The 43,491-nt window shown below is 48.4% G+C and carries 33 protein-coding genes and 1 tRNA gene (1 of these 34 cut by a window edge); 16 read left to right on the top strand and 18 right to left on the bottom strand.

Annotation, left to right across the window (positions count from 1 at the left end; genetic code table 11):
- Positions 1 to 1,202 (top strand): WD40 repeat domain-containing protein (locus tag NG795_RS07410; protein ID WP_367288014.1); only part of this gene is annotated, 1,202 nt, incomplete at its 5' end.
- Between the two features lie 269 nt (positions 1,203 to 1,471).
- Here the strand turns inward: NG795_RS07410 and NG795_RS07405 are convergent.
- Positions 1,472 to 2,281, bottom strand: coding sequence for an SDR family oxidoreductase (locus NG795_RS07405; RefSeq protein WP_367288013.1), 810 nt, complete (start codon positions 2,279 to 2,281; stop codon positions 1,472 to 1,474).
- A 426-nt stretch (positions 2,282 to 2,707) separates the two neighbouring features.
- On the opposite strand from NG795_RS07405, the gene NG795_RS07400 reads away from it, so the two are divergent.
- Together NG795_RS07400 and NG795_RS07395 are read left to right on the top strand one after the other, a co-directional pair.
- Positions 2,708 to 3,970, top strand: a complete 1,263-nt coding sequence (locus NG795_RS07400) for a bifunctional sterol desaturase/short chain dehydrogenase (RefSeq protein ID WP_367288012.1) — start codon at positions 2,708 to 2,710, stop codon at positions 3,968 to 3,970.
- Between the two features lie 2,339 nt (positions 3,971 to 6,309).
- Positions 6,310 to 7,497: a type I restriction endonuclease gene (locus tag NG795_RS07395; RefSeq protein WP_367288011.1), complete on the top strand. Its 1,188-nt coding sequence runs from the start codon at positions 6,310 to 6,312 to the stop codon at positions 7,495 to 7,497.
- A gap of 93 nt (positions 7,498 to 7,590) precedes the next feature.
- Here NG795_RS07395 and NG795_RS07390 read toward each other — a convergent pair whose 3' ends face one another.
- The 4 genes from NG795_RS07390 to NG795_RS07375 all read right to left on the bottom strand — a co-directional run bounded on the left by NG795_RS07390 (position 7,591) and on the right by NG795_RS07375 (position 15,179).
- Positions 7,591 to 10,059, bottom strand: coding sequence for a DUF5906 domain-containing protein (locus tag NG795_RS07390; RefSeq protein WP_367288010.1), 2,469 nt, complete (start codon positions 10,057 to 10,059; stop codon positions 7,591 to 7,593).
- Between the two features lie 850 nt (positions 10,060 to 10,909).
- Positions 10,910 to 11,701 carry a LapA family protein gene (locus tag NG795_RS07385; RefSeq protein ID WP_367288009.1) on the bottom strand — a complete coding sequence of 264 codons (792 nt, stop codon included), beginning with the start codon at positions 11,699 to 11,701 and terminating at the stop codon, positions 10,910 to 10,912.
- A 105-nt stretch (positions 11,702 to 11,806) separates the two neighbouring features.
- A complete protein-coding gene (locus tag NG795_RS07380) occupies positions 11,807 to 12,454 on the bottom strand; it encodes a flavin prenyltransferase UbiX (RefSeq protein ID WP_367288172.1) in 648 nt (215 codons plus the stop codon).
- Positions 12,455 to 12,773: 319 nt separating this feature from the next.
- Positions 12,774 to 15,179, bottom strand: a complete 2,406-nt coding sequence (locus NG795_RS07375) for a ribonuclease R family protein (protein WP_367288008.1) — start codon at positions 15,177 to 15,179, stop codon at positions 12,774 to 12,776.
- Between the two features lie 955 nt (positions 15,180 to 16,134).
- Between NG795_RS07375 and NG795_RS07370 the strand changes: the two genes are divergently transcribed.
- A complete protein-coding gene (locus NG795_RS07370; protein WP_367288007.1) occupies positions 16,135 to 16,983 on the top strand; it encodes a slr1353 family protein in 849 nt (282 codons plus the stop codon).
- Between the two features lie 206 nt (positions 16,984 to 17,189).
- On the opposite strand, the gene clpP is transcribed toward NG795_RS07370, so the two are convergent.
- The gene (clpP, locus tag NG795_RS07365) at positions 17,190 to 17,795 is read right to left on the bottom strand and encodes an ATP-dependent Clp endopeptidase proteolytic subunit ClpP (protein ID WP_367288006.1); all 606 of its coding nucleotides are present in this window, start codon (positions 17,793 to 17,795) and stop codon (positions 17,190 to 17,192) included.
- A 376-nt stretch (positions 17,796 to 18,171) separates the two neighbouring features.
- Complete coding sequence (locus NG795_RS07360; RefSeq protein WP_367288005.1) at positions 18,172 to 18,474, bottom strand: hypothetical protein; 303 nt, start codon at positions 18,472 to 18,474, stop codon at positions 18,172 to 18,174.
- A gap of 1,201 nt (positions 18,475 to 19,675) precedes the next feature.
- Here NG795_RS07360 and NG795_RS07355 point away from each other — a divergent pair.
- From NG795_RS07355 to NG795_RS07345, 3 genes are all read left to right on the top strand, one after another.
- Complete coding sequence (locus NG795_RS07355; RefSeq protein ID WP_367288004.1) at positions 19,676 to 20,944, top strand: M16 family metallopeptidase; 1,269 nt, start codon at positions 19,676 to 19,678, stop codon at positions 20,942 to 20,944.
- 51 nt (positions 20,945 to 20,995) lie between these two features.
- The gene (locus NG795_RS07350) at positions 20,996 to 22,312 is read left to right on the top strand and encodes a M16 family metallopeptidase (RefSeq protein WP_367288003.1); all 1,317 of its coding nucleotides are present in this window, start codon (positions 20,996 to 20,998) and stop codon (positions 22,310 to 22,312) included.
- A 289-nt stretch (positions 22,313 to 22,601) separates the two neighbouring features.
- Positions 22,602 to 23,177 (top strand): peptidoglycan-binding domain-containing protein, encoded by a 576-nt coding sequence (locus NG795_RS07345; RefSeq protein ID WP_367288002.1) that lies wholly within the window; start codon positions 22,602 to 22,604, stop codon positions 23,175 to 23,177.
- 605 nt (positions 23,178 to 23,782) lie between these two features.
- On the opposite strand, the gene NG795_RS07340 is transcribed toward NG795_RS07345, so the two are convergent.
- The 3 genes from NG795_RS07340 to NG795_RS07330 form a co-directional block, all read right to left on the bottom strand.
- Positions 23,783 to 24,991, bottom strand: a complete 1,209-nt coding sequence (locus tag NG795_RS07340; protein ID WP_367288001.1) for an aspartate aminotransferase — start codon at positions 24,989 to 24,991, stop codon at positions 23,783 to 23,785.
- Between the two features lie 163 nt (positions 24,992 to 25,154).
- Positions 25,155 to 26,306: an iron-containing alcohol dehydrogenase family protein gene (locus tag NG795_RS07335; protein WP_367288000.1), complete on the bottom strand. Its 1,152-nt coding sequence runs from the start codon at positions 26,304 to 26,306 to the stop codon at positions 25,155 to 25,157.
- Between the two features lie 495 nt (positions 26,307 to 26,801).
- Complete coding sequence (locus NG795_RS07330; RefSeq protein ID WP_367287999.1) at positions 26,802 to 27,515, bottom strand: Uma2 family endonuclease; 714 nt, start codon at positions 27,513 to 27,515, stop codon at positions 26,802 to 26,804.
- Positions 27,516 to 27,701: 186 nt separating this feature from the next.
- Here NG795_RS07330 and NG795_RS07325 point away from each other — a divergent pair, with 186 nt between their 5' ends.
- Both NG795_RS07325 and NG795_RS07320 read left to right on the top strand, forming a co-directional pair.
- Positions 27,702 to 28,754: a type IV toxin-antitoxin system AbiEi family antitoxin gene (locus tag NG795_RS07325; RefSeq protein ID WP_367287998.1), complete on the top strand. Its 1,053-nt coding sequence runs from the start codon at positions 27,702 to 27,704 to the stop codon at positions 28,752 to 28,754.
- Entirely contained in the window at positions 28,741 to 29,595 is an 855-nt protein-coding gene (locus tag NG795_RS07320; RefSeq protein WP_367287997.1) for a nucleotidyl transferase AbiEii/AbiGii toxin family protein, read from the top strand. The genes NG795_RS07325 and NG795_RS07320 overlap by 14 nt, the downstream gene beginning before the upstream one ends.
- Positions 29,596 to 29,866: 271 nt before the next feature.
- Here the strand turns inward: NG795_RS07320 and NG795_RS07315 are convergent, their stop codons facing one another.
- Both NG795_RS07315 and sufU read right to left on the bottom strand, forming a co-directional pair.
- The gene (locus NG795_RS07315; RefSeq protein WP_367287996.1) at positions 29,867 to 30,403 is read right to left on the bottom strand and encodes a Ycf51 family protein; all 537 of its coding nucleotides are present in this window, start codon (positions 30,401 to 30,403) and stop codon (positions 29,867 to 29,869) included.
- Between the two features lie 50 nt (positions 30,404 to 30,453).
- Positions 30,454 to 30,930: a Fe-S cluster assembly sulfur transfer protein SufU gene (gene sufU, locus NG795_RS07310; protein WP_367287995.1), complete on the bottom strand. Its 477-nt coding sequence runs from the start codon at positions 30,928 to 30,930 to the stop codon at positions 30,454 to 30,456.
- Between the two features lie 550 nt (positions 30,931 to 31,480).
- On the opposite strand from sufU, the gene NG795_RS07305 reads away from it, so the two are divergent.
- Positions 31,481 to 32,689, top strand: coding sequence for a DNA cytosine methyltransferase (locus tag NG795_RS07305; RefSeq protein ID WP_367287994.1), 1,209 nt, complete (start codon positions 31,481 to 31,483; stop codon positions 32,687 to 32,689).
- Positions 32,690 to 32,741: 52 nt separating this feature from the next.
- Here NG795_RS07305 and NG795_RS07300 read toward each other — a convergent pair whose 3' ends face one another.
- Together NG795_RS07300 and NG795_RS07295 are read right to left on the bottom strand one after the other, a co-directional pair.
- Positions 32,742 to 33,308 (bottom strand): FKBP-type peptidyl-prolyl cis-trans isomerase, encoded by a 567-nt coding sequence (locus NG795_RS07300; protein WP_367287993.1) that lies wholly within the window; start codon positions 33,306 to 33,308, stop codon positions 32,742 to 32,744.
- A gap of 154 nt (positions 33,309 to 33,462) precedes the next feature.
- A complete protein-coding gene (locus NG795_RS07295) occupies positions 33,463 to 33,786 on the bottom strand; it encodes a phasin family protein (protein ID WP_015149625.1) in 324 nt (107 codons plus the stop codon).
- Between the two features lie 292 nt (positions 33,787 to 34,078).
- On the opposite strand from NG795_RS07295, the gene NG795_RS07290 reads away from it, so the two are divergent.
- Positions 34,079 to 34,441 carry a zinc ribbon domain-containing protein gene (locus NG795_RS07290; protein ID WP_367287992.1) on the top strand — a complete coding sequence of 121 codons (363 nt, stop codon included), beginning with the start codon at positions 34,079 to 34,081 and terminating at the stop codon, positions 34,439 to 34,441.
- Positions 34,442 to 34,454: 13 nt separating this feature from the next.
- Here NG795_RS07290 and NG795_RS07285 read toward each other — a convergent pair whose 3' ends face one another.
- Positions 34,455 to 35,369, bottom strand: a complete 915-nt coding sequence (locus NG795_RS07285; RefSeq protein WP_367287991.1) for a lysophospholipid acyltransferase family protein — start codon at positions 35,367 to 35,369, stop codon at positions 34,455 to 34,457.
- A 456-nt stretch (positions 35,370 to 35,825) separates the two neighbouring features.
- On the opposite strand from NG795_RS07285, the gene NG795_RS07280 reads away from it, so the two are divergent.
- On the top strand, positions 35,826 to 37,097 hold the full coding sequence (locus NG795_RS07280; protein ID WP_367287990.1) for an HhoA/HhoB/HtrA family serine endopeptidase: 1,272 nt from the start codon (positions 35,826 to 35,828) through the stop codon (positions 37,095 to 37,097).
- 199 nt (positions 37,098 to 37,296) lie between these two features.
- Here NG795_RS07280 and NG795_RS07275 read toward each other — a convergent pair whose 3' ends face one another.
- The 3 genes from NG795_RS07275 to NG795_RS07265 all read right to left on the bottom strand — a co-directional run bounded on the left by NG795_RS07275 (position 37,297) and on the right by NG795_RS07265 (position 39,941).
- Positions 37,297 to 38,169 (bottom strand): GGDEF domain-containing protein, encoded by an 873-nt coding sequence (locus tag NG795_RS07275; protein WP_367287989.1) that lies wholly within the window; start codon positions 38,167 to 38,169, stop codon positions 37,297 to 37,299.
- 400 nt (positions 38,170 to 38,569) lie between these two features.
- The gene (locus NG795_RS07270) at positions 38,570 to 39,649 is read right to left on the bottom strand and encodes a sensor histidine kinase (RefSeq protein ID WP_367287988.1); all 1,080 of its coding nucleotides are present in this window, start codon (positions 39,647 to 39,649) and stop codon (positions 38,570 to 38,572) included.
- A gap of 220 nt (positions 39,650 to 39,869) precedes the next feature.
- Positions 39,870 to 39,941: transfer RNA gene (locus NG795_RS07265), tRNA-Thr, on the bottom strand.
- A gap of 252 nt (positions 39,942 to 40,193) precedes the next feature.
- Here NG795_RS07265 and ureE point away from each other — a divergent pair.
- The 4 genes from ureE to urtA all read left to right on the top strand — a co-directional run.
- Positions 40,194 to 40,637, top strand: a complete 444-nt coding sequence (gene ureE / locus NG795_RS07260; protein WP_367287987.1) for an urease accessory protein UreE — start codon at positions 40,194 to 40,196, stop codon at positions 40,635 to 40,637.
- Between the two features lie 89 nt (positions 40,638 to 40,726).
- Positions 40,727 to 41,410, top strand: a complete 684-nt coding sequence (locus NG795_RS07255; protein ID WP_367287986.1) for an urease accessory protein UreF — start codon at positions 40,727 to 40,729, stop codon at positions 41,408 to 41,410.
- 130 nt (positions 41,411 to 41,540) lie between these two features.
- Positions 41,541 to 42,137: an urease accessory protein UreG gene (gene ureG, locus NG795_RS07250; protein WP_367288171.1), complete on the top strand. Its 597-nt coding sequence runs from the start codon at positions 41,541 to 41,543 to the stop codon at positions 42,135 to 42,137.
- A 337-nt stretch (positions 42,138 to 42,474) separates the two neighbouring features.
- Positions 42,475 to 43,491, top strand: the 5' portion of a protein-coding gene (gene urtA, locus NG795_RS07245) for an urea ABC transporter substrate-binding protein (protein WP_367287985.1). Its footprint extends 282 nt past the window's final position; 1,017 of the gene's 1,299 nt are visible here — the first part of the coding sequence; it begins with the start codon at positions 42,475 to 42,477; the stop codon falls past the right edge of the window.

The raw sequence follows: 43,491 nt of genomic DNA, 5'->3' as shown, positions 1-43,491 counted from the left end.
AGGTGGTTTCTGGTTCTCATGATAAAACCCTGAAAGTGTGGAATTTGGCTACAGGAGAGGAGGAACGCACTCTCACCGGGCATCGTAGCTCGGTAAATGCCATCGCCATCAGCCGGGATGGGCAACGGGTGGTTTCCGGTTCATGGGATCACACCCTGAAAGTGTGGAATTTGGCTACAGGGGAGGAGGAAAACACTCTCACCGGGCATGATAACTGGGTAAGTGCCGTCGCCATCAGCCGCGATGGGCAACGGGTGGTTTCCGGTTCATGGGATAAAACCCTGAAAGTGTGGAATTTGGCCACAGGGGAGGAGGAACGCACTCTCACCGGGCATGGTAGATCGGTAAGAGCCGTCGCCATCAGCGGCGATGGGCAACGGGTGGTTTCTGGTTCATGGAATACCACCCTGAAAGTATGGAATGTGGCTACAGGGGAGGAGGAACGCACTCTCACCTGGCATCGTAGCTCGGTAACTGCCGTCGCCATCAGCGGCGATGGGCAACGGGTGGTTTCCAGTTCTCATGATAAAACCCTGAAAGTGTGGAATGTGGCTACAGGGGAGGAGGAACGCACTCTCACCGGGCATGGTAGCTCGGTAAGAGCCGTCGCCATCAGCGGCGATGGGCAACGGGTGGTTTCCAGTTCTTCATTGGATACCACCCTGAAGGTTTGGAATGTGGCTACAGGAGAGGAGGAACGCACTCTCCCCGGGCATCGTAGCTCGGTAACTGCCGTCGCCATCAGCCGCGATGGGCAACGGGTTGTTTCCGGTTCTCATGATAAAACCCTGAAAGTGTGGAATGTGGCTACAGGGGAGGAGGAACGCACTCTCCCCGGGCATGGTGACTCGGTAAATGCTGTCGCCATCAGCCCCGATGGGAAACGGGTGGTTTCCGGTTCAGACGATAACACCCTGAAAGTATGGAATCTGGCCACAGGGGAGGAGGAACGCACTCTCACCGGGCATGGTTACTCGGTAAATGCCGTCGCCATCAGCCCCGATGGGCAACGGGTGGTTTCCGGTTCAGACGATAACACCCTGAAAGTGTGGAATGTGGCTACAGGGGAGGAAATGGCTTGTTTTATGGCTGACGCTCAGTTACTCTGTTGTGCCATTGCCCCCGATGGGGTGACGGTGGTGGCGGGGGATGGTTTGGGGCGGGTGCATTTCCTGCGGTTGGTAGGATTCCCGTCGCTATGAGAATATTCTAACTTTCACCCTTTTAGTTGTAGAGAGGGAGGCGATTTATCACTCTTTCAATTCCTGCCTTCATTCCCAAATCACCCCGACAAATGTATAATCCAAACATTCCCCCTCGTCAACCTATCCGATCTCGTGATGATGATTATTCCCCTGTTGCCATGAAATTCCCACCCATTTCCCCCCGGGTGAATGAGATGAATTTGTCATCATGGCGCATCATGGGTTTAGGGAATTGCCGCATCGGGGTTTGGGGGGAGGGGGTTGATTTACCCTTGACCCTGGGCAAAGCCGGGATATAATGTCATACCGCCATCGACGAAGATGGTTTCTCCATGTACATAGTCGGACTCATCCGAGGCCAACCAAACGGCGACTTTGGCGATATCTTCGGGAGTGCCTATCCGTTTGTAGGGAATCAATTTGAGCAGTTCGGCTTCGTCTTCGGGGGTGTCCCAGGCATCTTCATTAATGGGTGTTTTAATCGCACCGGGAGCAATTCCATTGACGCGGATTTTGTGGTGGGCAACTTCCTGGGCGATACTTTGCATAAACAGTTTGATTCCGCCTTTAGATGCCGCATAGTTGGAGTGACCGGCCCAAGGTATCACTTCATGAACGGAACTGATAAAGATAATTTTACCGGCTGCGCGCGATCGCTCTTTAACGAGACCTCGGCGCATAAATTCTTTGACCGCTTCTCGGGTACAGAGAAATTGTCCCGTGAGGTTGACATCTATGACTTTTTGCCATTGGGCAAGGGTCATGTCAACCAGATTCGCGTCTTGCTGAAGCCCTGCATTATTGATTAGAATATCAATTGTGCCAAAATGCTCACACAATTGAGAGAACATTTTTTGGACATCCTCTTCTTTGCTGATATCTCCTTGAATGGCGATCGCCTCTCCACCCTTAGATTTAATTTCATTAACGACTTTTTCCGCCCCTTCCGGACTGCTACGATAGTTCACGACCACTTTCGCACCGGCATTTCCCATCCCAAGTGCAATCCCGGCCCCAATTCCCGAACTTGAACCCGTCACCAAAACCACTTGATTTTCTAAAATTTTTCCACTCATCAGCTATTTTCTCAACACGCAAGGATATTGGAGGATATTAAATTCTGCTTTAGTTTAGGAGGCGGTTCTGTGATTCTGAAACCGCCCACAGATAGAGATGGAGGCGACAATTCCCCGGAAATTGGGCAAATTCCTCCCTCGTGATTCGGAAATCTGGAGTCAATGCATCGAAATTTCATGTAAAGTTGTGTAACACTGACATTTTGCACCTGTGGCAACAACCGGCGGGGGATAAATCCCCCGCCTCATAGCTTAAGTCGGTTAAAACCGACTAAACAGCCCACGGTATCAGACTTGCAGTCGGTTTTAACCGACTTAAGTTGTTAGGCGGGGGTTCAAACCCCCGCCGGTTGTGGCTACTTAAACAATTGTGGCGACTCGGGGTCATTCCCTAAAATTACAGAAAAAAGGTGTATTAAACTAACTATGCTCCCAATTTGGATTGCAACAGTAGCGTGGGGACTCGGTTCCATTCTTTGGGCGGAACTGGTACGAGATTTGTATCATGCCTTTGCCCATGTTTGGCAACCCCTCTATCGCTTGCACGTTTGGCATCATCGCGTTTTTCGTCCGAATCTCACCCCAGCGAGTGAAGAGATTTATCAACAAGCGCATTGGCGCAATGACGTACCCGAGGCCCTCGTCATGCTAGGGTTTGGACTGTTGTGGTGGTTAGGGGCATATCTGTTTCTTCCCCATTATTATTGGGTTGCGGGGATTGGGTGTCTTTATACCCTCAGCTTTTTAGGCAGTGCGATCGCCCGGGGTTCGGGAATTCCAGGGGCCGATCGCCTAACGGATCTCACCCACCAACCGGGTCCTTTTGCTACGCCACCCTCGCGATGGTTCGTGAATCGTCCCTACCATTGGCGACATCACTTTGATAACCAAAATGCTTACTTTTGCGGGACGTTTACTTTTATAGACAAACTTATGGGAACTGCACTTTCCCTCAAAGGCAAAACCGTAGCGGTGACTGGGGCCTCTGGAACCCTGGGGCGATCGCTGTTGTTGCATCTCCATGAAGCAGGGGCCAAAGTTATCGCCCTGACTTCGGGTAACGAGGCGATCGCCTTAACCCTAGCGTCAGAAACCTTGGAAGTTAACACCGTTACCTGGCAAATTGGTGAAGAAAACGAGTTGGCGGCGTTATTTGAAAAGGTCGATATTCTCATCCTCAATCATGGGATGAACGTACATGGCGATCGCACCCCAGAGGCGATCGCCAGTTCCTATCAAGTCAATGCCTTTTCCTCCTGGCGTTTGATGGAACTGTTTTTCACCACCGTTAGAACCAATCAAGACATCGCCCGCAAAGAAGTCTGGGTGAACACCTCCGAAGCAGAATCCAATCCCGCCTTTAGTCCCCTGTACGAACTCACCAAACGTACCCTCGGGGATTTAGTCACCTTGCGCCGATTAGATGCCCCTTGCATTGTTAGAAAATTGATTCTGGGCCCCTTTAAAAGTAATCTCAATCCCATTGGCGTCATGTCTGCCGATTGGGTTGGCAAACAAATCGTCAAACAAGCCAAAGCGGATAATCGGAACATCATCGTCACCATTAATCCCCTGACTTTTATTACCTTTCCGCTTAAAGAACTGTTGAACTCAGTTTACTTTAAACTGTTTAGCCGTCCCGGGGTTAAGGTAAGCCAACCCTCGGAAACAAACCACTCCTTGCCCTAAGAAAGCTGTAGAGGCGATCGCAGACTAAAAACCAACAATCCCGCCAGTATTACTACCGGCGGGATTGTCTGTTATTTTAATTTATTAAAAAGACCTGACGGCCTGTCTTATAAGCACCTAAATCTCGGTGCGCTTTCTTATGTTTTTAATATAACTGAATTCACCCCTAAAGTTTATCCCCCTGAAGATAGAACCTGTTGCTACCTCTAAAGACGATATCCAATCCAGTTCTCGCTCAAACCGATACCCTGGATACGGTAGACTTTGACTCCGATTCGAGTGTAACGTTATCCCTCAAAATCAACAATCTCGCCGGTATTGCTACGGGCGGGATTGTCTGTTATTTTAATTTATTAAAAAGACCTAACGGCCTGTCTTATAAGCACCTAAACTTCGGTGCGCTTTCTTATGTTTTTAATATAACTGAATTCACCGATAAAGTTTATCCCTCTGCGGATAGAACCTGTTGCTACCTCTAGGGACAACATCCAATCCGCTTCTGAGTCAAAGCGACGCCCTTAAGAATATAGGCTTTGACTCCAATTCCTGTAAAAATCTATCTCTCAAAATCAACAATCCCGCCAGAGAGCTTCTAGCGGGATTGTCTATTATTTTGCTTTATTAAAAAGACCTTTCGGCCTGTCTTATAAGCACCTAAATCTTGGTGCGCTTTCTTATGTTTTTAATATAACTGAATTCACTGATAAAGTTTATCCCTCTGCGGATAGAACCTGTTGCTACCTGTAGGGACAACATCCAATCCGCTTCGGGCTGAAAGCGACGCCCTTAAGAATATAGGCGTTGAGTCCAATTCCGGTAAAAATCTATCCTTCAAAATCAACAATCCCACTAGAGGGCTTCTAGCGGGATTGTCTGTTATTTTAATTTATTAAAAAGACCTTGCGGCCTGTCTTATAAGCACCTGAATCTTGGTGCGCTTTCTTATGGTTTTAATATAACTGAATTTTCCCCGAAAGTTTATCCCTCTACAGATAGAACCTGTTGCTACCTCTAGGAATACACAACCCCATTTACAGGTGTTCCTCCATAATAGAGTCACTGTTTTAAAGTTCCTGTTTTCTTTAAGCTAGTTCGGGCATTGCGTTCCTGTAGCTGTCCCTTCAAATTTATCTGCTTTTACTCGAAGTAACCGAGGAATCCATCGGTGAAAATCAACAATCCCGCCAGAGAGCTTCTAGCGGGATTGTCTATTATTTTGCTTTATTAAAAAGACCTTTCGGCCTGTCTTATAAGCACCTATCTCGGTGCGCTTTCTTATGTTCTTAATGTACCCGAACTCTACCATAAAGTTTATCCCTCTACAGATAGAACCTGCTTCTACCCCTTCTGACCGCCTCTTGGTAGCAACAATACATTCCCTAGATTGCTGCAGGGGCCAGGTAATCATTAACGCCTAGATACCAACAATCCCGCTAGAAATATTCTAGCGGGATTGTCTGTTATCTTGATTTATAATCTGGGCTTACTAAAAAGGCCAAGGGCCTGTGTTATGAACACCATCGCGGTGCGGTTTCTTATGTTCTTAATATAACCGACCCTCGCAAGCCAGTTTATCTATCTACAGGTAGAACCTTCTTCTACCTCTTCTAGCTGGCAAGGCCCCTCTCCACTGGCGATCGCCTCTACCACTCAGAGTCAACCCCTCAAAATCAACAATCCCGCCAGAGGGTGTCTAGCGGGATTGTCTGTTATCTTGATTTATTAAACCGGCTTACTAAAAAGACCGTGAAGTCTGTGTTATGAACACCTTGTCGGTGTGGTTTCTTATGTTCTAAAGATAGCTGAACCGTTAGAGCAATTTATCTATCTAGAGATAGAACCTGCTGCTACCTCCACAGGTAGAGAACTTTCTGCAACAGCAATGAAAACTTTACCAAATCTGGTTTGTAACGAGTTTGACTCAAGGTCATACGGAGCAAAGAAAATCTAAAAACCAACAATCCCACCAATGTTGCCACAGGTGGGATTGTCTCTTAATTTAATTTACTAAAAAGACCGTTAGGTCTGTGTCATGAACACCAGAATCTCGGTGCGGTTTCTTATGTTTCTACTGTATCGGACTTTTTTAGAATATTTATCCATCTCCCGATAGAACCTGCTTCTCTTCCCTGGGATCACCTGGGGCGGTTCAAAGGGGGGCTGGTCCTGGTCCCACTCCGAACAGGGTTGCTGTCCCTTGGGGCGATCGCCATATTCTATAGCCGAATATTGTAAAGACACGTAAAAAAATTTATCTTAATATAAAGATATCTCGACCCGGATCTACCTAAAGTGGTAATGTAGTGAAAAAAATACAAGCAAAACCACTGGAGTACAACATGGGATTCGCGGAAGAGATCGCCAAGGTTGCGGAACGAGTTCGGAAGAATGCCGATTTGGTTGTTGGAGAAGAAGCCACAAAGCAACAGCTTATTTTACCGTTCTTACATACCCTGGGATATGATATTTGGGACCCTTCCGAAGTAATACCCGAATCGATCGCTGATGTTGCTCTCAAGAAAAAGGCAGGGCACTTCAATAAAGTAGACTATGCGATCGCCATTAATGATACAATCGTTATGTTGGTTGAAGCCAAAGCCCGCAACGAAAAACCAGAAATTCATGATGGGCAGTTAAAGACCTATTTTGATGCGAAACTTTCCGCTAAAGTCGGCATTTGTAGCAACGGGGTTGAATATCGATTTTTCACGGATCTGCGCAATCAAAATCTCATGGACATTGAGCCATTTTTTATCTTTAATCTCTTTAGCTATCAGCCTAAAGATTTAGAAATTCTCAAGCTATTTCACCGCGATAACTTTGATAGCGTCGCCATTAAAATCGAAGCCGAAGAAATGGTTTTTGTCAAAGGAATGGCCGTTTTAATCGGAAATCTTTTAAAGGATCCTTCAGACGAATTAGTTCGCTTTTTAATGGGGGAGTTGACTAAACTTGATGGCGGCTATGCCATTGAAGGAAAAATAACGAGTAAAAAAATTGAGCAGTTCAAACCGATCGCCAAAAAAGCAATTCAAACCTGTCTATTAGAATTGATGACGCGATCGCTTACTCAGGAAATGCAGCAACCCAGTTCCTTGGCGACCCTACCGACCCCACCAACTTCCACAGCGGATGATGATGACTCGGAACTTGATGATCCAGACTCAAAAATTGTAACTACTGAAGAAGAAAAAGCCGCGTTTGAAAAAGTAAAAGCGATCGCAGCAACTTCCACCGCTTATAAATTTGAACTCAATCATAAAGATACAGTTTCCTACTTTGGCATCAATCTGGGTAAAACAACTTGGTGGTTTTTACGATTCTATCTAACCCTAAAGAAAAAGAGTTTTATCACCCGACTCCCCCTTGATGAAATTCGACCCCTTGCTGCTGGGTTTGAAATCCAAGAAGTCTCTGCCTCCGTGGGAGGCGCAGCATCCCGAGTGGTTATTTCTGATATTAGTGACTTAGACAAACTTGCACCTTTGCTGCTCAAATGTTATGAAGCTGAAGCCGCAAAACATTAAACAAATTGACAAATATTAACCTAAAAATAGGGTTTCTGACTCCATTTATGGCTGAGTTGGAAACCCTATTTTAATCGTAAATTCTGCTTAAAATTAAGGATTATGCCATTTTAAACCCCTCAAAAATGTACCTTGTTCATCCCCGCCTTTCTTGGCTTTCGGAAACATGGACAAGAGACGAACCGGGACCTGATTTAAGGTTTTGCAATGCCGATCGCTGGCTGAAGGTAAATCGTACCACAGCAATTTCTCCCGACCGCGATCGCTGACTTCCACCTGGAGAATCCCGTTATCCTGATACCATTGCCGCAATTTTTGCCAAATCTCAGGGACATAGACTCGGGAATCTGGGTCCTCCACCAAACCCGAATCCTTGACAAACTGCCACAGATGTTCAGAGGCGCATTGAATCTCCGTCATCGCTTCTTGGGTGGGACTATAGTCAATCCCATCGCGCATCAACCGTTGCAAGGCATCCAAGAGGCGGTTCAGATAAGCAGGCAGGACCTTGGATTTTAAAAACTCTGGGTCATATTTGAATCGAGGATCCGCAGGCAATTCCCCGCGTCGCGGGTTGGGATTGACGGCAAAGGTTTTCGTAAACGGGAGGACCGCATAACGACTGCGAATCGCTTCCATCACTCCAGCGAGTTCCGGGATATCGTTCCAGTTAAAGATAAACACCGCATTAATCGCGGTTTCATAATCATCTTTGCCTTTGCGTTCAATCACAAAGGACCGATCGCCGGTAATGGCAATTTTCAAGCATTGGAGGCGGTCCAGGGCCTCCGCATTGCGATTTTCCGAGGGCCAGTTCACCCGAGACCCCTCCAATCGGGCAACGGGAAACAACCGTCCGCGATCGGCTTGTTCAAAGGCTTCCACAGAAACCGAGGTCAGTCCCTGATAGCCATACAGCATCGCCGTCACTTCCCGCAAACTATCCTTCCCATTGTTGCCATCTCCCTTGGCAAGTAATGCTTTGACCATTCGTCCTTTCAACCGACGGACGGATTCTAAATCCAGAGATGCGGCGATGGTTTTTAGGAAAATATCCCGATATTGGGGTTCCAGACATTCCAGGAGGCGATCGCAGTCTGTCGGATCCGCCTCCGGGTCATAAGTCACCAGGGGTTGATAGAGATAAAAATGCTGGCGGGGGTCATGGGGGACCAGCTTCCAAGACGGCTGACCCTTGCGAGTAAAGGAGAGTTGGAGAACCCCATTAGTGCAATTCAGTCCCGGGGGATTCACCCGTCCCGGGGCGATCGCAAACATCAATTTCACCCATTCCAGGGCTTTTTTCACACTGCTGGAACTGGCGTAAGGATAGCGAATGTGACCTTTAACATCAATGGGAAAGGAATTGCAAAATTGGGTAATCCGATAGAGTTCTACCGCATTCGGTGAGGCTTCGTAGTAGGTCCCCTGCCATGCATAGAGGGTATTGTTGACGCATATCCACGGGCGATCGCCATAGAGGAACTTGACGATCGCCTGGTTAAACTCCACCACCGGGAAAAAACTATCGTAACTCTCGCTTTCCAGGGTCTGCGAGTTCCGCTGAGTCCCTTGGCGAATCACCCCCTCTAACCGTTGAATCAAGTCTGAGGGAATTGCCGAATTTTCCAGCATTTCCCGAATATCTCCCTTTTCTGGCAAGTCGGGATCAATCTGAGTCGGGTCCAGTTCCAGACAGGGAACCCCCACTTTTGCTGCTGCTGCCGCCACCTTTGCCGCCTTTTTCCGTCCAGTGTCATCGCGATCGGGGAGGACTGCGATCGTTGCCTTCTCGTTGGCATGGCGCAAGCGAATCAAAAAACTCTCAATTTCGACATCCGTCCAGGCGCTTCCTTGAAACGTCACCGCAGCTAACCCCAAAGTTCGGGCAATTTCCACACAGCCTTCCCCTTCCAGCAATAACAACACCGGAAACCCCTCCACTACGCGGGCGCTGGCTGCCAATGCCTCGGTTTCTCGATAGGCTTTCCAGGGGTCATTCCCTTTACTCCAAATCGGCAATCCATCCTCATTCAAATGACATTGACGAAAAGTTTTTTTATGACCCTTGCGTTGTTTGGGGTCCAACCATTCAAACCGATACACCACCTGAGTCTCGCTGTAGTTGTACCGGATTTCTACAGCATGATTCGGGACCCCTTTGGGTTGAAACGAGAGTTTTTGGGATTTAGGGGGAATTCCCGGTTGGCGCAACCTTGCTAAAACCGGCTGTCCCTCGGGGAAGGGGGCGGGTTTAGCGGTTTTCTGGATAGTCTTTTGCCGGGATGATCCCTGGGACATGACTGAAGTGGGGCGATCGCCCAAGGTGGCGCGAATGTCCTTACATTCGCAACCATTCCAACATTGATAGGCCCCGCTTTGGGGATCAACCGTTAGATTCTGTCCCTGGCAGACTGGGCAAATATAGCGATTTTTCTTTCCAGCCACGGGTTCTAAGGTTTCTACCCAGTTGAGCATATTAAAAGGACTCCCACCGGCAACCTTGGCAGATGCAGACAGGAATTCAGCAGAAATGCTGGCATCACGGGTAGAATTGAACACGATTGGCTCCTTTAACTTGGGTTTACACTGCACCAGGGCGTTCCTCGCCTAAACTGGTATTTCAAGGGAATGGTCAAATTGAATGAATAGGGCGATCGCCCGTCTTACCCAGACTGGCAATAGCGAACTGTCTTACGGGTAAATACGGGGGGATTCCCTGCCAACGCACCCTTATCGTTTAGGGTCTGGCATTGGGTCTCATGGCTCATCGGGGGCCGTCTCAAGTCCCTTTGTCTTACAGGTTCTGCATCCAATGTTGCAAAATTGCATTTTCGCAATCGAACATAAGATAATCGCAAAGATTACAAGGGGGTCTCTCCTGATCGGTTATCCAGTACCACGGGAAAAAATAATACCATCTTTGCCCGAGTCTCCACCATAAAAATAAGATAAAGTCTCAGTCCGTTTTCCCACCCCAAACCAAGGCCCTCTCAGGACCCTCTCCCTTTTGAATCTGCATTCTGCAATCCCCATTTCTGCGACTCATCGGGCATCGATCAGTAATCCGGAACCTGCAATGCGATCGCCCTTTTCCGGGGGTCCTGCTGAGGGGTAACGCCACCCTAGGGCTCAGATTTTCATCTCACTTTCATCAGAATCAAGTTTGCCGATGATAATTTGCAGTTTTATTAAATTCACCTCCGGTCCCCTCCCCTTGGCAAGGGGAGGGTTAGGGTGGGGTCCCTCTTTTAATGGGAAAAGACCAGAGGTAGCAGAATCCTGTTGGCGGGTTGAATTGATGACGAAGTGAAGAAACGACTGAAGTCGTTACTACGAACTGAAGAGAACGACTGAAGTCGTTACTAAGAACTAAGAGAACGACTGAAGTCGTTACTACGAACTTGGATGCTTACCACTCGTCACGGCGACGGCGAATCGTGGTCCAATCATCGCCGGAACTGTTACTGCTGGGGGGTTCTGGCGTCGGCAATTCTTCCAGAGTTGGTTCAACGATCGCCTCTGGGGATGTTTCCTCTGAGAGTTGTTCCTCTACGGGTTTTTCTACTGAGGGGGGTGGGGTGACAAGTCGGTAATCTGCATCGTAGGGGGAATTGCCTTTATCCCCGCCAGATTCTCGATTCTGATCATAACTGTAGGAATAGCTGGATCCCACCCAAGACTCGGCAACGGGTTCTCGGACGACTTCGTAATTGTAGCCCTCCCCTGATTGAGGAAAGGGTTGAGGATTGGGTTCATCGATGAAGTCTTCATCTTCATCAATCCAGTTTTCTTCTTCTAATTCCCTGGAGTTGGGAACGGGGATGCGACTGCCTGTTTCCCCAGTACGGTTGAAACGATTGGAGACATCATCCTGAATCACTGTGGCGTTATAGCGTGGGGAGGGGGGTTCACTCCGATTTCCCCGAGGTGGTGGGGGGTTGACGGGTTCCAGAGGACGCTGGCGGTTGCGGGGTCTGGGGTTGCGGGTATCCCAATAATGATAGAGCCCGAATAGAATGGCGATCGCCCAGGCAGTCACAGCACCCAGGGCGATCGCTGCTAGAATCCAGAGAGACAGAGGTAGCGCAATAGACCTCATGCCTAAAAACACCAAAGACAGGGATGGCGACGTATTTTGCAGAGCAAAAATTGTCAATCCCCCCAAGACAACCAACAGCAGTACATTCCGAAATTCACGCATATTTTATTTTCTAATTCATTAATCCCGGCCAGGGATTTCCACAGTTTCACCGCTTCCCCGGACTTATTTTAGCATCCTGTATTCCCTTTGGGCCTCCTGACTGCTTCAGGGATGCCCTTCCCACCGTCGAATCGGTACGCAGTCAATGTCAAATTGATCCAATGCCCGGGCGATGGTAAAATCCACTAAATCCTCAATCGTTTGAGGTTTGTGATACCAAGCGGGAATCGCCGGGACAATTCTTGCACCCGCTTCTGCCAAGGTCGTTAAATTCCGTAAATGAATCAAACTAAAGGGCGTTTCCCGAGGGACAACGACCAGTTTTCGACCTTCTTTAAGTTGAACATCTGCCGCTCGTTCTAATAAGCTAGAACTCAATCCCGTAGCTATTTTTGCAACGGTACTCATACTACAAGGAATCACCAGCATTCCTACAGTTCGGAAGGAACCACTGGCAATATTTGCACCCACATCTTGCCAGGGATGACAAGTCAGTTTACCCTCGGTGACACTTCCAGCGCGATCGCGCCAAAATATCTCTTGTTGTGCGGGTTCCGCAGGCATCCTAACATTCTCTTCGGCTTGCCAAACCATATAGGTTGATTTAGATGCCACCAGTTCAACGCGATAGTCTGCCTCTAACAAAAATTTAACGGTTCGCACGGCATAAATTAACCCCGATGCGCCGGATATGCCGAGGATTAAAGGTCTGTTTTTATCGTTGATAATAGTCTCCTTTGTTGATTCATTCAGGGAGGATTTAACGATTAAAGCGGTTTAGGCCAAGTTTGAGAATAACATTGACTGGATATTATTTTATCATTCTCGGCCAAGTTTGTAAATAGATGAGGAGTGGGGTAAATAAATCCTTTCAATAAATCCATGAATAGCCAATCCCGCCTACAAATCTCGATTGTCTAGTCAGGCGAGGGAGGGGGGCGACGAGATATTTTATCCTGGATGGGATTAAAAAATTTAAAAATTAAGCCCGCGATCAGGCGGGCTTTATCCATTGTCTGTCCGAGTTTTTGCTGTCGGACCCAGTGCTAATCATGAGAGGATTCAAGGGAGATTAAATATCTTCCTCGTAATCATAGTAATTGCGTTCGCGCTCACGATATTCGGTGTAGTCTTCGCCACTGGCTTCACTGCCGCCACCGACTGCCACGAGGTCGATTTGTTGACGGTAGTAATCCACACTTTTAACTTGAACTTCGACGATATCGCCTAAGCTGTATTGCTTGCGATTTTTCCGACCAACGAGAGTTTGCAGGCGAGAACGATACTCATACCAGTCATCTTTGAGGGAGGAAACATGGACAAGTCCTTCCAGACGCAGAGGAATGCCTTCGGGTCCTTCGACTTCGATTTCGACAAAGAATCCGTAGGATTGAACGCCGGTGATTAATCCGCTGAAGGTTTCGCCGGTGCGTGCCTTCATCAGTCCGGCTTTTTTGAGTCCTTGGAGGTCCGCTTCTGCTTCGTGGGTGAGCTTTTCGCGATCGCTCAGGTGACCGACGATAGTGGCAAAATGACTCTCAAAGTCGCTGTGAGTCGTGGGAGGCAGAACGTTCCAAGAGATTTCGCCGTGACTGTGACTGCTGTGCAGATCGACGTATTCTTTAGACCGAGCGGATTTGCGATCGCGTCCTTCTTCAAACACCGTTTTTAACAAGCGTTGGACCAACAGGTCCGCATACCGCTGGACGGGGGAGCAGAAGTGAGTATAACCTGTGCTTAAAGCCAGTCCGAAGTGAGAACCCGGATTTGTGCTATAGCTGGCAGGTTTTAAGGTATCTTCCAAGAGATAAGTGAGAACTCGCTCGCACCCAGAGGCGGCAAAGACCTCAGTAAAGTCTTGGAAGTCAATGGGAGTCACTTCTTCGGGGTCATCAAGCAGGACTTCTACCCCCATATTACTGGCGAGTTTGATCAGCTCATCGACTTGTTCCAGGTCCGGTGCCGCTTGGATGCGGTAAATTCCCGGAACCCCTAATTGCTGCAAGTGAGTGGCGACCAGTTGGTTAGCCAGAATTGTAAATTCACAGAGCATCCCTTGGGCGGTCATGTGAGAAGACAGAGAAATCGCCCCCTCTGCACCTTCATCGTTATAAACCGAGGGGCAAATGCCATATTGGTTGGGGGGCAGATTCAGGTCAAATCCCCCGCGCGCGCGCCGCCAGTTTTGCATGGCATAGCTGAGTTGGAACATTTTTTCCAGAGTTTGAGCGATCGCCTCCGGTAAAGGTTCAGGCTCTTCCAGAGATTTTTGACGTTCTCGAAACTCCAACCACCAAGCGGGGATGATTTCGGGATCAAGGTGTTTTTCCTGCAATTTATCCAGAATCGGTTGTGCTTGGCGATCGCTCACTTGATAATCAACCTTGATGACACTGGGTTTAATTTCAAAATCCACCACCCCATCATCATCTAAAATGACTAACACCGAAACCGCGAGGCGGTCTTCCCCCGTCAGCAACGAGCAGGAATCCAAAGCCAACTGTTCAGGAATAATCGGCAATACCATATCCCCTAGATGTGCCGACACCGATCGCTTGCGAGCTTCCCGATCCAACGCCGTATCTGGCTTGACATAGTGGGCGACATCTGATACGTGAATGGATAGACGCCACTCGCCACTTTTGAGCGTTTCCAGACTAAAAGCTTGTTCCACCGTGGGAATGGAACTGCGGAGTCTGGATGCGGGCATCAAAGCAATGGTTTGGAGACTGCGGAGGTCTAAGCGCCCTTTAATCTCAGCCTTTCGCAGGGGTTTGGGTAAATCGGCGATCGCATCGAGAACAACTTGGGGGAAAGCGCGAGGCAAGTCATGCTTACAGCAAACAATATCCAGATCATTGGCATCTTCTGCATCGGATCCCAGGATTTGTGCGACGCGCCCGAGGGGGGGATTGCTGCCGAGAGCATAACGCAACACTTCGACATGAACCAGATGTTCGACGGCATCGGCGAGGGAAACCCCATTTTGTTTGAGGTCCAGTTCAAATAACAAGCGATCGTCTAAAGGAACCGCTAAATAGCGATTTCCCGTTTGCTTGACTCTTGCCAGTACCGACGGGTTGGCACGTTCGAGGATTAACTTCACCTCGCCTTCAGGAGAACGACGACGAGAGCCTTCTTTAATGATATTCACCAACACGCGATCGCCATTCCAAGCATTACTCAAATGGCATTCGCGGATGTAAATATCCTCCGTCCCCTCCGTATCCTGAATCGCAAAGCAAAACCCCTTGCTAGAGCAGCGCAGTTTTGCTTCTACGAGACTTTCTTCCCAAACCCGCCGATATCGACCTTTATCCTTAACAAGCACGCCGATTTTTTCCAACGCATCGAGCGCGATTTGTAAGTAGCGCGTGCTTTTTTCATCCTGACACCCCAATTTCTTCTCTAAGATCTTGGGAGCGACCGATTTATCATCGGTAAAATTTGCCAGTAGTGTAGCGATTGAAAAGTCCATTCAGAGATCGATCCTTCTTTTATCCATTCGGTTCTCTTTCCAGGCATCAAATGTCTGGTGTTGCTGCTTGTTCTCAATCCAGCCGAGCCTCAAAGGTGACGCAAATGACGAATATCCCCTTATTGAACTCGGTTGACTTCAGACAAGCTATAGTGATGCCAACTTTCAAGCCAAAACAGTTGCATCGCGTCAATCCCCTGTGAGTTTTCAACGGAGGTCGTGATCGTATCATACTCCCCGATCGACCCATCCGAATCAGAACTTACAGCATCGGAAAGCGACGCGCATCGTGCGACTTTTTCAGCATCAGCGTCCAGTTTCCCAGCAATGCGAGCCAACAGTTGGCCAATGCTTGGGTCACTGACGGACTCCTTCCACAGGAAAACAGGAGGGTTGACCCACGCGAAATGCATCATCGGGCGATCGCGCTTACATCCCTAACGACAATCAAGACCACAGACCAGATGCGCGGACAGAGGAGCCGGTGATTCATCAACCCGCTATATCCAAGGGACACCAGCCAAAGCGAAGGGGCAGTTGTTAGGTGTAGAACCCCCTCAACCGGGCTTGCCATGCCTGGGGATTTAACCGAGTTAGAGTCTAAAGACACTGGAAAACTCTAACGAGTTGCTGCCGTATCTGTTAGATATCCAACTCATAAAAACGAGCGGTTGCTTGTTTGATCGGCATGGTTTCTGGATTTTCTCCCTAGGCAATTGATCGGTGCCCTCTTCGTCGATCTCTGGCGATCAATCGCGAGGGCTTGACTCAAAGGCGGCGGTTTTTGCCCTCGGGTCTTTCACAAGTGACCTGTTTTCTGGCATTGTAGCATTGAATGGCATTAAAATTCCCCGAAGCCAATTTCCCTCATTAAAATGTCAAGTATCCCCTTAAAATTCCCCGGGCTGAATCTGCTCCCTTAAAATGTTCGGTATTGATACTACCCTCACCCATCATGTTGATTGAATTTCGCTCTCGCTATCCAACCGCCAGCTTAATTTCTGAATTACTCACCCTTCATCAAGGACTCTATGTGGTGCGGACCTTGGTACAAATGGATGGGGTGACTCTCGCGACGGGGATGGCGGCAGAACGGACCGTCGAACAAGCCGAAGATCGCGCCCGAGTTCGGGCGATCGCGGTTTTAGGGACATCGGTCTCCCTGGCTGAGGCTACCCCGTCGCGCAACTTATCAGACTCTGCTGTAACTACACCGGCATCGGCTCCGGCTTTTAATACCCTACATTTGGGACAAGGCAAAACCCGTGCTAGGCCCACCTCAACCCCCATGAGTTCCCCCGGGTTCCCCGAATCTCAACTCTCGACTCCTCCTGAAACAGCCCCCGCATTCCCAGAGATTGAAAAGTCCGGTCCGACTCCCGATCAATGGCTATCGGGCGGGGGATATTCGCCGAGTCATTCTACCCCGAGCGAATTCCCACCCGAGAGTTTACCCGAAACTTCTGGGTTTCCAGACAGTCCCACTCGGGCCGATGCTGATCCGTTCTCTGGATACCAATCCGGGGATGAACCCCAGTCCAGTCTCCCAACTGATTACGGGGTCCCGAGTTCCACTTCCCCAGCTTCCGCACAGACCCCTCCTAACGCCAGTCAATCGGGTTCAGTGGATTTATCCGATGCGATCGCCCAAACCACCATTGAGATTAAACGCCTAGGTTGGACCAACGACCAAGGGCGCAACCATCTGAAACAAACCTATGGGGTCCCTTCCCGTTCTCTGCTCTCGGAAGACCAATTGTTCGACTTCTTAACGTATCTCAAAAACCAACCCAGCCCTTCTTAGGCATTGTAGCCCCAAGATTTGAGGAGTTAGGGGGAGAAAACTGGGATTTTTTCCCACTTTAACTCTCCAAATGCCCCCTTTGGGCTCCTGACAAGAGTAAGCTTTGGCTCCCACCCTGAGCAGGGTGGGAGCCAAAAAATTTAAGGTTAGGTCCCAGGAGTCCCCAGAGGGATAAAAGTCTGTTCCCCCGGGAACTCAACCGGGATTTAACTCACCGCTACCGGACGGGTGGCAGAGGGGCGGCGATCAATGACCAGATCAATGAGTCCGTAGTCCACAGACTCTTGGGCGGACATGAAAAAGTCCCGTTCCGTATCTTGTTCAATCCGCTCAAGGGGTTGGCCTGTATGCTCCGCAAGCAAAGTATTCAGGCGTTTTTTGTGGTATAAAATTTCTTTGGCTTGGATTTCAATATCCGTCGCCTGCCCTTGAGCGCCTCCAAGGGGTTGGTGAATCATGATCCGCGAATGGGGTAAGCTCATCCGCTTGCCTTTGGCACCGGCACTTAATAAGAAAGCACCCATGCTGGCGGCTAATCCCAGACATATCGTAGAAACATCGGGGCGGATGTGGTTCATGGTGTCGAAAATTCCCATGCCTGCCGTCACCGATCCACCAGGGGAGTTGATATAGAGGTAGATATCTTTTTCGGCGTCTTCAGCTTCTAGGAACAGCAACTGGGCAACAATCAGGTTCGCTAGGTCTGCGTCCACCTGTTGTCCCAAAAAGACGATGCGATCGCGCAGGAGGCGGGAGTAGATATCAAAGGCGCGTTCACCACGCCCAGATTGTTCGATTACGGTAGGGATCATCTAGCTTGCCTGTTTACGTTACGTTTCTTAAATTTTACCTAAATCAGCAAGCATCCTCCCAGGTTCTCTGGATGTTTCTACTCTCGGAGTGGGTTTAAAGTGCTCTGGTGTCGGGTTCTGATGTCTCAAGTTGATGTATCGCGATGCTTTGCAGTCCCTCAGACCCTTGACCTAAATATGGAAAATTGGGCAAACCGTTCGGTTAGCCCTCCACTGTCTATTTGAGCAGTTCACGCTCATTCTACGGATTAATTCTCTAGTTCCAACGCTCACCACACTCCGACCGGATAGTACCTTGATCAGGTACGGTTTTCTCTCTGGACCCGATCGCCTTCCATCGGGTTTGATGGCGATCGCTCCTTGAACAGGATCAGCTTTAAAGTGCTGTCCTGACTTCTGTCCTGACTTCTGTCATCAGGAATGGGAATGACCGGAAAAATGGCATGATGCACCCTGGAATGAATGGCTCAGTTGCGCTGACGGATGAGCGCGAACCCCATAGACTATAGGGACTTTTGGCTTCAAACTTGCTTCGGTTCGGGTCTGTGTAGATTTTGACCGGGGAACGATCAGCGCGATCGTCAATGGGGCGATCGGTTGAGTTCTTATCTTCCACTTCCCCGATGATCCGGTTCGGTTCCACGAGATACATCAGCACTGGCAATTTGGCCATTTGCATCGGAGTTATTTTCTTTTGAAGTAAAATATTCACTGCCTGAAAAGTTGGCATTCATCCCTAATAAGAGCAGGCCAGATAACACCAAGCATTTGTAGATGCTCATAGATAAATTCCTTTTTTTGACTGTTATTTCTTTCTACGCAATCTCCCCAAAACATCCGGCTAGTTTTTCAAATTATTTAAGGTAGAACCTTCTCATCTCTAAGGCTCTAAAATCCGGAACATTTCCAACTTAAATTCGTCCTATTCTTTATTCTTCCATCCTTCTGGCTTTGATTTCGCCCCAATCTGCTTGGCTTCTAATCTCATCCCGCTAAGTTTGTAAAGAGGGATACGAAAATGCCTCAGTTACCCATCCGGGTACCCAAATATTCTTTGGGGGATTAAAAGAAAAAGTAACCCCCCCCAATCCAAGGGCGATCTTTTCTAAGAGAGATTTTCTCCCCAAGCTCAATCCCTATAGCTTATTTTCATAAACTGGAATTTTTAATAGTAATAAAAAATATTTTTTTAAGTAATTAAAAAAGCACTAATTTCCCGAGAGTTTGTTTAAAACGGTCAAATATCTAAATCCAACCCTCAACGGACACAATGTGAGAGGGGAAATTTGATGAACTAACCTAGGTCAAGGCGATCGCGCGAGGTTAGAGTCTAGGATTAAAGCGCAGGGTTAGCTCCTGTGACCCTTCGAGTTCCAGCTTGTAGAAATTCCAGCAATTCCTCACCCCAACCGATGTAAATCGGCTGCTAAACAACACCGACTGAAAATGATTCCATCCGGATAAAAATCAGGCAAGAGATGAGAACCCCCTGGAGTTTCAATGGGGTTACCGTCCAATAATTGAGACGCAAAGGCAAAGGAAAGTGGAACGAAGATCCAACCCACCATCATCAGACTCTGGGCAAGGTAGCACAGACCCCTATCCTGTTCGATGGGGTCTCTCTAAAGAGGAAATTGCAGCGACAGGACTCAGGCATTTTTGGAGGGAAAACCCTAAATGTAGCGGCGAGTCGCTCCTGATGCCTCTCCATTTAGGGTTCGATGTTACAGATTGCGTAAGTCCTCAGAGAATTTTCAAAGCTCCCCTATCCCCTTTGGCCCGTTCCAGAGAAAGTCTGTATCAATTCATGCAGCATAGTGTGAAATGAAGCGTTAGCATGAGATAATTTATCACCAAATTCAGGTTTGAGATTAAAAAGTTTGTCTGCACTGCTCAAGAAATCGGAGTTTCCAGGAAATATCGTAAGGCTGGCAAATGGATTAACCGTGATTCACCAACATATCAGTGCTACACCCGTGGTTGTGGTTGATGTGTGGGTTAAAGCAGGTGCAATCCGTGAACCTGACACCTGGTCAGGAATGGCTCATTTCCTGGAACACATGATTTTCAAAGGCACCCTCAACCAGCCTCCGGGTGCCTTTGACTGTCTGATTGAAAATCGGGGTGGGATGACCAATGCCGCCACGAGTCATGACTATGCCCACTTTTTCATTACCGTTGCCGCACCCTATTTAAAAGACAGTCTGCCTGCTTTGGCGGATCTGTTGCTGCATCCGGCAATTCCCGATGATGAGTTTCTGCGGGAACGGGACGTGGTACTGGAAGAAATTCGCCAATCCGTAGATAATCCGGATTGGCTAGGGTTTCAAGCGATGATGGAGACGATTTATCACCAGCATCCGTATCGACGCCCGGTATTTGGGGAGGCGGAGATTTTGATGGAGCGATCGCCTGAAGAAATGCGAATGTTCCATCGCTGCCACTACCAACCGGAAAACATGACAGTGGCGATCGTTGGCAACGTCACCTTAGCCGAAACCCTCGACTTAGTACAGGACGCCTTCAACAGCTTTCCCACCCCAGGGGAATGGCAGGATTTCAAACAAGAAGCAGAACCCCCCATGACGGAAATTCGCCGTCGGGAACTGTTCTTACCTCGTCTGGAAGTGGCGAGGTTAACCCTAGCTTGGACGGGACCGGGGGTGGAACAGTTGCAGGATGCTTATGGGTTAGACTTGCTGGCAGTAGTCCTGGCAGAGGGGCGAAATTCCCGTTTAGTCCGAGAATTGCGGGAGATCCGGGGACTGGTTCACGGCATCGGCAGCGATTTTTCCCTCCAACGGGATTCCAGCTTGTTTACAATTGGGGCATGGCTCGATCCAAAACATCTGGATCTGGTGGAAAATGTGATTCTCGATCGCATCGATGAGTTACAGGCTCAACCCATTAATGGGGCAGAACTGGCCCGAGCTCAACGCCTGCTCTGTAATGATTATGCCTTTTCGACGGAAACCCCGTCTCAACTGGCTGGGTTATATGGTTACTATCAAACCATTGCCGAGGCCCCGGCAGCCGTGGCCTATCCGGATTGCATTCAATCCTATAATGCGGCAGACTTGCAACGGGTAGCGAATAACTATTTATGCCCGAAATATTACGCAGTTACAGAACTCAAACCTCTGGACTGAGTTAAACCCCAGATTAATCGACCTCAGACGACTACAAGGAACCTAATTTTCGTGACACAGAACGTGACGCAATCGCTACAGAAGACAATCCATCGGACGGTTTTGAAGAATGGCATGGTGGTGATTGCCGTGGAAAATCCCGCCGCTGATATCATTGCTGCCCGGATTTTTATCAATGCTGGGAGTTCTTGGGAGTCTCCAACTCAAGCGGGATTGTCGCATCTGCTGTCGGCGGTGTTGACGAAGGGGACCGAAGGGCGATCGTCCCTGGAAATTGCGGAATTGGTGGAGTCGGTGGGGGCCACCCTAAGTACGGATACGACGCCGGATTATTTTTTGCTGAGTTTGAAGACGGTTTCGGGGGATTTCCCGGAGTTGTTGCGGCTGTCTTCTGAACTGTTGCGATCGCCCACCTTTCCCGAGTCTGAGGTGGAACTGGAACGCCGTCTGACCCTGCAAGGAATTCGCTCTCAGCAGGAACAACCGTTTACCATTGGTTATGACCAGATGCGGCGAGCGATGTACCCGGATCACCCCTACGCTAGTTCGGTTCTGGGAACGGAAGCGACTGTATCTCAGTTGACTCGGGAAGATTTACAAACCTATCATCAAACCTATTTTCGCCCCGATCGCATCGTCATTAGTCTCACGGGTCGAATTTCCCCCTTAGAAGCAACAGCATTGGTTGAATCAATCTTTGGAGATTGGCAGGCCCCTTCTGTTTCGGTTCCCCCCTTGGAATTACCCCGGTTAAAACCCAATCCCCGCTTTCTCAGTTCCATCCAGGATACTCAACAGTCCATCGTGATGGCGGGGTATTTGGGTCCTTCAGTCTTGGGAAATGACCCCTTGAATCCCAACCCGAGGGATTATGCCATCCTCAAGTTACTGAATACCTATTTGGGAAATGGGTTATCCAGTCGGTTATTTGTGGAACTGAGGGAAAAACGGGGTTTAGCCTACGATGTTTCCGCATTCTACCCAACTCGTCTGCGGGAAGCGGCATTTGTGGTTTATATGGGGACTGCTCATGAAAATACAGCGATCGCTCTTAAATGTCTCCAAACTGAAGTGGAGCGTCTGAGCAATACCACCCTGGGTGAAGAGGAGTTACAATCGGCCAAAAATAAGCTCCTCGGTCAATATGCTTTGGGCAAGCAAACCAACGCTCAAATCGCTCAAGTCTTTGGCTGGTATGAAATTTTGGGTCTCGGGATTGATTTTGATAAGCGCTTCACCGAAGAGGTGGCCGGAATTTCGCCAGGGGAGGCCCAGGAAGCAGCCAGTCAGTATCTGACTCAAGCTTATGTCTCGCTCGTTGGACCATCCGAGGCGATCGCGCCGTTATGCGAATCCGTTGCCTATTAATCTGTAACTCTGTCAACGGACTTGCATTAAAATGACTCTATCAAGGAGTCACTACAAACGTTTGTAGTAACCCCTTTAGGGGTTATCTCTTGAGGACTGCCACCTTGACAGGGCTACCTATTAATCTCCCAGATACGGACAAGAATTTGGGGATGCCACCCCATCTGATTGGGCCTTTTCTCCCAGGCACTGAAAACCGTTATAATTCCCCCCTGATCAACGGCTAAAATCAGCAATAAGTCCGTCGAGTAGGAGGCTAGAGACATTGACAGAGGTCGTATTTAATCCAATGAGCTGGATCCGGTCCACCGCCAAGGTAATGGTATGCAGTTTCTCTCTGGTTTTGAGTTCTGTGCCGATCGCAGCGATCGCCCAGCAGACCCCTTTCGTGCAGCGATCGACCTTGCAACAGGGCACCCGAGGTCAAGAAGTCACAGAACTGCAAGCGGTCCTCAAACTCATGGGATTTTACACTGGACCCGTGGATGGCATTTATAACGAAGGCACAGTCCGAGGAGTTGCTGCATTTCAGCAGGCAGCGGGGTTAACCCCCGATGGCATCGTTGGAGAGGGAACCTGGAATCGACTCTTTCCGCCTTCTCCTGGCGCAGTTGCCTCCGGTTTTGGTAATCCCGCGTCCGTTCCGTTTATTCAATCCTCCCGTCCCATCCTGCGACAAGGCATGGAAAGCGATTGGGTAGCGCAACTCCAACAGCGTCTCAATCAAATGGGCTTTTTTGAAGGCTCCCCCACCGGCGTCTTTGGTCCTCGAACCGATGCTTCTGTGCGAGCATTGCAAAGCCGCTACAATTTAGAACCCGATGGCATCGTCGGCCCTTCTACTTGGTCCATTTTGTTTCCTTAACTTGATCTCCGATTCCCTCGCCTGGGCAAGGCGAGGGCTTTCGGAAGGGGTTTATTGAGGTAATTATGCTTATCAAAACGCAGATTTTGGGCGAATTACTAACAAATGTAACAGAAAAGATTGCAAGACGTAAATCTCTGTAAAGTTTGTTAAACAAAGGGTTGCGCTCTGAAAAATTTGTGGTAACTTATAAATATGACGCGAGCAGGAAATAAAACTTCAACGCCAAACAAGTTTTTTAGATTAGAGTTCTGCGTCATCCCGCTCTAATCTGCCCGTAGTAAAGCAGCGGCGAGCATCCCAACAAAAAGGTGGTGCTTCTGTCTAAGAAAAGTTAGAACTAGAAGCCAAAACTTTGAGTCTGGTATAGACTGAGTGGATGCCAACACCGAAAACTAACTGCGTGTTGTGTGTAAACCTTAGTAATCGATAACTTCACAGTACACCAATCTGAAAATTAATTTCGTCAATTTACCGATTAAAAGGGTCTTGTCGCCGCCGACGAGACCCTTTTAGTTTTGTTATGGGTCGTGGGTCATTGGTCATTGATGATTACAAATGACAAATGACAACCCACAAATGACCAATGACCAATGACCAGAAAATTAACTACCCTTAACTAAAGCGGGCATTTCCCCACAAATCCCTGCTTGTTTGAGGCGATCGAGGGCAACACCGAGGCGATCGCACTCCTGAATTAAACTAATCCGCACATACCCTTCACCGCCAGATCCAAAGGCATTCCCTGGCGTTAAAACCACCCCAGTTTTATTCAACACCGACTCAATAAACTCTTCGGAACTATTGCCAAAGGGACATTTTGCCCACACATAAAATGTTGCTTCCGGATTCTTCACACTCCATCCCAGTTCGCGCAATCCTTGCACCAAGAAATCGCGCCGCGCCCGATACCGCGCCTGCACTTCATGGATATAAACATCCGGCAAATGTAGCGCTGCTGCTGCCGCTGCTTGGACGACAGCAAACATCCCATAATCCATATTGGTTTTTAACCGGCGTAAATTCTTAATAACGCCAGAATTACCCACCGCAAAACCCACCCGCCATCCTGCCATATTGTAGGTTTTAGAAAGCGTATGGAACTCAACCCCAATCTCTTTCGCACCGGGAATTTCTAACAAGCTCGTTGGATGATAGCCATCGTAAGCTAATTCGGCATAGCACATATCATGCACCAGCAAAATTTCATGGCGACGAGCAAAGGCAACAACTTCCTCGAAAAATTCCCGAGGTGCCGTGGCAGTGGTGGGGTTGTTGGGATAGTTGAAATAGAGAATTTTAGCCCGTTTTGCCACCTCGTCAGGAATTGTCGCCAGATCAATCAACCAGTCGTTTTTCTCGGAAAGCACGATTTCATGAATCTCGCCCCCGGCAATTAAGGGACCCCGGAAATGGGCAGGGTAACCGGGACTGGGGACTAAAATCAAGTCCCCCGGATTGACATAAGCGAGGGCAAAGTGAGTTAACCCTTCTTTGGAACCGAGAACCGGCAACGCTTCAGTTTCGGCATCTAGGGAGACATCGTAGCGACGGTTGTACCATTCACAGATGGCTTGACGAAAGCTATCAGTACCGCCAACGGGAGGATAGCCGTGGGTTTTAGTATCTTGCAAGGCGGCGATCGCGGTTTCCACCACAGCAACGGGGGTGGGTCCATCGGGGTTGCCCATGCCTAAGTCGATTAAGTCAATTCCTTGCGATCGCGCCCCGGCTTTCAGTTCATCAAGACGCGCAAACACATAAGCCGGAAGTTGCTGCAAACGTTGAGCCGGTTGGATCCAATCTAAAGTCATGGGCGTTGTGCGCGGAAAAACCGCGATCTCCTTTTGTTGCAAAAAAAACTACAAATAGACATTTAATCGCCAAAAGGTCACGAGAGATACAGAATTTAAAAAATAAATCGTCTATCCCGATGGACCTAGCTTGAAGGTTGGCAGTGCCCTCCATTCAATTCAGTTAGGCAGAGGCTGTATCCACCACTTCTGAGGTTTCTTTAACGACTCCCCCCAGATCTACCCCAGTTCGCCGAGATTCTACGGGTGCCGTTGTCGAAACCATTGCTGCCATCAGTTGTTCCGGCACTACGGTAAAGGGCAGCCGATGAATGTCAGAATCGGGTGCACAAGCAATTTCAGCCGCATGGTGCAGTTCGCCCAAAGTGACCGTTTCTAAGCCTAAATCCTTTAAGCTTTGGGGTAAGCCAATCTCTGAATAGAACTTTAAGAGTTGCTGTCTGGCACTGGCGGCTAATTGGTTCCCTTGGAGCATTTCTTCCAAGCGCAGTTGCACCAAAATACCATAGGCGACTTTTTCCCCATGCAGGGTATCATGAGCAGCTAACAGGTGGGTTAAGCCATTATGAACCGCATGGGCGGCAACGGTGCGGCATTGAGCGCCCCCGAGTCCACCGATGACTCCGGCGAGTAACACCGTGGCATCGACGACTTGTTGCCAGACTTCCCCTCCGGGAGTGGCGACTGCCTGGGCAGATTTTTGGAATAACAGGTCCCGCAACACCCGCGCTTGTTGGACTGCGGCGATAATGAGGGTTTGTTCGGAATGTCCGCTACTGACGGAAGCTTCATACCATTTGGCGATCGCATCCCCAATTCCAGCGACTAAGGTGCGCTGCGGCGCAGTTTGAATCAAGTCATAATCGAGAATCAGAACATCGGGACATTTGGGGAGGGGGACATCGTAGAGAAATGCACCGCCATCAGAATAGATATTGGATAAAGCAGTCCAGGCGGCGCAGGTAGCGGCAGAGGTGGGAATGGTGATAATGGGCAATCCACAGCGATGGGCTAAAAGTTTGGCTGCATCGAGGGATTTACCGCCTCCGGTGCCGATAATCAGATCCGCTTGATGAGTGGCAACGGCTTCTTGCAGTCGGGTGAGACTGGCTTCGCTACAGTCGGGGGTATAGGAGGCAGAGGCGATCGCCAGTTGATATTGAGCAATGGCGGGTTGTAACCGTTCTGTCAGCAGTGTATTAGAGCAGTCGCCCCCCACAATCAAGGGACGATGCCCAAATCGGGCGATCACCGCGCCGGATTGTTCCAAACAGCCCCGCGATCGAATCACTTGAGCGGGTGCAACATTAAGCATCGGCAGTACAGCAGTTGGATTCGAGTTCAGTGTCGAGGAAACCAAATTCTGATGGGGCATACAGTTCTACAGAGGGGTTGCTTTTCCTGGGATGAGTATTTATAACTCTACTTTATTCCGGGATTCCCGATTGTGGCGGGGATTTCATCTAAATTTCGGGATTGCACCGTGAAGGTCCCAGGGGCGATCAACCCTGGGATATCTTGATTTTAAGTTGTTTCGCCCTAAACCTGCACGCCTGCTTCATTAATTGTCAGGGAAACTTGTGCTTACACAGAACAAGTATGAGAACGCCCAAAAAATTGCCCTAAAGAAGCTAGAAGAAATACGAAAAGAGCTAAGGAACCGTTAGGGTCAACCCAACTTGCTTGATTTACTAGAATAAAGCAAACGATCGCCTCTTAATGTAGGGGCGATTCGTGAATCGCCTCTACAATTTACGGTTTAATGTTAACGATTGCGTAAGTCCTCAGAAGCGATCGCATCTCCAATCCTTTAACTATCCGGATCCACTCCCAACTCCCGCAACCGTTGCGCCAGTCGTTCGGCGCGTTGGTGCTCTTGTTCGGCGCGTTCCTCGGGCCATAGGAGCAGTTCTCCTTCGGCATTCCACCAGCGCAACCAATAGCCGGTACGGTTAGCGCGCTTTCCCTGCCAGACTCCTAAAAAGAGTTCTAATCCGGGAATCCAATATCGACCGTCGGCATTGGTCGTCTGGATTTGGTAGCGATCGCTCTCTAATTCATGGACTTCTAAAGTCGCAGTTTGAGCTTGGAAAATCGCATAAATGGGTACCTTTACCACCTGCTCGTAAAAATACCATTTCCCGATGCGCTGTTGAAACTCCACCGAGTATTCTTCGCCGTAGGTATCGGATAGAAATTCCATCACGACTAACGGAACGGGCCCTTCGGTGTGGGGAGTGTAGCTGCGACGGGGATAGGGATCCGGCCAAGGTTCTACCGGACGGACGTACATCCAATCGGGCGCTTTCAAAATGAGGCGATTATTAATCCCTACACATAAGCCAAAGTTGGTCGTAATTAAGGCATCTTTGAATAAGTCCGGTGTCAACGATTGACGCAAAGCCTCCGCTAAGAAAGGATGCTCTATATCATCCACTGGATCGTCAGGCAGTACAAAGTCATCTGGCAGTTTAGGCCAGGTAATTTTTATCTCAGAAACTGGGGTTTGAGGTATGACAGACATTATGCAACCTCGCATGACCGTTAATAGGGAATTTGCTGTTATTCTATCGGATAGAAGCTGGCGATCGCATCCCCGACGGATTTAACCTCGACTCATGCTCTCTGCCATTGGTGCTACCATGCCATCAGCAAATCCGGCTTTTGACAACCTTTCCTTAAAAATTGAGCATCCACAGGATTGGCATCCATGAAACAAGAAAGTCTGTTGTTGCGCGAGTGCCTGAACCATGTGAATGCCTTACCCGATATTGAGGCAAGAAACGGCGATCGCAACTGGATTACCATCCGCAACGGCGATAAATCGGTAGATTATGCTTACAAAATTCAGCCAGATGTTACCGGCACTACCGCTGAACTCATTATCCCTTATTTTCAACGGTTTGAACGCAATAACGGCGACAAAATTCTCCTGCTTACTCGCTACTTATCCAACCCCGCTATTGATATTTTGCTGGAAAAAAAGATAGAGTTTATCGATACGGCAGGTAATATTTATCTCAATAATTCAGCCGCTTATATTCTGATTCGCGGTCAGCGTCGGCCAAAGGGGAACCCTTTGTCTCGTTCCAAAATCACCATTACGACTTTTCAAATTATCTATATTTTATTGAAAAATCCCCACATTTTGCAGGCAACTGTGGGCGATATCGCTGCTGCTGCTGGTATTACATCCTCCACGGTGAGTCGGGGTCTTCAGGATTTATATGAGTTAGGCTATTTACAACGGCAACGAGATGGAAACTATCGAATTATTAACTATCCTAAACTTTTAGAGCGTTGGGAAATGGGCTACGCTGAAAGTCTTCGCCCCAAACTGATAGTCGAAGCTTTTACTCCGGCAGGAGAGCGGAGCTTTTCAGATGTGGCAGAGACTATGATTGAAGGAGCGAAAGAGGGTAAATTTTTGTTGGGCGGAGAACTGGGGGCAGCGATCGCAACGGATTATCTTCGCCCCCAAAGCGCTACATTGCATTTAGTTGAGAGCGATCGCCAGACATCGGTGAAATCACAAGCGATGGCAATGGCAGCGAAAATGAGGCTTAAGCCCAGTCCCAAAGGAAACATCGTCTTTGTTCAGCAATTTGGTACGCAGAATACTTGGAGTGAGGAGGGGAGGGAAACCCTCGCGGATCCATTGCTGCTTCATGCAGAGTTGCGGTTAATTCCCGATGAGCGATCGCAAGAAACTGCCGACCGCCTTTATAGGCACTATTTAGCTACGAGAGATGAAAATACTTGACCCAAAAGAAAAACAGGTTTTAGTCGATCTCAAGGCTGTACTAGATTCTCTAAATCTGCCCAGGCTTATGGTGGGGGCTGGAGCCAGATTATTAATTTTTGATCGACAATATAACAGGGAAGGTCGTGCGACAAAAGACTGGGATTTTGCTGTATCTGTGGATTCCTGGTCAGATTTTCAAACCCTGTGCGATCGCCTGACTCTCGGAAAAAATCCCCGCTTCAAAGGCGCTCATAAAGTTCCCCATAAATTCATTCACCTGGCAACAGGTGGAGAGGTTGACATCGTACCTTTTGGAGAAATCGGTCAACCGGGACAGGAAATTGAATGGGAGGATGGCCTGAAAATGAATTTACTCGGATTGGAAGAAGCTTTACTGTACGCTAAAGAGCAAGTCCTTGACAACGACCTTGTGCTTCCAGTGGTAGAGCCTCCCGCTTTTTTGGGTCTTAAACTCATTGCTTGGTCAGATCGGGGAGGCAATAAAGATTTAAAAGACATCGATTTTATGATTGAAGGAATCGCGGATAGCGGAATTTATGAAAATCGCGTTTTTGAAGAACTGGTCAATGAAATTTCTGAAGGACAAGTTGAGTATCTAGCTGCGCCTACTTTCTTACTAGGGCGAGACATTCGGCGGATATTCCGCGATGCCACAGTCAGTAAAATTAATGAAATTTTGTCGGAAATCTTGGAAAACCGGGATACAGTGATTCCACAACTCATTCCCAGGACTGTAGCTGACGACGAAGAATGGGACGATCGCTTCGATGCGATCGTTCGACGTTTTGAAGTGTTACAACGCGGGATACTGTCTCGTCCCTCTCCAGACAATACCTAGTTCTGGACCTCAAAAGTCAATTTCGAGGTTATCGATATGCTTTAAGAAACGATAAAACTGCTTAAAGAAAAACCTGATCCAGTTTTATTGAGTCAGATTTTCAAACGCTTATCCAGTCGGTCGGCTGTATCCATCAACATTCAGAAGAGGTCAGTGACCATTAAATTGGCTAAGGTATTGAAGCGTTAGTTCTAGTTTCATTATAAAAATATAAAAATTGAGAAGACAAAACTTTAGGGTTCTGTCTTCTCAATTTTCAATTCTTCATTGTTTAGGCGTCTTTAGCTGCCGGTTTTAATTTAGACAGTTCCGAGAATTGATCGGCGTAGATTTCGATTTCAAGATTTTCATCGTCGCGAACCCCTAGCGATCGCTTTACCTGTCCCAAAAATAGGGGTTTAGACAGTCCCGGTTCGGGATGGACGATGGTGCGGGCGCGGATGGTTAATTGGTTTTCTCCACCGGAACTAAAACGACCCTGAGAAAACAAATCATTGGCGGCTTGACGCAGGGTTAATTCTAGTTCAGACTCGGTGATACTCGGCGGTAAAGCAATCACGGTTTGACTGCCGCCATTGTCGTAGACCCTGGTATAGTGCAGCGCCCCGGGGACTTGGACCCGAGTCAGAGGGACCAAGCTGAGGGCAAATAAACCGCCGGTGAGGACTCCCATAAAGCCGGTAATTCCCACCAAGCGAAAGCGGACTCCCCATTTGAAGAGAAATCCTAACAGACTCAGGACTCCACTAACCAGGGTGAGGATGCCTGCCCACTTAAAAGCAACGAAAAATTCTGCAGTTGTTAGCATATTGGTTTCTGGTGTGATTGAGGAGTAGTTCGGTTGAGTTCCATTCAGATTTAAGATTCCGCTTCATTACTGACAAAGCTATCGGAGTCAGGGTTCGCTGATTCGATCGCCGCTTTTAGAGTATGCCAGCAGAGGTTAGCACATTTGATGCGAACAGGAAATTGGGCGACCCCTTGCATGACATTGAGCTTGCGCTGTTCTTTCGGAAATTCCGCCTCGCCTTTCATCATGCTTTGGAAGCGCTGTACCATTTCAATGGCTTCCGCTGTGGATTTGCCGCGCAACGCTTCTGCCATCAGGTCAACGGAGGCCATCGAGATAGCGCAGCCTTCTCCGTCAAATTTTACCTCTTCAATGCGATCGCCCGCCTCATTCAGCCGCAATGTCAGTTCGATGGTATCGCCACAGGAGGGGTTATGTCCCCGTTGTCGGCGATGCACCGGATCCGTGACACCCCGATGTTTGGGAGACTTGTAACGCTCCAGAATGACTTGCTGGTAGAGGTCGCGCAGATTGCTCAGAGACATGGTGGTAAGCGGGGAGAACTTAATTAATCTTTAGTTTAGATTCTATCAGCACTAGCACCCTTTGTCTTGGGTTAGGGGTTATGGGTTCTTGAGAATCCCGATCAAGGCAATCCAAACATTAACATCTCCCTAACAAATTTATCAGCGGTGTGAGCGTTCTTGGTGATGGCAAGACGCGATGATGATGCTAGAGGTCATCCGCAAGGGCGCTAACCCACGGAACTTTAATCAGTCAGAAAGGAAGCGAGCAAGATGCAAAGCCTTCGGCATAGCTAAGGGCACTCCGCGCAGGCTACGCCAACGCTGTGCGGCACTCCAAAATTGTAGGCGAATAACGGGGGTAAAACTATATAAATTCAAAAATTGATGCTTAATGCTTTAATGTAAAATGAAGGAATAAAAAATGCAATAACTTCTCAAGTGCCAAGGAGCATCTTGTTCTGTTTTAGTAGTAAAATATTTCTTGTTTTTCCTCACTATTCTAATGTCACTTTGCTACAATAGGGGGTATATTTTTCTCATAAATTCAAGGTAAATTAGGAAATCAACAGTGAAAAGTCCGAGGGAAAAGTTGCAGGGATGGAATATCACCGAAGCAGAACGAGCCGTTTATCGAAACCGTTCTCAGGCATCGAGTGCGGCGAAGGCGAAGGCATTGCGGGGAGAAGGACCGAAACCGATTCATCCGATTAATGTGCCGAAGTTGCATCCGGAAGACTTGATGCCGCAGTTGCCACTTCATGGATTGCGATCGCTCTCTTTATTCAGTGGCGGAGGGGGTCTGGATTTAGGGTTTGATCGCGCTGGTTTTACTCATGTTGCCAGCTATGATATTCTCCCCGATGCCGGTAAAACTTTAACGCGAAATCGCCCCCATTGGACTGTGTTTGCTGGGGAACCAGGAGATGTCACCCAAATCGATTGGCGCAGTTATCGTGGGTTAGTTGATCTGATTCATGGCGGTCCTCCTTGTCAGCCTTTTTCCGTGGCGGGTCATCAACAAGGAAAAGCCGATCGCCGGGATATGTTCCCCGAATTTGTTCGCGCTGTCTTGGAAATTGAACCTTTAGCATTTGTTGCAGAAAATGTGACTGCACTACTGGGTAAAAAGTTTAATTCATATCTAGAGGAAGAGATAGAAAAACCTCTAAGCAAAACCTATCATTTAACTCAATTTATTTTATCCGCCCCCGATTTTGGGATTTCGCAAATCCGCAAGCGTGTTTTTTTTGTGGGATTTAAAACAGATAAAATGGCAGCAAAATATCAGCCGCCTCAACCGACTCACCACTGGGAAAAGGGGGAAGCAAGTAGTATCGGGCAAGCCATTCAGTTAGATTTATTTTCCCCGGGAGAGCCTTCCAAACTTCCTCGATGTATGGGGATTCGAGAAGCATTGGGATTACCGGATATCGGCTTTGATGCATTAGCACCGACGATTAGAAGTGGACTGACGGGACCCCGGCATACCACCTCAGTATTGAGTAGTGTTTCCGCTCAAAAGACCTGGGAAAAACTGCAAATTTGGCCGAACGGAGTAGCCGCTAATCGAGAACAAGCACATTTATTTGTGGCGAAAAATGGTCATTTTCGATTGTCGGTGGCTGACTGTGGAATGATTCAAGGATTCCCCGAATCTTGGAGGATTGAGGGAGCAGTGTACATGGCATTAGGACAAATTGGCAATGCGGTTCCTCCACCTTTAGCCTATCGAGTAGCTGAATCAGTAAAAGTTGCCATCCAATCTGATATAAATTAAGGACACGGCAGCAGCCGTGTCCTGAGGATGCAAGGTCAGAAATCAGGGAAATTTATCCCGCGATTCTGAGCAGTTCTACATCAAAAATTAAGGTGGCATTGGGGGGAATAACGCCACCGGCACCGCGTGCACCGTAGCCTAATTCTGGGGGAATCACTAATTCGCGCCGTCCGCCCACTTTCATGGTGGAGAGACCTTCATCCCAACCTTGGATAACTTGACCGACTCCGAGTTTGAAGGAAAATGGCTGGTTGCGATCGCGGGAACTGTCAAACTTGGTGCCATCTTCTAAGGTTCCGGTGTAATGAACCACAACGGTTTGCCCTTTTTGAGGGGTTGCACCCGTTCCCTCGGTGATTTCCGTGTATTTTAGACCCGAAGGTGTCGTTTCCATAGTTGTTGTTGTCTCCTTTTGTGTGGTGTCAGCGCTGGCGATTTGCGTCTGAGCGGTCAACCGTTGCGCCAACAGGGATTTGCTGGGCGTTGGTACTTCAGTTGTGGTTTGAGTCGGCTGAATGTTGGACGCGATCGCCTGACTTGAGCGATCGGTAAACTGAGCGACCACCAGCACCAAAACGCAGGCCAGCATCACCCCAAAGCTGATTAAAATTTCTCGCAAAATCAGTCCTCCTGAGTAGCCTGTAATGGCTCCAATCGTTGGGCTAGAAATTGACAACCCAGCGATTGTAGCCTGATCCCTACTCTAACGCCAAATGTCCCCCGGCTCGCCCCGGATTTCTGAACTGAGTATCGGACAGTGGGAGTAACCCCGCTTACCGCCATTGCTTATTTTCTAAGTCGCGAATTTGACGTTCTAGGCGATCGAGGCGTCCTCTGAGTTCGTCCATTTCCGCTTGGCGCGGCACTCCCAGGTCTTGCATGACGTTACGAATCTGGCGCTGCACCTGGGTTTCAAAATTCCCCTGTTCCGATTTCATCTGCTGCATGAGATCGTCTACAAAATGTTTCGCTTGGTCCGGATTGAGTTTGCCGTCCTGGACCCACTGGTCGCTGACCTCTTTAATTTTCTCGGCGACTAGCGAGGTGGTGCCAATGCCGATCAACAGCAGTTGCTTGAGCAAATTATTCGCATCCATATTGTTTTATTGTTTTCCTCTGACTGGGGTTATGAAAATATCATCTACGATAGCGCGGGCCTTCTAAAGCGTGCGATCGCTGGCTTTATTTTGGCCTACTCTTCTATTGTGGGATATCGTATCCTGCTTCTGCGGCTGTTCTACCTCTTATGTTGTAGGGTTTCCATTCTGAGGCAGACTGCCTTTACCCCAGATACTTAGGGTAGGATGAAACAAAAGGCTAATCTATGAGTGAGGAAACCCGCACTCAATCGCGATCGCCCCCTACCGGATTCCACCCCCGTTTGCCATCATGTCTGACTGTCCGCAGTGCCATCAATCCGTTGATGACCAAGCTGTTAAATGTCCTTACTGCCAAACCCCACTTAAAGGATTTGGTCATCCCGGTATTCCCCTGCATCAGGCCAACTCAGAAGAATTTTTATGCCAGAGTTGCACTTACCATGAGGACGATACCTGCAACTATCCCCAGCGACCCTACGCCAAAACCTGTACGCTTTATCACGATAAATCTCAACCCTTGGTCCCGGTGATTCAAACCCCCTATTCTCAATCGGGGTCCTTTTCCGGCGTGAATCGATGGGTGAGGAGACATCCCGGCGCGATCGCCCTGGTGGCGATCGCCCTAATTAGTCTCTTCCTGGCACTGCGATAACCTCAACGACAAACTAGGACCGATCGCCCACTTGGGCAATCAACTGGTCCAAAGACTGTTGCATCTGAGTACAAACCAACTGATAGCACTCATTTACATAGTCGCGATCGCTGGCTGCCTCTCTTCCATACCGCTCAAAGGCGACGGGTGCACAAACCCGGGTATGAATCTTCGCCGGAAGGGGAAAATTCGGCCAAGGTCCAAAAGCAATCCCCCAAGGCAACCCCAAATAAATCGGAAACACCACCGGATCAATTCCAAATAACCAAGGCATCCCCCACTCCTCATGCAACTGGCGCATTTCTTTGTAAATATCCGCCATCACAAACAGAGTGTCATGAGCACCATAGGAAATAATCGGTAAAATTGGGGCATTTTCGCGTAAGGCTAACTTAATAAACCCTTGGCGTCCTGCAAAATAAATTTTATCCCGGAGGTGATGGGGTCGAAACACATCCTCGGCACCTCCAGGATAGACTAACACCGTTGCCCCCTTTTGCAGGGCTGCGATCGCCATTTTGGGATGCGCCCGTAGCGCCCCACATTGGGCCGCTTGCCGAACCACCGTCTCGGGAAAGATATCCCAAACCGTCGGGTGCATCAGTCCGTAGGTCAGGCGATCGAACCCTTGGCGACGGAACCAATCATACATAAACATAAACATATCCGGTGCCGCGAGTCCCCCATTGTGAGAACCCACCACCAGCATTTTGCCCTCGGGTAAAACATGATGCCATCCGTCGGTTTGCACGCTAAAATAGTGCTGGTATGCCCATTCCCACAGGGGCATAAACGATTGAATCACCCGGGGGTCCCGCTGGTCTAACGACCAACCATCATAGGGATGGCGATCGCCCTTTCGTGCGAGGAAATCAGGTTTAAAGAACGATTCCAGGTTGTCAAACAAAGCCTCTCCCAGCCCTTCCATAGCAGAATGCAGAATAGCGCTTTCCAGAATAGTCTGGTCTGGACGCTCTTGACAAATCTAGCAACTCTGGGGACCGCAATTGTCGCTCTGTGGCCCTGTCGCCCCCGGATTCCCCGCCCCCCCCATCCCGATCCACAATCCTGCGATATCCTCGACACATCCTCGTCATATCTGCCTTTTACATTAAAAATAGTCAGCCCTTCAACCCGGTTGAAACGGTCTCAACCCGTGCTGATGCCGGTCTTGACTTTATGCTAGAACGGTCTATAAAATAGCGAGTCTCTATCCTTGAGGAAATCTGACTCTGTTCCCTCTGGGTCTAACCCAAAGATGATAGCAGGCAGATTTTTCCTGGATTCTTCCCGATTAGTTTCGACGAGCTATATTATCCCGACTGCAAGCAAGAACGCTCGATTTTAAGGTAATGCAGGAGTTTTGCAGCAGGAGTTATCCCGAATGAAAACAACACAGGATCAGTTCAATACCCCCTCCGAACCCTTGAAGAATTCGGCTCATCCAGGGTCGGCCCCCGGTTGGCAAAAACCCCTCACCTATTTTTCTATCTTCCTCCTGGGCGCGAGTGCTACCTGGTCCGCTACGCAATTTCTGAATGGACCCACTCTGGTTTCACCTCCGGTTAACGCGGCCTCTCCCGCTCAAGTCCAGACTGCGGCCCCAGTGATTCAGGGGAGATTGCCGATCGCGGACACCAATTTTATTACGGATGTGGTTCAAAATGTGGGTCCGGCTGTGGTCCGGATTAATGCATCCCGTACCGTGACCACCCAAATTCCCGATGCCTTTAATGATCCATTTTTCCGGCAATTTTTTGGGTCCCGATTGCCGACTCAACCTCAAGAGCGGGTAGAGCGGGGGACGGGTTCTGGGTTTATTATTAGTAATGACGGCCAAATTCTCACCAATGCCCATGTTGTTGCCGGTGCGGATACGGTGGAAGTCACCCTCAAAGATGGTCGCTCATTTACAGGTCAAGTCATGGGGACGGACCCGGTAACCGATGTGGCGGTGGTGAAAATTGAGGCGAACGATTTGCCGACAGCAGTTGTGGGAGACTCAGAGCAATTGCAACCCGGTGAATGGGCGATCGCGATCGGCAATCCCCTGGGGTTAGATAATACGGTGACTGTGGGCATTATTAGCGGCACCGGGCGATCGAGTTCTCAAGTCGGGGTCCCCGATAAACGGGTGAATTTTATTCAAACCGATGCGGCGATTAATCCGGGTAACTCAGGCGGTCCCTTGCTGAATCAGCGCGGTGAAGTAATTGGTATGAACACCGCGATTATTCAAGGTGCTCAAGGTCTCGGATTTGCCATTCCCATTAATCGCGCTCAAGATATTGCTCAACAATTGATTGCTAATGGGGAAGTTCAACATCCCTATGTCGGCATTCAAATGGTGCAGTTGACTCCAGAACTGAAAAATGAAATTAACAATAATCCCAATGCCGGGTTAACGGTTACTGAAGACAAAGGGATTTTAATTGCTCAAGTTATGCCGGATTCTCCTGCGGTTCGTGGTGGACTCCGCGCCGGTGATGTGATTGTTTCGATTAATGGGGTACAGATGACGGATGCCAATGCTGTACAACAGCAAGTGGAACGGACTCGTGTCGGGGGGGAATTGCAAATGCAAGTGATTCGCAATGGTCAACCCTTGACTTTGGCAGTACAACCGGGTGCTTTCCCGAACCAAGCGAGTAATTAATTGGCACTCCAGCTACTATTTCAATCATTTTTATCTGGCTCTGTTGTGGACCTATTTACAAGAATTCCCAGCAGAGCCAACTTTTTTAAAGCGGCTGGATATTCATTAAAAAGTGTTTGTAAGAAGCCATTGAATATTAAGTTTAAATAGAGGCGATCGCCGGTTAAGAGAGCGAAAGAAACGGTTGAGAGCGCTCTCATTAACCGGATGCCGTAACGACGCGATCGCGTCCTTGGGTCTTCCCCTGATATAAAGCCGCATCCGCTGCTTGCATGAGCTGGTTTCCTGTTAACCCATGTTGGGGATAAACAGCCACGCCAACAGAAATACTTACACCGGGAAGGTCTTGAGCTAAATAAGTCAATTTTAGACGTTTAACCTGTCTGCGTAGATGCTCCGCCTGTTGCTGAGTCTTTTCTAAAGACGCTTCGGGTAAAATGACCATAAACTCCTCTCCCCCGTATCGACAAGGAATATCAAGGGCACCACTTTCAGTTTTGAGTAGCCATCCTAGTTCCCTTAAGACTACATCCCCCGCTTCATGTCCGTAGGTATCGTTGAATCCTTTAAAATGGTCAACATCCAGCATGATCAGACCCAGCGATCGCTCGGTCAGTTGAGCGCGACACAGTTCTCGTTCTAAAGATTTGGCTAAATACCGGCGGTTAAATAAACCCGTTAACGGATCGCGAATACACTGCTCATGCAATAACTCTTCCATAAGATCGGAATGTTGGACGATCGTATCGAGCATGATTTCTAAATCGGCCTTTTCTCGGAGCAGGTTCGTCACCAGAAACTGGTAGGTGGATTCAGTCTGCTTGCGATCGCGCTGTTCAGCTTCCAATTTTCTCGTCAACTCCGAGACCAAAGCGCTCAGGGTCTGGGTATGGAGCATTAAGGTCTTTTGGTTACACAGCAGTTTGGCCTTTTCCTGCTTAACTTTATCAAGTTTCAGGCGCAGCCTTTCCACCTCCCACAGAAGAGAGGTGTTGGGTTCTGGCTCATCTTCATCGTCTCGATAAAATGGGGTCTTGACACAAGTCAGGTTTCTCGATGGCTCAATTATCATGACGCGGGACTCCTTTAAACTTTTCTATTATATCTCGACTCTAAATGGAGTGTCATCCCTTTGATAGATGCAATTTTTTAAAAAATACGCTATGCATTCTATTTCTGTCGGCCTGATTCCCGATTCCGTCCTTATAGGAACATCATAGTTCGGGCAGCCGTCAGGCGTTGGTATATTTGGAACCCCTTTATCAAATTTTTCAAGAAGTTTCCCAAAGCGTTGAGCCACCTTTCTCTGATTCGCCGCTTTCAACGGCTCAACTTCCGTTTAAAACATTCCTTTATAATTAATGGTATTCAGTCCTGAAACAAGCCGCTAATGCCGGTTATCTTCACTCCCCGGTTGAAGGGTTTTATCAGAAGTAATTAAACGGATTTTTGAGAAAATTCACTCCACCGACTCAAGCCAAAGGAAGAGAGAACTCAAACCGGCTGCCTTTTCCCAGTTCACTCTCGACTTGCATCTGGCCCCCTTGGAGTTCCACTAACCGCCGAGAAATGGCTAAACCGATGCCGGTGCCATTGCTGCCACTGGACCTGCGCCAGAAGCGATCGAACACATGAGGCAGATCCTCTGGGGGGATACCAGACCCTGTATCAATCACGGCAATCCACAGATACCCTGCACTGGTCCAGGTTCGCAGACAAATCGAACCCGTCGCCGTATGACGCAAGGCATTCCCCAGAAGATTAACCAGCACTTGTTCTAAGCGATCGGGGTCCGCCATGACCCCCGGGAGTTGAGGAGGACAGTCTAATTGCAACACCAAGTTTTCTTCCACAATCCAATCGGAAAACCGTTCAATTAAGGTTTCCAATAAAGGACGCACATTCATTCGCTGCAAATCAATCGGCAAGTAACCCGCTTCTGCCTTGGAGAGTTCCTGCAAGTCATTGACTAACCGTTCCAAACGCCGAGTTTCTTTGGCAAGACGGTGATAAATATCAGGGTCCGGTGGCAGGGTGCCATCTTCGAGTTGTTCCAAATTGCCCCGAATAATGGTTAAAGGGGTTCGCAATTCGTGAGTCAAATCGCTAATCAATTCCCGGCGTCGGTGCTCCACATTTTCGATACTCGCTGCCATGCGGTTAAAGCTGGCACTGAGGCGATTGAGTTCAGGAATTTCACTGGCAGGCATTCGCTGATGGAGTTCTCCTGCCGCAAATTTTTGGGTGACTCGTTCCATGAGAGTCATGGGTTTAGTAATTCGTTTGGCAACAAAATAACTGAGTAAACCGGCCCCGGTTGTTCCCACAATTACGGACCAAAATGTGCCACGATTCCAGGTGGTTTCAAAGACATCGACTAAAGAAGTGCGGACATAGTGGAGGTTAAATCCTTTGCCTTCAAGTTGTTGAAGGTGAACGATAAACAGGCGGGGGGAGGAGAGTTTGCCGGTAATGACCAGGACGGTCACCCCAACCATTAAGACGAGGAGATGGGATAAAAATAAACGCGATCGCAATCCTATCTTAGCCATAGTTTTGAGTAACTTTTACCCGGTTTCTGACCCCAATTATGTAGGGTTTTAGCGTTGATAGGACTTCCGCATTGCCGCTCTATCTGTAGTTACAATTCCCTTGGATGCCCCTACAGGGTTTCAGGTCCGTTGCTTCGGTCCGGCCAGGGTGACTGCTCAGAGACCCTCCCCGGGTGACGCGCGATCGCCTTTGGATGCTATTTTAGCGATTTTCATTGAAAGCCGATGGCGGGATTTGAACCCGCGACCGCCTGATTACGAATCAAGTGCTCTACCACTGAGCTACATCGGCATGACTGACATTAGATGATTGTAGCAGGCTTTTTTTGAGTTGGCTAGAGGGTTTAGCAGATATTTTTCAGGAATTTTTTGAACCGGGACTAGGACGCCGATACCGTCAAAGGAAGGTCCCAGTTGAATCCCGAACTTTTTTAGGCAAATCCCTGAGAAAAATCAGGGTGGGATTCAAAGGCGATCGCCTCAATGGTAGGATTTGGTCTAACCCAGTCCCACAAGTTCACAGATTGCTGTTGATCCCTTGCTAATGTTGACCTTAACCCACTGTATGCCACCGGATCCCGAGGCAGCGATCGCCTTGACCCTTTCCCTCACCGCAGACGATCGCACTCGCAGTCGCCATCGATTTGAAACCGAAGAAGGAGAAGAGGTTCATCTCAAGTTACCCCGAGGGACCGTCTTAAGTCATGGCGACTGCCTCACCGATGACTCCGGGAACATCAGGGTTCTCGTCACCGCCAAACCGGAACCCACCCTGATAGTTACGGCTCATACTCCCCTGGATTTATTACGCGCTGCTTATCATTTAGGAAATCGTCACGTTCCTTTAGAAATTCACCCCGATTATTTACGTTTGACCATTGACCCGGTTTTAAAAACCCTGATAGAACAATTAGGATTAACGGTTCAAGAAGAAACTGCTCCCTTTCATCCAGAACTAGGAGCTTATCACTCTCATCAGGGTCAGTGACTGCGGTCCAAATAGATTGTTTCTTCTTGAATTTAACCCAATAAAATACCCTATTAATTAACTAATTAACTGATATTATTTTTGAATTTATGCTCACTGATTTTTCCTTATTATCCTTGTTGCAACTGGCGAGTCCGGCGTTACCTGTAGGCGCTTATAGCTATTCTGAAGGGTTGGAAATGTTAGTTGAACGCGGCATCGTCAACAGTGCAGAAACTCTCCAAAATTGGATGAATTGGGAATTGCGAGAAGGGTCAATTTCTTTAGATGGAGCGGTGATGGTGAGAGCCTCAAATGCAGCCCATACAGGCAATTGGGGAAAGGTCCAGGAGTGGAATCACTGGTCATCGGCAACCCGCGAAACGGAAGAATTGCGGCAACAGAGTTGGCAGATGGGAAATGCGTTACTGCGGTTATTGATGGCGCTTTGGCCGGTAGAAGACCGAGTTGAAGTCACTGCCTTGAGTGAGGAGGATTGTAATTTTGCAGTAGCCTTCGGGATTGCTGCTTCATATTGGCAGATTCCCTCGGATGTGGCTTTATTGGGATATTTACAGAGTTGGGCTTGTAATTTTATTGGGGCTGGGGTGAAACTGATTCCCCTGGGGCAAACCGCAGGGCAACAGCTATTATTTAATTTACAACCCAATTTGGTGACGGCAGTTCAAACAATTTTAAGGGTAGAAGATGATGACCTCAGCAGTTGCACTTGGGGGCTAAGTTTAGCGAGTATGCAGCATGAAAGTCAATATTCCCGATTGTTTAGAAGTTGAAGCTAGGGTGGTCATTTGTCCTTTGTCCTTTCAATTGTGGAATAATCAGGACAAAAAAACAGAACACCCAATGACATAAGACCAATGACTTAAGACCAATGACATAAGACCAATGACAAAAAACCTAATTATGAGTTCATTTCGTGTCGGAATTGCGGGTCCCGTGGGTTCAGGAAAAACGGCGTTAGTGGATGCATTGTGTAAAGCAATGCGCGATCGCTATAACTTGGCGGTGGTGACGAATGATATTTACACCCAGGAAGATGCTCAATTTTTAGTGCGATCGCAGGCCCTGGAAAAGGAGCGAATTATGGGGGTAGAAACGGGGGGCTGTCCTCATACAGCAATTCGAGAAGATGCCTCGTTGAATTTAGCTGCGATCGCCCAACTGGAACGGAGGTTTTTGACCCTGGATTTGGTATTTGTAGAAAGTGGCGGGGATAATTTAGCGGCGACTTTTAGCCCGGAATTAGTCGATCTCACCATTTATGTGATTGATGTTGCCGCTGGGGATAAAATTCCCCGCAAGGGAGGGCCAGGAATTACCAAATCTGATTTGTTAGTGATTAATAAAATTGACCTGGCCCCTTTAGTGGGGGCAGATTTGGGGGTGATGGAACGGGATAGCCAAAAAATGCGCGGCAGTCGGCCCTTTACCTTTACTAATTTGAAGACCCAAGAAGGACTGCAAGGGGTGATTGATTTTATTGAGGCTAATCTGGTTTAAAAAGTGGCACTTTTGTGCCGGTACTATAGCGAGATTGGAGACGGGGTTCAGGGGGGCGATCGCATCAAGTGCAAGCAAATCCCGGGACTCATGCGTATCTTAATCCGGTTCTTACAGGGTATGTTAAGGTCCATAAAGCTACCGTTACCCCTCGACCTCACAATTGTTAGAAATCGCAACATTGTCACAAATTGGCTCAGACTAAATATCAGAGGACTAAGGCTTGAATGCCTAGAAAATTTCTGTATCCAGAAATACAATTTGTTCCTGAGAAGATCGCTTTAATATCAAGGCTCTGATAGGAGCGAGTCAATGCCAGTAGGAGTACAAAAATAGGATGACACATCGACTTGGACGGCGTAAATTTCTGCTTTATGGTACCGCTGCCCTAGGAAGCAGCATTCTGCTGAAAGCTTGTACCGAGGGCAATGTAGCGGAAACGGATGCAGCAACTCCGGGGGCAGGTGGTGGCGTAGATACGATTAAGGTGGGAATCCTCCATTCCTTAAGTGGCACGATGGCGATTAGCGAACAAAGTGTCGTTGATGCAGAACAGTTGGCGATCGAGGAAATTAACAACGCTGGCGGGGTTCTCGGCAAGAAAATTCAGGCGGTTGTGGAAGATGGGGCGTCGGATTGGCCCACCTTTGCGGAAAAAGCCAGAAAACTGATTGATCGGGATAAAGTGGCGACGGTTTTTGGCTGCTGGACATCCGCCTCGCGCAAGGCCGTTTTGCCGGTGTTCGAGTCGAGTGGTCATATGTTATGGTATCCCGTGCAGTATGAAGGGCAAGAATGCTCTAAGAATGTTTTCTATACCGGGGCAGCCCCCAATCAACAGATTGAACCGGCGGTGGATTGGCTGTTAGAAAATAAAGGCCAGCAATTCTTTCTAGTCGGGTCCGATTATGTGTTTCCCCGTACCGCCAATACGATTATTAAGGCTCAACTTGAAGCCAAAGGGGGACAAACCGTGGGAGAAGATTATATCCCCCTCGGTGGCACGGAAGTTACCGCAATTATTACCAAAATTCAAGCGGCTTTGCCGGATGGTGGCGTGATTTTTAATACCCTCAATGGGGACAGCAACGTGGCCTTTTTCAAACAGATGCAAGGGGCTGGGTTGACACCGGACAAATATCCCACCATGTCGGTGAGTATTGCGGAAGAAGAAGTGCGAGCGATCGGGACTGAATATCTCAAAGGTCATTATGCCGCTTGGAATTATTTTCAATCGGTAAATACCCCCGAAAACCAAAAGTTTGTTCAGGCATTTAAGTCAAAATACGGCCAAAATCGGGTGACAAATGACCCAATGGAAGCCGCTTATATTATGGTTTATTTGTGGAAACAA

This window comes from Laspinema palackyanum D2c (genome assembly GCF_025370875.1).
GTDB lineage: Bacteria > Cyanobacteriota > Cyanobacteriia > Cyanobacteriales > Laspinemataceae > Laspinema > Laspinema palackyanum.
This window is presented reverse-complemented; position numbering and strand designations above follow the sequence as displayed.

Bases quoted from the DNA above. Each gene is read 5' to 3' on its own strand.
- NG795_RS07405 (WP_367288013.1), bottom strand. From the start codon at position 2,281: ATGAGTGGAAAAATTTTAGAAAATCAAGTGGTTTTGGTGACGGGTTCA.
- NG795_RS07400 (WP_367288012.1), top strand. From the start codon at position 2,708: ATGCTCCCAATTTGGATTGCAACAGTAGCGTGGGGACTCGGTTCCATT.
- NG795_RS07395 (WP_367288011.1), top strand. From the start codon at position 6,310: ATGGGATTCGCGGAAGAGATCGCCAAGGTTGCGGAACGAGTTCGGAAG.
- NG795_RS07385 (WP_367288009.1), bottom strand. From the start codon at position 11,701: ATGCGTGAATTTCGGAATGTACTGCTGTTGGTTGTCTTGGGGGGATTG.
- NG795_RS07375 (WP_367288008.1), bottom strand. From the start codon at position 15,179: ATGGACTTTTCAATCGCTACACTACTGGCAAATTTTACCGATGATAAA.
- NG795_RS07370 (WP_367288007.1), top strand. From the start codon at position 16,135: ATGTTGATTGAATTTCGCTCTCGCTATCCAACCGCCAGCTTAATTTCT.
- clpP (WP_367288006.1), bottom strand. From the start codon at position 17,795: ATGATCCCTACCGTAATCGAACAATCTGGGCGTGGTGAACGCGCCTTT.
- NG795_RS07360 (WP_367288005.1), bottom strand. From the start codon at position 18,474: ATGCAAATGGCCAAATTGCCAGTGCTGATGTATCTCGTGGAACCGAAC.
- NG795_RS07345 (WP_367288002.1), top strand. From the start codon at position 22,602: ATGAGCTGGATCCGGTCCACCGCCAAGGTAATGGTATGCAGTTTCTCT.
- NG795_RS07340 (WP_367288001.1), bottom strand. From the start codon at position 24,991: ATGACTTTAGATTGGATCCAACCGGCTCAACGTTTGCAGCAACTTCCG.
- NG795_RS07335 (WP_367288000.1), bottom strand. From the start codon at position 26,306: ATGCTTAATGTTGCACCCGCTCAAGTGATTCGATCGCGGGGCTGTTTG.
- NG795_RS07330 (WP_367287999.1), bottom strand. From the start codon at position 27,515: ATGTCTGTCATACCTCAAACCCCAGTTTCTGAGATAAAAATTACCTGG.
- NG795_RS07325 (WP_367287998.1), top strand. From the start codon at position 27,702: ATGAAACAAGAAAGTCTGTTGTTGCGCGAGTGCCTGAACCATGTGAAT.
- NG795_RS07320 (WP_367287997.1), top strand. From the start codon at position 28,741: ATGAAAATACTTGACCCAAAAGAAAAACAGGTTTTAGTCGATCTCAAG.
- NG795_RS07315 (WP_367287996.1), bottom strand. From the start codon at position 30,403: ATGCTAACAACTGCAGAATTTTTCGTTGCTTTTAAGTGGGCAGGCATC.
- sufU (WP_367287995.1), bottom strand. From the start codon at position 30,930: ATGTCTCTGAGCAATCTGCGCGACCTCTACCAGCAAGTCATTCTGGAG.
- NG795_RS07295 (WP_015149625.1), bottom strand. From the start codon at position 33,786: ATGGATGCGAATAATTTGCTCAAGCAACTGCTGTTGATCGGCATTGGC.
- NG795_RS07290 (WP_367287992.1), top strand. From the start codon at position 34,079: ATGTCTGACTGTCCGCAGTGCCATCAATCCGTTGATGACCAAGCTGTT.
- NG795_RS07285 (WP_367287991.1), bottom strand. From the start codon at position 35,369: ATGGAAGGGCTGGGAGAGGCTTTGTTTGACAACCTGGAATCGTTCTTT.
- NG795_RS07280 (WP_367287990.1), top strand. From the start codon at position 35,826: ATGAAAACAACACAGGATCAGTTCAATACCCCCTCCGAACCCTTGAAG.
- NG795_RS07275 (WP_367287989.1), bottom strand. From the start codon at position 38,169: ATGATAATTGAGCCATCGAGAAACCTGACTTGTGTCAAGACCCCATTT.
- NG795_RS07270 (WP_367287988.1), bottom strand. From the start codon at position 39,649: ATGGCTAAGATAGGATTGCGATCGCGTTTATTTTTATCCCATCTCCTC.
- ureE (WP_367287987.1), top strand. From the start codon at position 40,194: ATGTTGACCTTAACCCACTGTATGCCACCGGATCCCGAGGCAGCGATC.
- NG795_RS07255 (WP_367287986.1), top strand. From the start codon at position 40,727: ATGCTCACTGATTTTTCCTTATTATCCTTGTTGCAACTGGCGAGTCCG.
- ureG (WP_367288171.1), top strand. From the start codon at position 41,541: ATGAGTTCATTTCGTGTCGGAATTGCGGGTCCCGTGGGTTCAGGAAAA.